The 55010-nt window shown below is 68.2% G+C and carries 56 protein-coding genes, 1 tRNA gene and 1 pseudogene (2 of these 58 cut by a window edge); 34 read left to right on the top strand and 24 right to left on the bottom strand.

What is annotated here, in order from left to right; translation table 11 throughout:
- Both ACIPC1_RS32010 and ACIPC1_RS32005 read right to left on the bottom strand, forming a co-directional pair.
- A protein-coding gene (locus tag ACIPC1_RS32010; RefSeq protein WP_402523292.1) for a PTS transporter subunit EIIC crosses the window boundary here: on the bottom strand, nucleotides 1-1109 show its 5' portion. Its footprint begins 142 nt before the window's first position; only the first 1109 of its 1251 coding nucleotides appear in the window; it begins with the start codon at nucleotides 1107-1109; its stop codon lies beyond the left edge, outside the window.
- Nucleotides 1110-1382: 273 nt separating this feature from the next.
- The gene (locus ACIPC1_RS32005; protein WP_402523289.1) at nucleotides 1383-2669 is read right to left on the bottom strand and encodes a PTS transporter subunit EIIC; all 1287 of its coding nucleotides are present in this window, start codon (nucleotides 2667-2669) and stop codon (nucleotides 1383-1385) included.
- 175 nt (nucleotides 2670-2844) lie between these two features.
- Here ACIPC1_RS32005 and ACIPC1_RS32000 point away from each other — a divergent pair, with 175 nt between their 5' ends.
- The 4 genes from ACIPC1_RS32000 to rdgB all read left to right on the top strand — a co-directional run bounded on the left by ACIPC1_RS32000 (nucleotide 2845) and on the right by rdgB (nucleotide 5253).
- Nucleotides 2845-3078: a glucose PTS transporter subunit EIIB gene (locus ACIPC1_RS32000; RefSeq protein WP_112449866.1), complete on the top strand. Its 234-nt coding sequence runs from the start codon at nucleotides 2845-2847 to the stop codon at nucleotides 3076-3078.
- A 141-nt stretch (nucleotides 3079-3219) separates the two neighbouring features.
- Nucleotides 3220-3954 (top strand): ribonuclease PH, encoded by a 735-nt coding sequence (gene rph / locus ACIPC1_RS31995; RefSeq protein WP_402523286.1) that lies wholly within the window; start codon nucleotides 3220-3222, stop codon nucleotides 3952-3954.
- Between the two features lie 176 nt (nucleotides 3955-4130).
- The gene (locus ACIPC1_RS31990; RefSeq protein ID WP_402523284.1) at nucleotides 4131-4523 is read left to right on the top strand and encodes a hypothetical protein; all 393 of its coding nucleotides are present in this window, start codon (nucleotides 4131-4133) and stop codon (nucleotides 4521-4523) included.
- A gap of 127 nt (nucleotides 4524-4650) precedes the next feature.
- Complete coding sequence (gene rdgB, locus ACIPC1_RS31985; RefSeq protein ID WP_402523281.1) at nucleotides 4651-5253, top strand: RdgB/HAM1 family non-canonical purine NTP pyrophosphatase; 603 nt, start codon at nucleotides 4651-4653, stop codon at nucleotides 5251-5253.
- A 52-nt stretch (nucleotides 5254-5305) separates the two neighbouring features.
- Here rdgB and ACIPC1_RS31980 read toward each other — a convergent pair.
- The 4 genes from ACIPC1_RS31980 to bcp form a co-directional block, all read right to left on the bottom strand.
- A tRNA-Leu gene (locus ACIPC1_RS31980) sits at nucleotides 5306-5389 on the bottom strand.
- Between the two features lie 53 nt (nucleotides 5390-5442).
- Entirely contained in the window at nucleotides 5443-6099 is a 657-nt protein-coding gene (locus ACIPC1_RS31975) for an HNH endonuclease (RefSeq protein ID WP_402523279.1), read from the bottom strand.
- A complete protein-coding gene (locus ACIPC1_RS31970; protein WP_402523276.1) occupies nucleotides 6096-6746 on the bottom strand; it encodes an HNH endonuclease signature motif containing protein in 651 nt (216 codons plus the stop codon). Before ACIPC1_RS31970 ends, ACIPC1_RS31975 begins: the two co-directional genes overlap by 4 nt.
- Nucleotides 6747-6883: 137 nt before the next feature.
- On the bottom strand, nucleotides 6884-7351 hold the full coding sequence (gene bcp, locus ACIPC1_RS31965) for a thioredoxin-dependent thiol peroxidase (RefSeq protein WP_402523274.1): 468 nt from the start codon (nucleotides 7349-7351) through the stop codon (nucleotides 6884-6886).
- A 130-nt stretch (nucleotides 7352-7481) separates the two neighbouring features.
- Between bcp and ACIPC1_RS31960 the strand changes: the two genes are divergently transcribed.
- From ACIPC1_RS31960 to ACIPC1_RS31950, 3 genes are all read left to right on the top strand, one after another.
- Nucleotides 7482-7835, top strand: coding sequence for a DUF3618 domain-containing protein (locus tag ACIPC1_RS31960; RefSeq protein WP_402523272.1), 354 nt, complete (start codon nucleotides 7482-7484; stop codon nucleotides 7833-7835).
- 100 nt (nucleotides 7836-7935) lie between these two features.
- Nucleotides 7936-8238, top strand: coding sequence for a co-chaperone GroES (locus tag ACIPC1_RS31955; protein WP_326790934.1), 303 nt, complete (start codon nucleotides 7936-7938; stop codon nucleotides 8236-8238).
- A gap of 262 nt (nucleotides 8239-8500) precedes the next feature.
- Nucleotides 8501-9406 carry a helix-turn-helix domain-containing protein gene (locus ACIPC1_RS31950; protein WP_402523270.1) on the top strand — a complete coding sequence of 302 codons (906 nt, stop codon included), beginning with the start codon at nucleotides 8501-8503 and terminating at the stop codon, nucleotides 9404-9406.
- A 125-nt stretch (nucleotides 9407-9531) separates the two neighbouring features.
- Here the strand turns inward: ACIPC1_RS31950 and ACIPC1_RS31945 are convergent, their stop codons facing one another.
- The gene (locus ACIPC1_RS31945; protein ID WP_402523268.1) at nucleotides 9532-10392 is read right to left on the bottom strand and encodes an SAM-dependent methyltransferase; all 861 of its coding nucleotides are present in this window, start codon (nucleotides 10390-10392) and stop codon (nucleotides 9532-9534) included.
- Between the two features lie 136 nt (nucleotides 10393-10528).
- Nucleotides 10529-13063, bottom strand: a complete 2535-nt coding sequence (locus ACIPC1_RS31940) for a transglycosylase domain-containing protein (protein WP_402523266.1) — start codon at nucleotides 13061-13063, stop codon at nucleotides 10529-10531.
- Nucleotides 13064-13266: 203 nt separating this feature from the next.
- On the opposite strand from ACIPC1_RS31940, the gene ACIPC1_RS31935 reads away from it, so the two are divergent.
- From ACIPC1_RS31935 to ACIPC1_RS31920, 4 genes are read left to right on the top strand one after another with little or no spacing between them, the layout of a single operon-like run.
- Complete coding sequence (locus ACIPC1_RS31935) at nucleotides 13267-14067, top strand: ABC transporter permease (protein ID WP_402523264.1); 801 nt, start codon at nucleotides 13267-13269, stop codon at nucleotides 14065-14067.
- Nucleotides 14060-14935 (top strand): ABC transporter permease, encoded by an 876-nt coding sequence (locus ACIPC1_RS31930; RefSeq protein WP_402523261.1) that lies wholly within the window; start codon nucleotides 14060-14062, stop codon nucleotides 14933-14935. Before ACIPC1_RS31935 ends, ACIPC1_RS31930 begins: the two co-directional genes overlap by 8 nt.
- 9 nt (nucleotides 14936-14944) lie before the next feature.
- A complete protein-coding gene (locus ACIPC1_RS31925) occupies nucleotides 14945-15928 on the top strand; it encodes an ATP-binding cassette domain-containing protein (protein WP_402523259.1) in 984 nt (327 codons plus the stop codon).
- Between the two features lie 10 nt (nucleotides 15929-15938).
- Nucleotides 15939-16883 (top strand): DUF1707 domain-containing protein, encoded by a 945-nt coding sequence (locus tag ACIPC1_RS31920; RefSeq protein WP_402523257.1) that lies wholly within the window; start codon nucleotides 15939-15941, stop codon nucleotides 16881-16883.
- Nucleotides 16884-17066: 183 nt separating this feature from the next.
- On the opposite strand, the gene ACIPC1_RS31915 is transcribed toward ACIPC1_RS31920, so the two are convergent.
- Nucleotides 17067-18392 carry an SGNH/GDSL hydrolase family protein gene (locus ACIPC1_RS31915; protein WP_402523255.1) on the bottom strand — a complete coding sequence of 442 codons (1326 nt, stop codon included), beginning with the start codon at nucleotides 18390-18392 and terminating at the stop codon, nucleotides 17067-17069.
- Between the two features lie 174 nt (nucleotides 18393-18566).
- Between ACIPC1_RS31915 and ACIPC1_RS31910 the strand changes: the two genes are divergently transcribed.
- The 4 genes from ACIPC1_RS31910 (at nucleotide 18567) to ACIPC1_RS31895 (ending at nucleotide 22601) form a co-directional block, all read left to right on the top strand.
- Nucleotides 18567-19970 (top strand): DUF445 domain-containing protein, encoded by a 1404-nt coding sequence (locus ACIPC1_RS31910; protein WP_402523253.1) that lies wholly within the window; start codon nucleotides 18567-18569, stop codon nucleotides 19968-19970.
- 172 nt (nucleotides 19971-20142) lie between these two features.
- The gene (locus ACIPC1_RS31905) at nucleotides 20143-21642 is read left to right on the top strand and encodes an MFS transporter (protein WP_402523251.1); all 1500 of its coding nucleotides are present in this window, start codon (nucleotides 20143-20145) and stop codon (nucleotides 21640-21642) included.
- A gap of 109 nt (nucleotides 21643-21751) precedes the next feature.
- The gene (locus ACIPC1_RS31900; RefSeq protein WP_402523249.1) at nucleotides 21752-22231 is read left to right on the top strand and encodes a hypothetical protein; all 480 of its coding nucleotides are present in this window, start codon (nucleotides 21752-21754) and stop codon (nucleotides 22229-22231) included.
- A gap of 13 nt (nucleotides 22232-22244) precedes the next feature.
- Entirely contained in the window at nucleotides 22245-22601 is a 357-nt protein-coding gene (locus ACIPC1_RS31895; protein ID WP_402523247.1) for a VOC family protein, read from the top strand.
- A gap of 64 nt (nucleotides 22602-22665) precedes the next feature.
- Here the strand turns inward: ACIPC1_RS31895 and ACIPC1_RS31890 are convergent, their stop codons facing one another.
- Nucleotides 22666-23142 (bottom strand): hypothetical protein, encoded by a 477-nt coding sequence (locus tag ACIPC1_RS31890; protein WP_402523244.1) that lies wholly within the window; start codon nucleotides 23140-23142, stop codon nucleotides 22666-22668.
- A 184-nt stretch (nucleotides 23143-23326) separates the two neighbouring features.
- Between ACIPC1_RS31890 and ACIPC1_RS31885 the strand changes: the two genes are divergently transcribed.
- Nucleotides 23327-24313, top strand: coding sequence for a GlxA family transcriptional regulator (locus ACIPC1_RS31885; RefSeq protein WP_402523242.1), 987 nt, complete (start codon nucleotides 23327-23329; stop codon nucleotides 24311-24313).
- A gap of 79 nt (nucleotides 24314-24392) precedes the next feature.
- Here the strand turns inward: ACIPC1_RS31885 and ACIPC1_RS31880 are convergent, their stop codons facing one another.
- Together ACIPC1_RS31880 and ACIPC1_RS31875 are read right to left on the bottom strand one after the other, a co-directional pair.
- Entirely contained in the window at nucleotides 24393-24698 is a 306-nt protein-coding gene (locus ACIPC1_RS31880; RefSeq protein WP_402523546.1) for a hypothetical protein, read from the bottom strand.
- 89 nt (nucleotides 24699-24787) lie between these two features.
- Nucleotides 24788-25552, bottom strand: coding sequence for an SDR family oxidoreductase (locus ACIPC1_RS31875; protein ID WP_402523240.1), 765 nt, complete (start codon nucleotides 25550-25552; stop codon nucleotides 24788-24790).
- Nucleotides 25553-25692: 140 nt separating this feature from the next.
- Between ACIPC1_RS31875 and ACIPC1_RS31870 the strand changes: the two genes are divergently transcribed.
- Nucleotides 25693-26286 (top strand): helix-turn-helix domain-containing protein, encoded by a 594-nt coding sequence (locus ACIPC1_RS31870; protein ID WP_402523237.1) that lies wholly within the window; start codon nucleotides 25693-25695, stop codon nucleotides 26284-26286.
- A 171-nt stretch (nucleotides 26287-26457) separates the two neighbouring features.
- Here ACIPC1_RS31870 and ACIPC1_RS31865 read toward each other — a convergent pair whose 3' ends face one another.
- Entirely contained in the window at nucleotides 26458-27396 is a 939-nt protein-coding gene (locus ACIPC1_RS31865; protein WP_402523235.1) for a sigma-70 family RNA polymerase sigma factor, read from the bottom strand.
- A gap of 10 nt (nucleotides 27397-27406) precedes the next feature.
- Nucleotides 27407-28630 carry an NAD(P)/FAD-dependent oxidoreductase gene (locus ACIPC1_RS31860; RefSeq protein WP_402523233.1) on the bottom strand — a complete coding sequence of 408 codons (1224 nt, stop codon included), beginning with the start codon at nucleotides 28628-28630 and terminating at the stop codon, nucleotides 27407-27409.
- A gap of 471 nt (nucleotides 28631-29101) precedes the next feature.
- On the opposite strand from ACIPC1_RS31860, the gene ACIPC1_RS31855 reads away from it, so the two are divergent.
- The 5 genes from ACIPC1_RS31855 to ACIPC1_RS31835 all read left to right on the top strand — a co-directional run bounded on the left by ACIPC1_RS31855 (nucleotide 29102) and on the right by ACIPC1_RS31835 (nucleotide 31482).
- A complete protein-coding gene (locus ACIPC1_RS31855) occupies nucleotides 29102-29641 on the top strand; it encodes an HAD domain-containing protein (protein WP_402523231.1) in 540 nt (179 codons plus the stop codon).
- 120 nt (nucleotides 29642-29761) lie between these two features.
- Nucleotides 29762-30208, top strand: a complete 447-nt coding sequence (locus tag ACIPC1_RS31850; protein ID WP_402523228.1) for an SRPBCC domain-containing protein — start codon at nucleotides 29762-29764, stop codon at nucleotides 30206-30208.
- Nucleotides 30205-30573 carry an ArsR/SmtB family transcription factor gene (locus tag ACIPC1_RS31845; protein ID WP_402523225.1) on the top strand — a complete coding sequence of 123 codons (369 nt, stop codon included), beginning with the start codon at nucleotides 30205-30207 and terminating at the stop codon, nucleotides 30571-30573. Before ACIPC1_RS31850 ends, ACIPC1_RS31845 begins: the two co-directional genes overlap by 4 nt.
- A 13-nt stretch (nucleotides 30574-30586) precedes the next feature.
- Entirely contained in the window at nucleotides 30587-31069 is a 483-nt protein-coding gene (locus ACIPC1_RS31840; protein WP_402523222.1) for a hypothetical protein, read from the top strand.
- A 188-nt stretch (nucleotides 31070-31257) separates the two neighbouring features.
- Nucleotides 31258-31482: a hypothetical protein gene (locus ACIPC1_RS31835; protein ID WP_402523220.1), complete on the top strand. Its 225-nt coding sequence runs from the start codon at nucleotides 31258-31260 to the stop codon at nucleotides 31480-31482.
- Nucleotides 31483-31623: 141 nt separating this feature from the next.
- On the opposite strand, the gene ACIPC1_RS31830 is transcribed toward ACIPC1_RS31835, so the two are convergent.
- Nucleotides 31624-33495: a protein kinase gene (locus ACIPC1_RS31830; RefSeq protein WP_402523218.1), complete on the bottom strand. Its 1872-nt coding sequence runs from the start codon at nucleotides 33493-33495 to the stop codon at nucleotides 31624-31626.
- Nucleotides 33496-34000: 505 nt separating this feature from the next.
- Here ACIPC1_RS31830 and ACIPC1_RS31825 point away from each other — a divergent pair.
- The gene (locus tag ACIPC1_RS31825) at nucleotides 34001-34558 is read left to right on the top strand and encodes a DUF1062 domain-containing protein (protein ID WP_402523216.1); all 558 of its coding nucleotides are present in this window, start codon (nucleotides 34001-34003) and stop codon (nucleotides 34556-34558) included.
- Between the two features lie 345 nt (nucleotides 34559-34903).
- Here ACIPC1_RS31825 and ACIPC1_RS31820 read toward each other — a convergent pair.
- Nucleotides 34904-35599, bottom strand: a pseudogene (locus ACIPC1_RS31820) (HAD family hydrolase).
- Between the two features lie 172 nt (nucleotides 35600-35771).
- Between ACIPC1_RS31820 and ACIPC1_RS31815 the strand changes: the two are divergent.
- The 3 genes from ACIPC1_RS31815 (at nucleotide 35772) to ACIPC1_RS31805 (ending at nucleotide 38205) form a co-directional block, all read left to right on the top strand.
- Nucleotides 35772-35903: a hypothetical protein gene (locus ACIPC1_RS31815; protein WP_402523213.1), complete on the top strand. Its 132-nt coding sequence runs from the start codon at nucleotides 35772-35774 to the stop codon at nucleotides 35901-35903.
- 92 nt (nucleotides 35904-35995) lie between these two features.
- Complete coding sequence (locus ACIPC1_RS31810) at nucleotides 35996-37000, top strand: DNA cytosine methyltransferase (protein WP_402523210.1); 1005 nt, start codon at nucleotides 35996-35998, stop codon at nucleotides 36998-37000.
- A gap of 23 nt (nucleotides 37001-37023) precedes the next feature.
- A complete protein-coding gene (locus tag ACIPC1_RS31805; protein ID WP_402523208.1) occupies nucleotides 37024-38205 on the top strand; it encodes a DNA cytosine methyltransferase in 1182 nt (393 codons plus the stop codon).
- On the opposite strand, the gene ACIPC1_RS31800 is transcribed toward ACIPC1_RS31805, so the two are convergent.
- The 5 genes from ACIPC1_RS31800 to ACIPC1_RS31780 form a co-directional block, all read right to left on the bottom strand.
- Entirely contained in the window at nucleotides 38195-39097 is a 903-nt protein-coding gene (locus ACIPC1_RS31800) for a DUF6339 family protein (RefSeq protein WP_402523206.1), read from the bottom strand. The two genes, ACIPC1_RS31805 and ACIPC1_RS31800, sit on opposite strands and share 11 nt — an antisense overlap.
- Nucleotides 39094-40068 (bottom strand): hypothetical protein, encoded by a 975-nt coding sequence (locus ACIPC1_RS31795; RefSeq protein ID WP_402523203.1) that lies wholly within the window; start codon nucleotides 40066-40068, stop codon nucleotides 39094-39096. The genes ACIPC1_RS31800 and ACIPC1_RS31795 overlap by 4 nt, the downstream gene beginning before the upstream one ends.
- A complete protein-coding gene (locus ACIPC1_RS31790) occupies nucleotides 40068-42104 on the bottom strand; it encodes a helix-turn-helix domain-containing protein (protein ID WP_402523544.1) in 2037 nt (678 codons plus the stop codon). The genes ACIPC1_RS31795 and ACIPC1_RS31790 overlap by 1 nt, the downstream gene beginning before the upstream one ends.
- 952 nt (nucleotides 42105-43056) lie before the next feature.
- On the bottom strand, nucleotides 43057-43476 hold the full coding sequence (locus ACIPC1_RS31785; protein WP_402523542.1) for a very short patch repair endonuclease: 420 nt from the start codon (nucleotides 43474-43476) through the stop codon (nucleotides 43057-43059).
- 271 nt (nucleotides 43477-43747) lie between these two features.
- Entirely contained in the window at nucleotides 43748-44764 is a 1017-nt protein-coding gene (locus ACIPC1_RS31780) for an SEC-C domain-containing protein (protein WP_402523200.1), read from the bottom strand.
- A gap of 424 nt (nucleotides 44765-45188) precedes the next feature.
- On the opposite strand from ACIPC1_RS31780, the gene ACIPC1_RS31775 reads away from it, so the two are divergent.
- The 4 genes from ACIPC1_RS31775 (at nucleotide 45189) to ACIPC1_RS31760 (ending at nucleotide 48327) form a co-directional block, all read left to right on the top strand.
- Nucleotides 45189-45965, top strand: a complete 777-nt coding sequence (locus ACIPC1_RS31775) for a class E sortase (RefSeq protein ID WP_402523540.1) — start codon at nucleotides 45189-45191, stop codon at nucleotides 45963-45965.
- Nucleotides 45966-46108: 143 nt separating this feature from the next.
- Nucleotides 46109-46432 carry a DUF6412 domain-containing protein gene (locus ACIPC1_RS31770; protein WP_402523198.1) on the top strand — a complete coding sequence of 108 codons (324 nt, stop codon included), beginning with the start codon at nucleotides 46109-46111 and terminating at the stop codon, nucleotides 46430-46432.
- 161 nt (nucleotides 46433-46593) lie between these two features.
- Entirely contained in the window at nucleotides 46594-47343 is a 750-nt protein-coding gene (locus ACIPC1_RS31765; protein WP_402523538.1) for a YidC/Oxa1 family membrane protein insertase, read from the top strand.
- A 126-nt stretch (nucleotides 47344-47469) separates the two neighbouring features.
- Nucleotides 47470-48327, top strand: coding sequence for a fumarylacetoacetate hydrolase family protein (locus tag ACIPC1_RS31760; RefSeq protein ID WP_384375770.1), 858 nt, complete (start codon nucleotides 47470-47472; stop codon nucleotides 48325-48327).
- Nucleotides 48328-48489: 162 nt separating this feature from the next.
- Here ACIPC1_RS31760 and ACIPC1_RS31755 read toward each other — a convergent pair whose 3' ends face one another.
- Complete coding sequence (locus ACIPC1_RS31755) at nucleotides 48490-48951, bottom strand: heme-degrading domain-containing protein (RefSeq protein ID WP_402523196.1); 462 nt, start codon at nucleotides 48949-48951, stop codon at nucleotides 48490-48492.
- Nucleotides 48948-50081 carry a Gfo/Idh/MocA family oxidoreductase gene (locus ACIPC1_RS31750; RefSeq protein WP_402523194.1) on the bottom strand — a complete coding sequence of 378 codons (1134 nt, stop codon included), beginning with the start codon at nucleotides 50079-50081 and terminating at the stop codon, nucleotides 48948-48950. Before ACIPC1_RS31750 ends, ACIPC1_RS31755 begins: the two co-directional genes overlap by 4 nt.
- A gap of 47 nt (nucleotides 50082-50128) precedes the next feature.
- On the opposite strand from ACIPC1_RS31750, the gene ACIPC1_RS31745 reads away from it, so the two are divergent.
- Nucleotides 50129-51295: an ROK family protein gene (locus ACIPC1_RS31745; protein WP_402523192.1), complete on the top strand. Its 1167-nt coding sequence runs from the start codon at nucleotides 50129-50131 to the stop codon at nucleotides 51293-51295.
- 93 nt (nucleotides 51296-51388) lie between these two features.
- On the opposite strand, the gene ACIPC1_RS31740 is transcribed toward ACIPC1_RS31745, so the two are convergent.
- Complete coding sequence (locus ACIPC1_RS31740) at nucleotides 51389-51541, bottom strand: hypothetical protein (protein WP_402523189.1); 153 nt, start codon at nucleotides 51539-51541, stop codon at nucleotides 51389-51391.
- Nucleotides 51542-51947: 406 nt separating this feature from the next.
- Between ACIPC1_RS31740 and ACIPC1_RS31735 the strand changes: the two genes are divergently transcribed.
- The 3 genes from ACIPC1_RS31735 to ACIPC1_RS31725 all read left to right on the top strand — a co-directional run.
- A complete protein-coding gene (locus ACIPC1_RS31735; RefSeq protein WP_402523186.1) occupies nucleotides 51948-53117 on the top strand; it encodes a DUF6183 family protein in 1170 nt (389 codons plus the stop codon).
- Nucleotides 53118-53369: 252 nt separating this feature from the next.
- Nucleotides 53370-54161 carry a hypothetical protein gene (locus ACIPC1_RS31730; protein ID WP_402523184.1) on the top strand — a complete coding sequence of 264 codons (792 nt, stop codon included), beginning with the start codon at nucleotides 53370-53372 and terminating at the stop codon, nucleotides 54159-54161.
- Between the two features lie 92 nt (nucleotides 54162-54253).
- Nucleotides 54254-55010, top strand: partial view of a GntR family transcriptional regulator gene (locus ACIPC1_RS31725; protein ID WP_384375785.1) — the 5' portion only. Its footprint extends 2 nt past the window's final position; 757 of the gene's 759 nt are visible here — the first part of the coding sequence; the start codon lies at nucleotides 54254-54256; its stop codon straddles the right edge of the window (only 1 of its three bases is visible, at nucleotide 55010).

Here is a 55010-nt window from a genome sequence, read left to right as displayed (position 1 = left end):
GTGGCCAGGTTCCAGTTCAGGGCGTAGTCGATGAAGCCGGCGGAGAAGGTGAAGCCGTCGTGGACGCCGAGCCCCCAGGTGACCGCCATCGAGAGGGCGGTGAGCACCGCGTGGATCCCGTACAGCACGGGCGCGATGAACATGAAGGAGAACTCGATCGGCTCGGTGATGCCGGTGACGAACGAGGTCAGGGCGAGCGAGATCATCATGCCGAGGACGGCCTTGCGGCGCTCCGGGCGCGCGGTGTGCGCGATCGCCAGCGCGGCGGCCGGCAGGCCGAACATCATGATCGGGAAGAAGCCGGACATGAACTGGCCGGCGGTCGGGTCACCCGCGAAGAAGCGGTTGAGGTCGCCGTGGACGACTGCACCGGTGGCGGGGTTCGTGTAGTCGCCGAGCTGGAACCAGGAGACCGTGTTCACGAACTGGTGCATGCCAACCGGGATCAGCGCGCGGTTGATCAGACCGAACAGGCCCGCACCCAGCGAGCCCAGGCCGGTCATCCACTCGCCGAAGTTGGAGATGACCTCACCGATCGGCTCCCAGACCAGACCGAAGAGGACACCCATCGCGGTGCCGACGAAGGCCATGATGATCGGGACGAGTCGGCGGCCGTTGAAGAAGCCGAGCCAGTCGACCAGCTTGGTGCGGTGGAACTTCTGCCACAGCACGGCCGACAGCAGACCCATGATGATGCCGCCGAGGACACCGGGGTTGTTGTACGTCGCGGCTACGTCCGCGCCCGCCTGGACCTTGGCCTCGGTGACGGGGAAGGCCTTGAGCACATTGCTGTAGACAAGGAAGCCGACGAGGGCGGCGAGGGCCGTGGAGCCGTCCGACTTCTTGGCGAAGCCGATCGCGACGCCTATACAGAAGAGCAGCGGCAGGTTGTCGAAGATCGCGCCACCGGCGGTGGCGAAGACCGCCGTCAGCTTGTCGGGGAAGCTGAACTTGTCGTGGATGTCCGGCTGCCCGAACCGCAGCAGGATGCCCGCCGCCGGCAGCACGGCGATCGGAAGCTGGAGACTGCGGCCGACTTTCTGCAGGCCCTGGAACAGACCGGATCCCCGCTTCTTCGCGGGTGCCGCCGTTGTGGTGGCGGTGCTCATAGTTCCTCCATGTACCGGAGCTGCCCGGGGGGACGAGAAGGGGGGAAACGGGGGTGAAACGGGTGGTAGGCAGCTTCACGTGGTCTACACCACTTGGTGGTGTAGACCTGTTTTAGCACGGTGAAGGTGGGATAAGGAACCCGCCAATTTTGTGGCCTGGGCCATACCGGAAGAAGCGGTCGCAAGTATTCGTATTCATGACGAAGGGCCCCCGGACCAGGAGGTCCGAGGGCCCTTGAGCAGGGAAGGTCTACGCGCGGGTGTGGTAAAGGATCATGCCTTGGTGGTGTCCTCGCGATCCTCGTCCGGCTCCCGCCCCGGCGTCTTCAGGTCGAACTTGGTGATCGCGAAACGGAAGACCACGTAGTACACGACGGCGAAGCACAACCCGATCGGGATGATCGCCCAAGGCCTGGTCGCCAGATTCCAGTTGATGACGTAGTCGATCAGACCCGCGGAGAAACTGAAGCCGTCGTGCACCCCCAGGCCCCACGTCACCGCCATCGAGACACCGGTGAGCAGCGCGTGCACCGCGTACAGCAACGGCGCGATGAACACGAAGGAGTACTCGATCGGCTCGGTGATGCCCGTGACGAACGAGGTCAGCGCGATCGACAACATCAGACCGCCAACCTCCTTGCGGCGATGGGGCTTTGCGCAGTGCGTCATGGCCAGACAGGCGGCCGGCAGCGCGAACATCATGATGGGGAAGAAGCCCGAGGTGAACTGCCCCGCGTTCGGGTCGCCTGCCAGGAACATGTTGATGTCACCGTGCACCACCGTCCCGTCCGGCTTGGTGTACGTGCCGAACTGGAACCAGATGGGCACGTTCAGGAACTGGTGCAGACCGATCACCAGCAGCGCGCGGTTGGCGATACCGAACACACCCGCGCCCCAGGCGCCGAGCCCGACCAACCAGTCGCTGAAGTTCTGCAGCCCGTCACCGATCGGCGGCCACACCCACAGACACAACGCGGCAAACGCGATCGCGACGAACGACATGATGATCGGCACCAGCCGGCGCCCGTTGAAGAAGCCGAGCCAGTCCACCAGCTTCGTACGGTGGAAACGCTGCCAGAAGTACGCGGACAGCAACCCGATGACGATGCCGCCGAAGACTCCGGGATTCTGATAGGAGAAGACGGCCACCGTGCCGTCCGACGCCTGACAGCCGGCCGCCACCTTCTGTGCCCCGCTCGCACAGTCCACCGGGAACTGACGCAGCACGTTGTAATAGACGAGGAACCCCGCGACCGCAGCCAGCGCCGTCGACCCGTCCGACTTCTTCGCCATCCCGATGGCCACGCCCACACAGAACAACAACGGCAGCCCCAGCGAGCCGTCCAGCAGCGCGCCACCGGCACCCGCCATCACCTTCGAGACGTTCGTCCAGCCAAGACCGTCGTCACCGAACACGTCCGGCTGACCCAGCCGGTTGAGAATGCCCGCGGCCGGCAGTACGGCGATGGGAAGCTGAAGACTCCGGCCCATCTTCTGCAGGCTCTGGAACAGGTTGCTCCAGGGCGTGCGCGCGGGTGCGGCGGCACTGCTGGCACTCATGGGCGTCCTCCGGGCGGAACCGGGCTTGGCGCCCGTTCGTCGACTGGTGTAGACCAGTCCATGAACGGTCGCGCTGTCGTGAACGCCATGATTCGGTACCCATGGCATGACCGCTCGCGAAGATGGGCCAACTGTGGGTTACTGCGACAAAGCGGTTCGGATCAGGGAGTAGGACATGGCCACCAAGGCTGAGAAGATCGTCGCCGGGCTCGGCGGCATCGAGAACATCGAAGAGGTCGAAGGCTGCATCACACGCCTCCGCACCGAGGTCATCGACCCGAGCAAGGTCGACGAAGCCGCCCTGAAGGCCGCCGGCGCCCACGGCGTCGTCAAGATGGGCACCGCCATCCAGGTCGTCATCGGCACCGACGCCGACCCGATCGCGGCGGACATCGAAGACATGATGTGAACCACCACGCCTGCTGAGCCCGCGCGGCTCAAGCCGGTACGGCACAAGCCGGTACGGCACAAACCCGCGCGACTCACCCCTGAGGGGCTGCTTCCGTAACCGGCGGCAGCCCCTCACCCGTATACGGCTAGGCTCATCGCCATGTCTCGCATCGACGGCCGCACCCCCGAACAGCTGCGCCCCATCACCATCCAGCGTGGCTGGAGCAAGCACGCCGAGGGCTCCGTCCTCGTCTCCTTCGGCGACACCAAAGTCTTCTGCACCGCCTCCGTCACCGAAGGCGTCCCGCGCTGGCGCAAGGGCAGCGGAGAGGGCTGGGTCACCGCCGAGTACTCGATGCTCCCGCGCGCCACCAACACTCGCGGCGACCGCGAGTCCGTCCGCGGCAGGATCGGCGGACGCACCCACGAGATCTCCCGCCTCATCGGGCGCTCCCTGCGCGCCGTCATCGACTACAAGGCACTCGGCGAGAACACCATCGTCCTCGACTGCGACGTCCTCCAGGCCGACGGCGGCACCCGCACCGCCGCGATCACCGGCGCCTACGTCGCCCTCGCCGACGCCGTCACCTGGGCCCAGGGCAAGAAGCTCGTCAAGGCCGGCCGCCAGCCCCTCACCGGCACCGTGTCAGCGGTCTCCGTCGGCATCGTCGGCGGAATCCCGCTCCTTGACCTCTGCTACGAAGAGGACGTGCGGGCCGACACCGACATGAACGTCGTCTGCACCGGCGACGGCCGCTTCGTCGAGGTCCAGGGCACCGCCGAGGCCGAGCCCTTCGACCGCAAGGAACTGAACGCCCTGCTCGACCTCGCCGTCGCCGGCTGCGACGAGCTGGCCGCCGTACAGCGCGCGGCACTTGAGGCAACCACCAGTTAACCCTTCGCGTTCTAAGGGGTACGGGCGTACGGTCCAGCCGTGCGCCCCAGCCCGGCCCCGGCACGGGGCCCGGCCGACCGCACCAAGGGGTCGATCACGCCAAGGCGTCGATCACGCCAAAGGGTCGATCACACCAAGGGGTTGACTACATCTTGCCCACGGGGAGGGACCGTTCCATGGCCGCGCGCCACCGCCGACGCACCGCCGCATTCGCCATCATCGCCGCACTCGTCGCCATACCGGCGGCAGTCGGCTGCGACGCCGTCAACAAGGCCCTGGACTGCGTCCAGACCGCCGACGCCATCGCCGACAGCGTCACCGACCTCCAGCAGGCCGTCGAGAACGCGGCGGAGGACCCGACGCAGACCGACGAGTCCCTCAACTCGATCGAGCAGAACCTCGACGAAATCGGCGACAAGACCGACAACGCCGACGTCAACAAAGCGGTCGACGACCTCAACACGGCTGTCGCCAACGTCCGTACCGCCGTCAAGAACGGCGACGAGACACCCGACATCAGCCCGGTCACGGACGCGGCCGGTGAACTGACCAAGGTCTGCACGCCGTAACCGTCACGCGGGGGCTTGGGGAAACTGTCACAGGGGCTCGGGGGACCTGCCACGCAGGGGCTCGGGGGAAACTGTCACGCAGGGGCTTGGGGATCCTGCCACACAGGGCCTTGGGGATACTGAGGGCATGACCCGCCTGATCCTCGCCACCCGCAACGCCGGAAAAATCACCGAGCTGAAGGCGATCCTCGCCGACGCAGGTCTCACCCACGACCTCGTCGGCGCGGACGCCTACCCCGACATCCCCGACGTCAAGGAAACCGGCGTCACCTTCGCCGAGAACGCCCTCCTCAAGGCCCACGCCCTCGCCCGGGCCACCGGCCTCCCCGCCGTCGCCGACGACTCCGGCCTCTGCGTCGACGTCCTGGGTGGCGCCCCCGGCATCTTCTCCGCCCGCTGGGCGGGGCGGCACGGCGACGACGCCGCGAACCTGGCCCTGCTCCTGGCCCAGCTCGGCGACATCGCCGACGAGCATCGGGGGGCCCACTTCGCGTGCGCGGCGGCGCTTGCTCTGCCGGACGGGACGGAGCGGGTTGTCGAGGGGCAGCTGAGGGGCTCGCTGCGGCACGCTCCCGCCGGTACGAACGGCTTCGGGTACGACCCGATCCTCCAGCCGGAGGGGGAGACGCGGACGTGCGCGGAGATGGACCCCGCGGAGAAGAACGCGATCAGCCACCGGGGGAAGGCGTTCCGGGGGCTGGTGCCGGTGGTTCGGGAGTTGTTGGGCTGAGGGCGGATACGAGAACGGCCTGCGAATCCTGCGATTCGCAGGCCGTTTGCTGTGCGGCGGAAGGGATTCGAACCCTCAAGCCGTTTCACGGGCCACAGATCCTAAGTCTGCTGTGTCACCTCTGCACCACCGCCGCTAGACGCTTGTCATCGTACCGGTCACGCGGTTGCGGGTGCGCGGGGGTTTGTGTCACGCCGTTTCTCGGCTTCGACTGCCTCCCCTGCACCAGGTACTGGTGATCGCGTGGCAGTTGGGGCACAGCAGTCGGAGGTTCTCGCGTCGGTCGTCACTCCAGTCGCCGTTGATGTGGTCGATCTCCAGGGTCATGGGCTTGCCGAGCCATTCCGGGCCAATGCCGCACCTGGCGCACTCTTCGACTACGCCGACCTCGTTGAGCGCTCGACGGAGGCGCATTGTCGTCGTCCGGTGCTTGCCGTTGTGCTGCACCAGAACATCCTCGGGGCGCTTGGCGTTCGAGGCCCGCCTTCCTTGCCGGTGTGCCTGCCCCAGGAAGTGTGCCGTCGTGAGGTGATCGTCGGCGATCCACTTGCGCAGCTTTTTCCGCTGCGCAGCGGTGTCAGTGCGGCCTAGGCGTCGCAGCAACTCTGCCAGGGAAGCAGACTCGGCGACGGCCCCCCGTAACTCGTCGGCAGCGGGCCGTGCGTGCCTGCCGCAGGGGCCGAAGTGCGAGATGTCGATGCCGAAGTGGGCGAACCGTTTGGTGAGGTACTTGCGGAGGTAGCCGTACGGTCGGGTGCCGAAGAACGCAATGACCTCGTCGAGGTCGGAACACCGAGTTGCTGCCTCCACCAGGCGCTCGCGGGTGTACTGCACGCTGCTCGTCATGAGGCGCGCCCCTTGCCACGCCCACGATAACTGTCCGTCGTCGAGTGGCAGTTGGGGCAAAGCAGCCTCAGGTTCTCGATGCGGTTGTTCCGCCAGTTGCCGTCGACGTGATCGACCTCCAAGGGGAGCGGCTCCCCGAGCCACACCCCTTCGATCCCGCAGAGGGCGCAGCGCTCCGCCACGCCCAGTTCTCCAATCGCCCTCTTCAGACGGCTGCTTGGGACCCGCCTGGCGTGTGCCGACGTGTCTACGGTGAGGATCTCTTCGGCAGTTCGGCGGCGCTGGTTGTACCGCTGCCGCTCCGTGCGGACCACTGGCGTGAAGTGCGAAGTGTCGATGCAGTAGGCCTTGATGCGGCGGGAGATGTTCGTATGGTGTCCGCCGACGACCTCGAGCCCGAGCCGCCGTAGAACCTCGTTGACGCTTGCCGACGCTGCGACCACCGGCTCAAGGATGTCCCTCGTCCACTTGGCACCCTCCCGCTCGAAGTGCGAGACGTTCACCCCCAGCTTCTTCATCCGATCGGAGATGTACCGCCGCTTCCAGCTCTTCGGATCCACCCGCAACTTCCCCAACGCTTCCGACAACGTCCGCGACCAGCTCGCCGCCTCCTCCAGGCGCTCCCTGGTGTACGGGCTGACCGGCATGGTTCCCCTCCGTTCCGGCCACACGTTCGCGACCTCGTACGGAGTAACGAACCGTTTATCGGACAGTCACGCCCGGAACGTGAAACGGCCCGTACCGGATCGGGCCGGTACGGGCAGTTCCCCAAGCAAGAGGACCGTCAGATCCCCAGATCCTTGATGATCTTCGCGACGTGGCCCGTGGCCTTCACGTTGTAGAAGGCGTGTTCGATCTTGCCTTCCTCGTCGACGACGACCGTGGAGCGGATGACGCCGACGTACGTCTTGCCGTAGTTCTTCTTCTCGCCGTAGGCGCCGTAGGCCTCGATGACGGTGGTGTCGGGGTCGCCGACGAGCGTCACCTTCAGGTTCTCCTTCTCGCGGAACTTGGCGAGCTTTTCGGGCTTGTCGGGGGAGACGCCGATGACGTCGTAGCCGGCGGTCGCCAGGACGTCGAGGTTGTCGGTGAAGTCGCAGGCCTGCTTCGTGCAGCCGGGCGTCAGGGCGGCCGGGTAGAAGTAGACGATGACCTTGCGGCCCTTGTGGTCGGCGAGGGAGACCTCGTTGCCGTCGGCGTCGGGCAGGGTGAAGGCGGGGGCGGTGTCGCCGGGCTGGAGTCGCTCGCTCATCGGTACCTCACGTGGCCGGGGTGGGTGGATATGGGTCAGGGACTACAGAACGAGCGTAATGGGGGTGCCGAGGGGTGCGTCGCCGCCGGAGCTGACAGACTGTCGGGAGCAAAGGGCCAGATACACGATCATGGGAGGCAGCGCGGTGCCGGACACGTCGGACACGTCGGATACCAGGACTCCGGCGCAGATCGAGGCGGACATCAAGCGCCGCCGCGAAACCCTCGCCGAGACGCTCGATGAGATCGGCGTGCGCGTGCACCCGAAGACCATCGTCGGGGACGCGAAGGCCAAGGTCACCTCCCATATCGATCACACGCTGGGGCGCGCGTACGTCGGCGTCAACCGGGTCGTCAGCGATGTGAAGGGGCAGTTCGTCAGCGAGGAGGGCGCGCCGCGGCTCGAACGCATCGTGCCGGTGGCCCTTGTCGTGGTCGGGATCGTCGGGCTGCTGGCCGTCGGCTCCCGTCGGCGCAAGCGCTGACCCGGCGGCGTACGGACCGGTCGAGGGCAGGTAGGTTCGGGGAGTGAGCGCCAACCGGGACAAGCAGAGCACCCACCCTGACGACAAGTTGCCCATCCGCATGCTGCACGACCGTGTGCTGGTGCGGCAGGACGCCGCCGAGGGCGAGCGGCGTTCCGGCGGCGGCATCCTGATCCCCGCGACGGCGGCCGTCGGCCGGCGCCTGGCGTGGGCGGATGTGGTCGCGGTCGGGCAGAACGTACGGACGGTGGAACCGGGTGACCGTGTCCTGTACGACCCTGAGGACCGTGCCGAGGTCGAGGTGCGCGGGACGGCGTACGTGCTGATGCGCGAGCGGGATCTGCACGCCGTGGCCGCGGACCGTTTCGAGGGCTCCGAGGACTCGACCGGCTTGTACTTGTAGTTGTGGGTGCCGTTGCCGTTGCCGTTGTGGTTGTGGTTGTCGTGCGTGGTGGTTGTGGCTGTAGTGCGTGGGGCGTCGGGTCGAATCTGGCGGGGGACCCTGGAGTGGACCGTAGGTCAGGCATCTGACCTGCGGTTTCTTTGTTCTGTTTCTCTTGGGGGGAGGCGGGCGATGGGAGTGCCCCTTGGCCTCGGTCACCTAGGATGACAAGCCGCAGCGTTCGAATGAGTGCACAGCTGCGTTCACCGCCAGGAGAATGCCCATGGGCGCCGAAGAGGCCGTGCATACACCGCCCGTCAGCCGCGTCCTGGATGCCCAGTCGGCGGGGCCTATGGTGCCGCGCATGGTGCTGGGCGCACGGTTGCGGCGCTTGCGGGAGGAGAAGAACATCTCCCGTGAGGTCGCGGGCGAGGCCATCCGCGCCTCTCAGTCCAAGATCAGCCGAATGGAGTGGGGCCGCCACGGGTTCAAGATGCGCGACGTGGCCGATCTGCTCACTCTCTACGGAGTCACGGACGAGGCCGACCGCGCCACCTTGGTGGCTCTGGCCAAACAGGCCAACACCGCCGGCTGGTGGCAGCCGTACAGCGACTTGGTGCCCGGCTGGATGCAGGCCTACCTCGGGGCCGAACAGGCAGCGAGTCTCATCCGCTGCTTCGATGCCCAAGTCGTTCCGGGCCTCCTGCAGACTCCCGACTATGCTCGCGTCGCCATCCGGCTCGCCCATCCAGGCGCTTCCGTGGAGGAGATCGACCGGCGCGTCACGTTGCGGATGAAGCGTCAGCAGGTCCTGCACCGGCAGCGAGGGCCTCAGCTGTGGGCCGTGATCGACGAGGCGGCGCTCCGTCGCCCGGTGGGCGGCATCGGCACGATGCGCGACCAGCTCCGGCATCTGATGGAGATCTGCCAACTCCCGCAGGTCACCGTCCAGATCATGCCGTTCCTGGCTGGTGGCTACGCCGCGACGGGCGGTCCGGTGACCATCGTGCGTCTGCCCGGCGGTCAGTTGCCCGACATGGTCTACCTCGAACAGCTCGCGAGCGCCCTCTATCCCGACAAGCCGGCCGAGATCGAGTACTACTGGGATGTCATGAACCGCCTGGTCGTCGAGGCCGAGTCGCCGGAGGCGACTCGAACGATCCTCCACCGCATCCTCCAGGAAACCTGATCGGGGCCGATCAGGAGTGCGATGCCCGATGGAGTCCGTGTCCGTCGTCGCGCCCGGCAACTGGCGGGCACCGAGCGAACGCCGCGTCAGCGGCGGACGCCAAGTGACCCTGTGGCCAGCGGGATTCAGCGCTTGAGGGCGACGCCGCCGTACTGATGTACCTCCGCCGGGAGGCCCAGGGCTTCGGTGTCGGGGCGCCATCGCGAGCACGATGCCACGCCCGGTTCGAGCAGTTCCAGACCATCGAAGTAGCGCGCGATCTGCTCAGGGCTGCGGAGGATGTACGGGATCGAGCCGCCCTCGTTGTACTGCTGGATGGCGTTGACGTAGGCGGCACTGGTGCTGGTGCTGTCGTACTGCACGAGGTAGCTGCCGGAGGGCAGAGCGTCCACCAACTGCCGCACGATTGTGCGTGCCTCGTCGTGGTCTTCGATGTGGCCCAGGATGCCCATCAGCATGAGGGCGACGGGCTGGTCGAAGTCCAGCGTCTTCGCGGCTTCCCGCACGATCGTGCTCGGATCGCGCAGATCGGCGTCGATGTAGTGGGTGACGCCTTCGGGGGAGCTGACGAGCAGCGCACGGGCGTGTGCCAGGACCAGAGGGTCGTTGTCGACGTAGACGATCCGGCATTCAGGGGCCACCCGCTGGGCGATCTGGTGGGTGTTGTCCACGTTGGGCAGTCCGGTGCCTATGTCCAGGAACTGCCGGATCCCCTCCTCGCCGGCCAGGTGACGGACGGCTCGGGCGAGGAAGTACCGGGCGGCGCGGGCTCCGGTCTCGATTGCCGGGAAGATCTCGCGGAACGCGTCACCGGCTACGCGGTCGACCTCGTAGTTGTCCTTCCCTCCCAGCCAGTAGTTCCAGATCCGGGCCGACTGCGGCACGGATGTATCGATTTTGGGGAGCGCCTCCTTTTTGGAGAGCACATCGTTGGCAGAGGTCTTGGAGGTCTTGGAGGTCTTGGAGTTCTCTGGTTCGTCAGTCATGGACACTCCTCCGTGTACGTCGTGTTCCCCGGGGCTCGTATCAAGTAAATCCCAACGACGGTAACGGAGTTGAACGGGTGTCTGCTGCTGGTGGCCGTGGTGGGGCTGAAGGTCTCCTCCGGCCACTGAGGCCTGGTTACGGTTTTCGGGTCGCGGGCCGGTTCAGTGGCCCGGCCCCCGCGATCGCCCCCACGTCCGTCCCACCCGTGTCCGTCCCCCCGTCCGTCGTTCCGCCGTCGGCTGTGGTGCCGCCGTCCGCGGTTCCGCCAGTGGCGGTCGTGCCGCCGTCGGTGGTGCCGGTGGTGGTGGTTCCGCCGTCTGTGGTGGTGCCGTCCGTGGTGGTGCCGCCTGTGGTCGTGGTGGTGCCGCCGTTCGTCTGGCCCTGGGTCTGGCCGTTCGTCTGGCCCGGGGACTGGGTGGGGGACTGTGTGCCGCCGGTCGTCGTGCCGCCGTTGTCCTGGCCGCCGATGGCGGGGGGCTCGGTGGTGGGCTCGTCGGTCGGGGGTTGCGGTTCCTCGGCGCCCGGCTGGAGTTGGAGGTCGAAGTCGGTCGCCTCGGTGCCGTCCAGAGCGGCCTTGGTGAACTGGGCCCAGATCTGCGCCGGAGGCCCGCCGCCGTTGATGCGGGCCTGGCCGAGGGCGCCGTACAGGGACTTGTGCGCGCCGGTGTCGGGGTCCTGGCCCATGACGGAGACGACGGTGGCGAGGTCGGGGGTGTAGCCGGCGAACCAGGCGGCCTGGTCCTCCTCGGCGGTGCCGGTCTTGCCGGCGGCGGGCCGGTCGGCGCCCTGGGCCGCGGTGCCGGTGCCGCCGTCGACGACGCTCTGGAGCATGGACGTGGTCGTGTCGGCGGCCTCGCGGGTCACCACCTGCTGGGTGTCCTGTTTCGGCAGCTGTACGTCCTGCGCGCCGTCATTGGTGATCTTGTCGACCAGGGTGTACGTGCCGTGCTTGCCGTGGTTGGCGAGGGTGGCGTACGCCTCGGTCATGTCGAGGACGCTGGCGGTGGCCGGGCCGAGCGCGATGGAGGGCGTGGCGGTCAGGTCGGGGGTGGTGGCGGGGAGTCCGAGGTCGATCGCCGTCTGCTTGACCTTGGCGGGGCCGACGTCCACCGCCATCTGCGCGTACACCGCGTTCACCGACTTGTCGGTGGCGGTGCGGACGGTGATGTCGCCGTAGGAGACGCCGTCCTCGTTCTCGGGCGCGTAGGTGCCGCCGTTCCAGCCCTCCACCGGGCGCCGGTCGGTGCCGTCGTAGACCGTGTTCGGGGTGATGGTCCGGCCGTCCTGGGTCTCTGAGTCGTTCTGGACGGCCGAGGTGAAGACGAAGGGCTTGAAGGTGGAGCCGACCTGGTAGTCGCGGCGGGTGGCGTTGTTGACGTACTGCTGGGTGTAGTCGATGCCGCCGTACATCGCGACGACCTTGCCGGTGGAGGGGTCGATGGCGACGCCGCCGGCGCGGACGTAGGTGTCGACCTTGCGGTTCTCCTTGTCGAGCTTGTCCGTCACCTGGTCGTTGACGGCCTTGACGAAGGCGTCCTGTCTGGGTTTCTGGATGGTGGTGGTGATGCGGTAGCCGCCGGTGGCGAGGGTGTCCTCGTCGATGACCTTGTTGGTGGTGAGGTAGTCCTTGACCGCCTGGACGAGGTAGCCGCGCTGGCCGGACATGCCCGCCGAGCCCTTGGCCTCCTTCGGCGCGGGGAACTTGACGGCGGCGCGGTCCGTGGCGCTCAGCCAGTCCTTCTTGACCATGCCGTCGAGTACGTAGTTCCAGCGGGCCTCGGCCGCGGACTTGTTCTCGGGGTGCGCGATCACGTCGTACTCGCTCGGTGCGTTCAACAGCGCAGCCAGGTAGGCACCTTGACCCACCGTCAGGTCGATGGCGTCGACGCCGTAGTACGCCTGGGCGGCGGCCTGGATGCCGTACGCGTTGCGGCCGAAGTAGCTGGTGTTGAGGTAGCCCTCGAGGATGTCGTCCTTGCTCTTCTCGCGGTCGAGCTTGATGGAGATGAAGAACTCCTTCACCTTGCGGCTGACCGTCTGCTCCTGGCCCAGGTAGTAGTTCTTCACGTACTGCTGGGTGATCGTCGAGCCTGACTGCTTGCCCTTGCCGGTGGCCGTGTTCCAGGCGGCGCGGATCATCGCCTTGGGGTCGACGGCCGACTCGGAGTAGAAGTCCCGGTCCTCGGCGGCGAGTACCGCGTGCTGGGCGTCCCTGGAGATCTGCGCGAGTGTCACGTTCTCGCGGTTGACCTCGCCGTCGCGGGCGAGCTGGCTGCCGTCGGCGTAGAGGTAGACGTTGCTCTGCTTGGTCGCGGCGGCGTTCGCGGGCGGGATCTTGACGAGGTAGTAGCCGAGTGCGAAGAGGCCGATCAGGAGCAGGATCGCGGTGAGGAAGGTGCCGAGCGCCATGCGCCAGGTGGGGATGATCCGCCGCCAGCCGGTGCGCTTGCGCTTCTGCTTCTTCTGCTTCCCGCCGGGCGCCGGCTGCGGCGCGGGCCCAAATCCCAGTCCCTGACCAGGTCCTTGACCCGGTCCCGGTCCCGGTCCCGGTCCCGGTCCCGGTCCCTGACCCTGACCAGGTTCCTGTCCTCGTCCCGGGCCCGGGTGCGGTTCCCTCGGCGCCCAGCCCTGGCTGTTCTGTTGCGGCTGCGGCTGCGGCTCGTCGCTCATCTGTTCGCCGGACTCCCGTTTCGCGTCGTACGTTCCCGTACGCCCTCGTACGCCTGTTGCGCCCCCTCTTGAAGACTCTCGCACCATGCGTTCCGTTCCCTCACCTCGGCACGCGTCGGGCCCGGAAAATGCCTGGCGGGGTGGGGCACCCGGCGGCTAGGGTCGTGCGCTTCGGCCTTGACGCGCTGAGGGAGGGCCTCTTTGTGGGCACAGGGCGGTTGTACGTCGCCGTCGCCGTCGGCGGCTTCCGTCGGTACGCCACCTATCGGGTGGCCACTGCGGCGGGCCTGTTCACCAACACCGTCTTCGGGCTGATCCTGGCGTACACCTTCATCGCGCTCTGGGACGAGAAACCGCACCTCGGCGGCTACGACCAGGCGCAGGCGCTCACCTATGTGTGGCTCGGGCAGGGGCTGCTCGCGGCGGTGGCGGTGATGGGCGGCGGTTTCGAGGACGAGCTGATCGAGCGGATCCGTACGGGGGACATCGCGATCGACCTGTACCGGCCCGTCGATCTGCAGGTGTGGTGGCTGGCGCAGGACATGGGCCGGGCGCTGTTCCATCTGCTGGCGCGCGGCGCGGTCCCGCTGGCGTTCGGCGCGTTCTTCTTCGAACTCGCGCTGCCCACCGACCTGTTGACGTGGATCGCGTTCATGGTCGCGGTCGCCCTCGGGGTGCTCGTCAGCTTCTCGATCCGCTATCTGGTGGCGCTGTCGGCGTTCTGGCTCATGGACGGGGCGGGCGTGGCGCAGATGGCCTGGATCCTGGCGATCTTCTGCTCGGGGATGGTGCTGCCGCTGAACGTCTTCCCGGGGGTGCTCGGCGAGGTCGTACGCGCCCTGCCCTGGTCGTCCCTGATCCAGGCGCCCGCGGATGTGCTGCTGGGCACGGCCGATCCGCTGGGTACGTACGCCTTCCAGATCGCCTGGGCGCTCGCGCTGCTCGCGACCGGGCGGCTCGTGCAGTCGGCGGCGACGCGGAGGGTGGTGGTGCAGGGTGGCTAGCCAGGTCGAGGGGCGGGTGGCGGATGCCTCGTGGCCGGCGCCCAGGCAGCGGGCGTACGCCCGGGTGCGTGACGGGTTGCGCGCCTATCGCATGATCGCCGCCATGTGGATCCGCTCCACGATGGCCTACCGCGCCTCCTTCGCGATGACCCTGTTCGGCAACTTCGTGATGACCGGCCTGGACTTCGTGACGATCCTGCTGATGTTCTCGCAGGTCGACTGGCTCGGCGGTTACTCGCTTCCGGAGGTCGCCTTCCTGTACGGCCTCGGGGGTACCGCCTTCGGGCTCGCGGACCTGGGGTTCGGCACGATGGACCGGCTGGGTCGGCGGGTGCGCGACGGTACGTTCGACACGCTCCTCGTGCGGCCGGTGCCCGTCCTGGCCCAGGTCGCCGCCGACCGTTTCGCGGTGCGCCGTATCGGCCGGGTCACCCAGGGGCTGCTGGTCCTCGGGTACGCCCTCGTCGCGCTCGACATCTCCTGGACGCCGCTCAAGGTGCTGCTGATCCCGCTGGCGCTGCTCAGCGGCGGTGCGATCTTCGGGGCCGTGTTCGTGGCGGGCGCGGCTTTCCAGTTCGTGGCGCAGGACGCGTCCGAGGTGCAGAACTCCTTTACGTACGGCGGCAGTACGCTCCTCCAGTACCCGCCGACCGTCTTCGCGAAGGACCTGGTGCGCGGGGTGACGTTCGTGTTCCCGCTGGCCTTCGTCAACTGGCTGCCCGCGCTGTATGTGCTGGGGCGGCCCTATCCGCTCGACCTGCCGACGTGGGTCGCCTTCACCCCACCGCTGGTGGCCGCGGTCTGCTGTGTGCTGGCGGGCCTTGCCTGGCGGGCGGGACTTCGTTCGTACCGGAGCACGGGGAGTTAGGGGATTTTCTTGTACGCCGATGTAGACGTGGACAGTGGCTTCATCGTGCTCGAAGGGGTCGAGAAGGTCTTCGACGTGCGCAAGAAGACCGGGTTCCTGCGCAGTGAGCGGCGGCAGGTGCGGGCGGTCGACTCGATCTCCTTCACCGTGCCGCGTGGGCAGATGGTCGGCTACATCGGTCCGAACGGTGCCGGGAAGTCGACCACCATCAAGATGCTGACCGGCATCCTGACCCCGAGTGGTGGCCGGCTGCGGGTCGCGGGCATCGACCCGTCGCGCGAGCGGACCCGGCTCGCGCAGCGCATCGGCGTCGTCTTCGGGCAGCGTACGACCCTGTGGTGGGACCTTCCGCTGATCGACTCCTACCGGCTGATGCACCGCATGTACCGGATCCCGGACGCCCGTTACCGCGAGAACCTCGACCGGTGTGTCGAACTCCTTGAGCTGGGTGCCCTGTTGGACGTGCCGGTGCGTCAACTCTCCCTGGGGCAGCGGATGCGCGGTGACATCGCGGCGGCTCTGCTGCACGATCCTGAGGTGCTGTACCTCGACGAGCCGACGATCGGGCTCGATGTGATCAGCAAGGCGCGGGTGCGGGAGTTCCTGCGTGACCTGAACGCCGAGCGCGGTACGACGGTCCTGCTCACCACCCATGACCTCACGGACATCGAGCAGTTGTGCAAGCGGGTGATGGTCATCGACCACGGGCGGCTGATGTACGACGGGGCGCTGTCGGGGCTGCACGAGGTGGGGGAGAGCGAGCGGACGCTGGTGGTGGACCTGGAGCGGGAGCTTCCGCCGATCGAGGTCGGCTTGGCTCGGGTGGTGAAGGTGGAGGGGCCGCGGCAGTGGCTCGCGTTCCCGGCGGCTCAGTCGGCGGCTCCGCTCGTGGCGCGGATCGCGGCGGAGTATCCGCTGGTGGACCTTTCGGTGCGGGAGCCGGACATCGAGGCGGTCATCAGCCGCATGTACGCGGAGAAGGCGGTCTCGTAGGCTGCCTTCCATGAGTGAGCCTGTGCCTTCCGAGGGACGCGACGACGGGCGGCTGACGCCGCGGGAGTCCGGACTCCCCGACCCCGGACTCCCCGACCCCGGACTCCCCGACCCCGGGCTCCCCGGACCCGAACTCCGGGCTTCGGATGCCGACCGGGAGAGAGTCACCGAAGTGCTGAGGGACGCCCTCGCGGAGGGCCGCCTCGACATGGAGGAGTTCGAGGAGCGGCTGGAGGCGACGTACAAGGCGCGTACGTACGGGGAGTTGGCGCCGATCACCCGTGATCTGCCGGCCCCGGGCGTGACGCCGCCCGTGGTGAACATGGTCAAGCAGCCCGCCGGGAGCGGGACGGGGGGCTGGGCGGACCGGATCGTCGGCGGCGAGGGTTCGTCCTCGTGGGGTGTCGCGATCATGGCGGGTTTCCAGCGCAAGGGGCGCTGGACGATGCCGAAGCGGTTCAACTCCTTCGCGTTCTGGGGCGGTGGTGAAATCGACCTGCGCGAGGCGTACTTCGCGGACCGCGAGGTGGTCGTCAACTGCGTCGCGATCATGGGCGGTATGAACGTCGTCGTACCGCCCGGTGTCGAGGTCGCCGTGCGCGGCATCGGCATCATGGGCGGCTTCGACCACCGTGAGGAGGGTGTCCCGGGCGAGCCGGGTGCCCCGCGGGTGGTCGTCACGGGCTTCGCCTTCTGGGGCGGTGTGGGCGTGGAGCGGAAGCTGACCCGCGCCGAGCGCCAGCGCCTGAAGGAGGAGCGCCGCCAGGAGAAGCTGGAGCGGCGCGAGGCCCGCAAGGAGCTGCACGGTTCACGCGGCGACCGCGACGGTCTCGGCGACGCGTTCGACGTGCTGGACGAGGCCCGCGACCTGGTCCGCGAACGGCACGAGGAGCGCCGGGAACGGCATCAGGAGCGGCGCGATGAGCGCCATCGGCGGCGGCACGGGGGCCATTGACGTCCGGCTGCGGCTGCGGCTGCGGCTCCGGCTTTGGCTTTGGCTTCGGTGCACCCGGTGTGTGACCTGTCGGGTGTCGGTGCACCCGGTGTGTGACCTGTCGGGTGTCGGAGCACCCGGTGTGTGACCTCTCGGGTGCTCCGCCGCTTGGCGTGATCGGCGCGTGCGAAAGGCGGTCGGCCCCTACGTCGTGGCCGTCACCGATTGCGTCAGTGATCCCAGGTCGAAGACCTCCGCCATCCGCTTGTATCCCTTGTCACTGGGATGCAGATGATCGCCGGAGTCGTAGTCCGGGCGGAGCCTGCGCGGGTCGTACGGATCCTGTAGCGCCTCATCGAAGTCGACCACCGCGTCGAACACCTTTCCCGCCCGGATCTCCGCGTTGATGGCCTGGCGTACGGCCTCACGCGGGTCGGAGTAGCCGCCGGACCGCTGGAACGGCATCAGGGTCGCCCCGATGACGACGAGTTGGTGAGCGTGCGCCTGTCGGACCAGCGTGCGCAGTCCGGCGGTGACCGTCCTGGCATTGGCCTTGTTCGGGTTGCGCAGGAGGTCGTTGATGCCGAGGTCGATGACGACGGCCTTGACGTTCGGGCGGCCGAGGACGTCGCGGCCGAAGCGGGACAGGGCGCTCGGGTTCTCGGCCGGGCTGCCGGGCCGGGAGGTGAGGAGCTGGTTTCCGCCCATGCCCTGGTTGACGACGCTGTAGCGGGGCGCTCCGTCGTCGGCGGCGGCGCGGAGCCGGTCCGAAAGGTAGTCGGGATAGCGGTGGTTGGCGCCCACGGTGGCGGTGCCGCCGTCGGTGAGGGAGTCGCCGAGGGCGACGATGGTGCCCACGGACTCGTCGCTGAGCACGTCGACGGCGGTCAGATAGCGCCAGTACCGCGTCTCCTCGGTGTACGAGACTCCGCTCACCTCGCCCGAGAGGTCGCCTTCGGCGGCGTAGGAGATCTGGCGTGCGTGCGGGTGGAAGGTGACCGGGCCCGACCGCGTCGGCGAGAACGTGGTGACGAGCACGTCCGAGTCGCTCGGGATCCGCACGGTCACCGCGTCGCTCAGCACCTGCTGCCCGGGGGGAATGACCACGGAGATGTTGCCGCCGAAGGTGAGGCGGGTCATGGTGCCCGCCGCGGCGGCGGCGCTGTTCGCGGTCGCCGCGACGGCGATCGTGGCGTGCGTGATGGCGAGACGCTGTCGTCCGTAGAGGTTGGAGAGCGTGATCCGGGCACTCGTTCCGCTCGCGCTCGTGTGGATGATGTTCCGGACCGATCGGCCGGCCATGCCGTTGGTGGCGGTGCCCGGCTCGGCTCCGGCGGGGGAGGCCGACCAGGCGCCGACCCAGATGCCGGTGGAGGCGGGAGCGGCGGTGCCTCGCGGGGACCGGGGGCCGGCGAGGTTGCTCTGTCCGCCGCGCTCGTCGGCGGCGACGCCGACGTATATGGCGGCGGAAACGACCACGACCACGGCGACGATCCCGGCCAGCAGGGCATAACCACGACGCTTGGTCATGCGGTGCGTTTCTCCTCGGGCGAGGGGAGCCCGAGGCTCCGGTGCGATCACCCCATGATGCGTCATGGGCCGGGCGAAACCGCCACACTCGTGCAACTTCAGCCGGAACTCTGCCCCGCGGGCAGCCGCCGGGAACTCCTGTTCCGTTCCGGGAGTCGGTCAGGAAGGGACAATGTGTACGGGGGACGCGAACGGGTGGAGTGGATGGAACGTACGAATCCGGAAGAAGCGGGCGCGGATGCCGATGGGCAGCATGCCCTGCCGGAGGCCGCGATGAACCGGGAGGGGCCGCCCAAGGCCGACGCGCGCCGTGCGATGACCTCTTTCAGCCCTGCCGACGAGGAGAAACAGCGGGGCGTACGCCGGATGAAGGCGACGGCGGTCGGCCTGCTGCTCTTCGTGGCGGTCGTGTACGTCCTCGCCAAGTGGGCGTCGAACGAGGGCGCGGGCCCGTGGGCCGGGTACGTCGCCGCGGCCGCCGAGGCGGGCATGGTCGGCGCGCTCGCCGACTGGTTCGCGGTGACTGCCCTTTTCCGCCACCCACTGGGGCTGCCCATCCCGCACACGGCGATCATCCCCACCAAGAAGGACCAGCTGGGCGTCTCGCTCGGTGAGTTCGTTGGGGAGAACTTCCTTTCGGAGGAGGTCGTACGGGGTCGGCTGCGCGCCGTCGGCATCGGCAGCCGTCTCGGTGCCTGGCTCGCCGAACCGGAGCACGCCGACCGGGTGACGGCGGAGCTGGCCGCCGCACTCCGGGGGGCGCTGACCGTGCTGCGCGACTCCGACGTGCAGGCGGTGGTCGGCGAGGCGATCACGCGGCGCGCGGATGCCGCCGAGATCGCGCCCGGCATAGGAAAAATGCTGGAGAAGATCGTCGCGGACGGTGGCCACAAGCGCGTCGTGGACCTGGTCGTGGCGCGTGCTCATGACTGGCTCGTCCTGCACGACGCGCAGGTCATGGACGCGGTGCAGGGCGGCGCCCCCGGCTGGACCCCGCGGTTCGTCGACAAGAGGGTCGGCGAGCGTGTCTACAAGGAACTGCTCCGCTTCGTCACCGAGATGCGTGACGCCCCCTCGCACCCGGCCCGCGGCGCCCTGGACCGTTTCCTCACCGACTTCGCCTCCGACCTCCAGTCCGACACCGACACCCGGGCCCGCGTCGAGCGACTCAAGGGCGAGGTCCTCGGCCGCGGCGAGGTCCAGGACCTGATCGCGTCCGCCTGGACCGCCGTACGGTCCATGATCGTGTCCGCCGCGGAGGACGAGCGGAGCGAGCTGCGGCTGCGGGTGCGGGCGTCGTTGCTGTCGCTGGGTGCCCGGATGGCGGTGGAGCCCAAACTCCAGGCCAAGGTCGACGGCTGGGTCGAGGGCGCGGCGGTGTACGTCGTGACGACGTACCGGCGCGAGATCACCTCCCTGATCACCGACACTGTCGCGAGCTGGGACGCCGAGCACACGACCCGGAAGATCGAGGCCAACATCGGGCGTGACCTGCAGTTCATCCGGATCAACGGCACGGTGGTGGGGTCGCTGGCGGGGCTGCTGATCTATGCGGTGTCGCGGGCGTTGGGGGCGTGAGCGTCGGCTGCGGGTCGGGGTTCGGCGTCGGGTAGCGCGCCCGGCGACCGGCAGGCCGCGCGCTGTTCGACGGGCGTGAGAAGCACAGATCAGGGCACTCTGGTTGGGTCACCCAAGGATCACTCACTGATCGCCAGTCGATCACTCAGGGTCACTCGACGGAGAGGGAGCCATGACAGCATCAGCGACGCCGGGAGCTGTGCCCGCCTCTACGGGAACGGTCACCACGTCGGTACCGGCGCGTCTGGACCGGCTGCCGTGGTCCCGCTGGCACTGGATGATCGTGATCGGCCTGGGAACCGTATGGATCCTGGACGGCCTCGAGGTCACCACCGTCGGCAACATCGCCGGCCGCCTCTCCGAGGACGGCAGCGGGCTGGCCGTCTCCACCGCGCAGGTCACCGGTATCGCGGCGGCGCTCTACGTGGCGGGTGCCTGTGCGGGCGCGCTGTTCTTCGGCTGGCTGACCGACCGCTACGGCCGCAAGAAGCTCTTCATGATCACCCTGGCGGTCTATCTCATCGCGACCGCTCTGACCGCGCTGTCCTTCTCGCCCTGGTGGTTCTTCGTCTTCCGCTTCCTCACCGGCTTCGGTATCGGTGGCGAGTACGCCGCCATCAACTCGGCGATCGACGAGCTGATCCCGTCCAAGTACCGCGGCCGGGTCGACCTGATCATCAACGGCAGCTACTGGCTGGGCGCGATCGGCGGAGCGCTGCTGTCCGTCCTGATGCTGAACACGTCCATCTTCCCCAAGGACGTCGGCTGGCGGCTGACCTTCGCGCTCGGCGTCGTACTGGGCCTGGTGATCCTGCTGGTCAGACGGCATGTGCCGGAGAGTCCGCGCTGGCAGTTCATCCACGGCCACGGCGAGGAGGCCGAGGCCCTGGTCTCCTCCGTGGAGCGCGAGATCGAGCAGGAGAAGGGCGAACCGCTGCCGCAGCCCGACCGTGAGATCACCATCCAGCAGCGCAAGAGCGTCGGCTTCGGACTGATCGCCAGGACCGTCTTCGGCCGCTACCGGAAACGTGCCACGCTCGGCCTCGCGCTCTTCATCGGGCAGGCGTTCCTCTACAACGCGATCACCTTCGGCTTCGGCGCCATCCTCACCACGTTCTTCGACGTGCCGACCGGCAGCACCGGTTACTACTTCGCCGTCATCGCGGTCGGCAACTTCCTGGGCCCGCTGCTGCTGGGCAAGCTGTTCGACACGGTCGGCCGGCGCATCATGATCTCCTCGACGTATCTCCTCTCCGGCATCCTGCTGTTCGGCACGGCCTGGCTCTTCGACCGGGGCTCGCTGAACGCGGTGACGATGACGGCCTGCTGGTGCGTGGTGCTGTTCTTCGCGTCGGCGGGCGCGTCCAGCGCGTATCTGACGGTCTCCGAGGTGTTCCCGATGGAGACCCGCGCCATGGCCATCGCCTTCTTCTACGCGCTCGGCACGGCGGCCGGCGGTATCAGCGGCCCGCTGGTCTTCGCCGACCTCACGGAGTCCGGCGTCGTCGGCGACACGGTGTTCGCCTTCCAGATCGGAGCGGGCCTGATGTGCGCGGCGGGCCTGGTCGCGGTGTTCTTCGCGGTGAAGGCGGAGGGCCGTTCCCTGGAGGACATCGCCACGCCGCTGTCGGTGGTGGAGAAGGAGTCGCCGTCCTCGGCACCGGCGACGTGAGGCGGGCGCTGCGGGCACTCCTCGAGCGGGAGGCCTTTGAGTAGCCGGGCGGAGGGCCTGAGTACCCGTACTCTGTCGGGCCTCCGCACGCCGCGCAAACCTCGTACGCATGACCGAGAAGCTGTTGAGCCCTCTGCGAACGCGCCCCTGGCCGGAACGCTGGCTGACGCGCGTGCTCGGCGCCGCCCTCTCCGGCGCGGCGTACCTCGTCTGCGTCCCGTGGAATCTGAACAACCGCGCCCGGACGCCCGGTTCCGCCGACGAGACGATCCCGGTGACGGTCGTCGGGGTCGTCGGGGTCATCGGTCTGGCCCTGGTCCTGCTGACACTGGCGGCCTACTTCGGCCACCGGGACTACCTTGGCTGGCCCCTGCTGCTGGTGGCGGGACCCCCTGCCGCCCTGCTGTACATCTCCCTGCGCACGAATCCCGGATCGCCGGACGGCATGGCGTACTCGTGGCCCCTGACGTGGGGGTTCTGCACGTTCCTGATCGGTGTCGCGGTGCTTGTCACGGCGGCGGTGGCCCGCCGGTTCCGGCCGGTTGAGGAAGACTCGACGGACGGACTGCAGTACGCCCACCTCACATGAGGAGCCGCTCCCGATGACCGTCCGCAGGATCGTCCCCGACTTCCAGGTCGACTCCGAGGAGTCGATGAGGACCAACAGTGACTTCTACGGCCTGCTCGGCCTGGAGCAGGTCATGCACCTGGGCTGGGTCATGACGCTCGCCTCCCCTGTCAACCCCACCGCCCAGATCAGCTTCTTCATCGAGGAGCGGACCGCCCCCGTCGTCCCCGACCTGAGCGTGGAGGTCGAGGACGTCGACGCGGTGTACGCGCAGGTGGTCGCCTCGGGCGCGGAGGTCGTACGGGAGTTGCGGGACGAGGAGTGGGGCGTACGGCGCTTCTTCGTACGGGATCCGAACGGGCGGGTGGTGAATGTGCTGGGGCATCGGTAGCGGCATCGGCTTCGTCAGGGGTGAATCCCTGGGCGTGCGCCGGTGGTACGCGACGGCGTACGGGCTACGCCCCCGTCGTGGACCCCGGCCGAATGATCATCAGGATCGTGACGGTGGCCCAGAGCAGGTTGAAGATCCCGGTGAACATGGCGAGCTGTGCGGTCGCCCGCGGGGTCACCACGACCGCACGGCCCCCGGCGTCCCAGATGCCCTCCATGATCGACGCCTGCCTCGGCAGCACCAGCGCGGCGAGGACGACCGCGGCGAGGGCCGTCAACGCCATCGAGACGATCAGCCAGGTGTCGCCGAGTACGCCCATGTTGTTCGCCGTCGCGAACCCGAAGACGGGAACGGCGACGCCGACGGTGGCGTACACCCGGCAGATGCGATGCAGCAGGCGCGTGGTCGCGAGGGTCTGCGCGTCCCCCGGTTCGGCGAGCGCCTTGCGCGCTGTGGGCGGGAACATGCTGGCGGCGACCGTGACGGGCCCGATGGCGACGATCGCGACGATGACGTGGACGGCGAGGAGGAACTTGGTCACGGGGTGACGGTAGGGGGCGGCGGGGATCTTCCAGAAGTGGCGATATTGCCAGTACTCAACGGATTCTCGCCAGGGCGGTTGGGGAGGGTGCCAGAGCCGCCCGAGCCGCCGGAGCTCGTGCTTCCCGGCGCGTGTGAGGCGTACCGCTGCTGACCGGAAACCGTCGCACCCCTACCCTTTTGCCATGCACACCGTTGCCGTACTCGCGCTCGATCAGGTCATCCCGTTCGACCTCTCTGCCCCGATCGACACCTTCGGCTGGGCGCGGCTGCCGGACGGGCGGGAGGCGTACCGGATCCGGGTCTGCTCGGTGACGGAGGAGGTGAGCGCGGGTCCGTTCGCGGTGCGAGCCCCGTACGGCCTGGAGGCGCTGGCCGAGGCGGACACGATCATCCTGCCGGGTGTCGCCGACCCGACCGTGCCGCTTCCGCCGGGCGTCGCGGAGGCGGTGCGCGCGGCGGCCGCGAACGGCACCCGGATCGCCTCGGTCTGCGTGGGCGCGTTCGTCTTCGCCGCCACCGGTCTGCTGGACGGGCTGCGCGCGACGACGCACTGGATCGCGGCCCGGGACCTCGCGCAGATGTACCCCGCCGTGACCGTCGACCCGAACGTCCTCTACGTCGACAACGGCCAGTTCCTCACCTCGGCGGGCGCCGCCGCCTCGATCGACATGTGCCTGCACATGATCCGCAAGGACCACGGCTCGGCCGTCGCCGCGCACGCGGCCCGGATGTCGGTCGTGCCGCTCGAACGGGAGGGCGGCCAGGCCCAGTTCATCATCCACACCCGGCCACCGGTACCGGCCGGTGCCGCCCTGGAGCCCCTCCTCGACTGGCTGGAGGAGAACGCCGAGCGGGAACTTTCCCTGGAGGACATCGCCGCCCACGCCGACATGAGTACCCGTACGCTCAACCGCCGCTTCCGCGAGCAGACGGGCACGACGCCTCTGCAGTGGCTGCACCGGGCGAGGGTGCGGCGCGCACAGTACCTCCTGGAGACGACCGCGTATCCGGTCGAACGCATCGCGTCCCAGGCGGGGTTCGGCTCCCCGACGGCGTTCCGGGAGCGGTTCAAGAGGGTGGTGGGGACGAGTCCGTACGCGTATCGGCGGGCGTTTCAGGGGGTGGACGGGGCGGGGACGGGCTCGGCTGCCGCTGTCTCGGCCTCGTAGGCGAGGTTGTTGGGGCCGTGAGCTGCTCAGGCGGCGCGCCGGTCGGCCACGGCCCAGGGGGGTTGGGGCCGTGCGCTGCTCAGGCGGCCCGTCGGTCGGCTACGGCCCAGGAGGCGAGGGCGACGGCCCCGGCGGCGCCGAACACGGCGGGCCAGGCGCCCACCTTCTTGGCCAGCGGATGAGACGCGGCGAAGGCGGCGACGTACGCGACGGTCAGTGCCCCGGCGGCCCTCCCGCCGGCCTGCTGCCGCCACTGCTGAGCGGCCGTGGCCCCGGCGGCGGCCAGCACGATCCCGCCGAGCGGCCGCTTCTTGGTCCAGCGGACCACGCCGTACCCACCAATGAGTCCACTCGCGGCCACCACCGCGGCCGGTACCCTCGCCACCTTCGCCATCACTGCCTCCACTGCTACGTGTCTCGGACGAACCGAGGCTAGCTCGCCATGTCGCGGTGCCGGGCGATGGGTCCAGAGGGTCAGGCTCGGACGCCGAGGTGGAGGCCGCCGCTGGCGTCGAGGACCTGACCGGTGATCCAGCGGCCGTCGTCGGAGGCGAGGAAGGCGACGACGTCGGCGACGTCCTCGGCCCGGCCGAGGCGGTTGAGGGCGGTCTGGCCGGTGATGAACTCCTCGGTCCCCGGGGCCTCGAAGACGGCCACGTTCACGTCGGTCCTGGTGGCGCCGGGGGCGACGGCGTTGACCGTGATCCCACGGGTGCCGAGTGAGCCGGCCAGGGTCAGGGTCATCGTCTCCAGGGCCCCTTTGCCCATGGCGAAGGAGGTCTGGCCGGGAAGGGCTACCCGGGTCGCGACCGAGGTCAGAGTGATGATCCGGCCGCCGTCGCGCAGTAGCGGGAGCGCCCGCTGGGTGATGAAGTACGGCGCCTTGACGTTCACCGCGAAGAGACGGTCGAACTGCTCCGGGGTGTCCTTCTCCATCGGTCCGGCCGGGAGGGCCGCGGCGTTGTTGACCAGGATGTCCAGCGGTCGCCCGGCCAGCCCGCGCTCCAGGCCGGTGAACAGGGTGTCGACGTCCCCGTCCACCCCCAGTTCGGCATGGACGGCGAACGCGTGCCCGCCGGCCCGCTCGATCCTGGCGACCGTCTCCTGCGCCGCAGCTTCGTCATGGCCGTAGTGCACGGCGACGATCGCGCCGTCCGCTGCGAGGCGCTCCGCGATGGCTCGTCCTATGCCGCGCGAGGCTCCGGTCACCAGGGCGGTCCTGCCTGTCTGCCTGTCCATTCCACTCACCCCTGTGCGTTCGGTGTGTCCTGTGTGTTAGTGACTCTCGATCTGGTAGTGACTATCAGTAAGGTACTGTATCGCACATGAGTGGTGACGGGCCGAATCTGCGAGAACGTCGGCGGACGGAGACCCAGCGCATGATCCAGTCGCACGCGATGCGGCTGTTCATCGAGCACGGTTACGACGAGACCACCGTGAACCAGGTCGCGAAAGCCGCCGACGTCTCACCGATGACCGTCTACCGGCACTTCCCGACCAAGGAAGACCTGGTGCTCTACGACCAGTACGACCCCCTCATCGCGGCCCGGGTCGCTGCCCGGCCGGCCGATGAGTCCTTGGTACGCCGGATCGGCATGACCCTGGTCGAGACGACCCGCAGTGTCGTCGGACCCCGGGACGACGTGCCGGCTACTGGGTCGGCGCCGCCTTCGCCTTCGCCTTCGCCCGAGAGGGAGTTGCTCTACGCGCGCCTCCGGCTGATGATCGACACGCCCGCCCTGCGCGCCCGCCACCTGGACAGCCAGTTCGCCACCCAGAAGGCCATCGGCGACGCCCTGCTGGGCGACGCGCCGGACCCGGACCTGGAGTTCCGGGTTTGGGTCGCCGCCAGCACCTGCCTGGCTGCGATGCACGTAGCCCTGATGCGCTGGGCCCAGGAGGACGGACGCCCGGATCTGCCCGACTTGATCGCCGCCGCTCTTGCTGCTGCCTTCGACGACGACTTCAGCTGACTACGGGCGGGGACGGGACGACGCCCCGTAACCCTGGAGGCCAAAGACCTCCAATGCCGACACGGATTGGTCCCGTCCCCCCACCGGCCACCACGACGGTCCACGCCATCCGCCTCAGCATGTCCGCCTTGTGTGGCCCCAGTTCGGCGCGTTACGCGGCGGAGACGCCGGTCACCACTGGCCGATGGCCTGCGCGTCGGGTTCGTGCTGCCGCCACATCCCGCTGAGGCGGGCGAGCCGTTCCGCGGCGGCGAAGCCGTACAGCGCCGCCACCTTGCCGTCGCAGATCTCGAACGCCGCGGCGCCCACGATCCGGTCCTCGAGCACGGCGAGCACGGCGGGCCAGCCGTTGACCTGCCCGATGTGGAACGCTGGCGAGCCGCCGGCCAGGCGCCGCTTCGCGGGAGTGGGTTTGAAGGCGGTCCGCATTACGGCGGCGACGCGCTCGGGGGTCTCGTAGCGCCAGAGTGTCCTGGAGAGGCCCGCGCCGTCGGAGACCGCGGTCGCGTCGTCGGTGAGAAGCGCCACCAGACGTTCGGTACGACCCGAGGCGGCTGCGGCGAGGAACTCCTCGAGGACCTTGCGTGCGGACGCCGGGTCGACCTCCTCGCCGCCGCGGCGCGCGGCTGCGACCCGGTGCCGGGCCCGGTGGACGTGCTGCTGGCTCGCGGACTCCGAGATGTCGAGGATCCCGGCGATCTCGGAGTGGGGGTAGGAGAACACCTCGCGCAGGACGTAGACGGCCCGTTGGACCGGTGAGAGCCGCTCCATCAGGGTCAGGACGGCAAGCGACACAGATTCGCGCTGCTCGAAGGTGTCGGCCGGGCCGAGCATCGGGTCACCGTCGAGAAGCGGCTCGGGCATCCAGGCGCCGGCCGCGCGTTCGCGGCGCACCGTTGCCGAGCGGAGCCGGTCCAGGCACAGGTTGGTGACGACCTTGGTCAGCCACGCCTCCGGCACCTCGATCCGCTCCCGGTCGGCGGCGTGCCAGCGCAGGTACGCGTCCTGCACGATGTCCTCGGCGTCGGCTGCCGAGCCGAGCAGACGGTACGCGAGCGAGGCCAGCCGTGCCCGGCCGGCCTCGAACCGATCAGCGACGGTGCTGTCCATGCAGACGACCTTATGCGGCAGCATTCTCGGGCGCGGTGGCAACGGCCGTGGTGCCGTCAGCCGTCGTGGTGGCGGTCAGGCGGCGCTTGCGCTTCGGCATGCCGAAGGTCGGGTGCGAGGTGGCCCACAGACTGGTCCTGAGGATGCCGGCCTTGAGCCGCGCGGCCTTCCGTCCGCCCACGAACCAGGACTTCGCCCGTACGTCGCGATCGACCGTCTGAAAGATCGCGTCGTACCGCCCGAGGCTGATGTGGTTGCCGATGTAGGTCTTCTTGACGTTCGGAACCGGGCGTCCGGTCAGCCGTCCCACGATCGCGTCCGTCGCCTGCATGTTGGTATGTCCTGCCGAGGCGCAGGACATCGGCAGCGGCCGGCCGTTCACGCCGATCGCGTACGCGCTGTCGCCCGCGGCGTAGACGTCCGGGTGCGAGACCGAGCGCATGGTGTCGTCGACGACGATCCGGCCGTCCTCGGTGACTTCGAGACCGGCGGCCGCCGCGATGGGGCCGACGGCGAACCCGGCCGTCCACACGGTCGCGTCGGCCGGGAAGGAGGTGCCGTCCGCACCGACCGCGTACGTCGCCCCGACGGCTTCGATGCCGGTGTGCTCGTGGACGGTGATGCCCAGCCGGTCGAACGCCTCGCGCAGGTGGAGCCGGGCCCCCGGGGAGAGCCATGCTCCCAGCTCACCACGGGCGGCGAGCGCCACGGAAAGACCGGGTCGCGACTCGGCGAACTCGGTGGCGGTCTCGATGCCGGTCAGGCCCTCGCCGACGACCAGCACGGTGCCGACTCCGCCGCGACTGTCGAGCTTGTCGAGGTGGTCGCGCAGCCGCAGCGCCGACGGCCGTCCCGCGACGTCGAAGGCGTGCTCGGCCACACCAGGGACACCGTGGTCGGCGACCCGGCTGCCGAGCGTGTACAGCAGCGTGTCGTACTCGAGCTCGTCGTCACCGTCCTCGCCGGTCACGGCGACAGTCTTGCGCTCCGGGTCGACCGCGGTGACGCGCGCCACGCGTAGCCGTGCCCCGGTGCCCGCGAACACGTCGGCGAGCCGCAGGGTCGCGAGTTCCCGGCCCGCCGCGAGCTGGTGCATGCGCATCCGCTCGATGAAGACCGGCTCAGCGTTGACAACGGTGATCTCGGTGTCGGCGGGCGAGAGACGGCGGGCGAGGCTCCCGGCGGCGAAGGCCCCTGCGTATCCGGCGCCGAGGACGAGGATGCGGTGCTTCATGGTGTGGCTCCTGTCTGGATCGCTTGCCCCTTGAGCGGGACAGCGCGGCGATTCCTGACAGGAGCCGGGTGTGAGGTGGGTCACTGGACCAGTGCGGGTGGCTCTCCGCGGGCGCGCCGGAGCCGTCCGGAATCAGGGTGCGGCATCAACCACACGTTGAAGCGGAACATCCGAACCAGATTTTCGACCTGCGGAAACACCCGAAAATCCGGCGCGGACCCAGCCACGATCCAGCCACCGGAAACGGCCCTCCGCGACCACCGTTTCGACGAACCTCCGAGGGCTGATCCCGGTCCGGCAAGGTCGTCACCCCGAGCCGAAGACCTCAGTAGCCGCCGCAACCGCACGCAGGATTCGCAACGCAGGGATTCGCAACGCAGGGATTCGCAGCGCAGGGATTCGCAGCGCAGGGGTACGCGCCTTCCTGGACGGCATGGATCGGTTCCTCGGAGCGCGCGCTACCGTCCAGCCGTGACCGGTTCCGACCAGCGTCCGTTGCTCTTCCTTGATGTCGACGGCCCGCTCATCCCCTTCGGGGCGCCACCGCCGCAGTACCCCCAGGGCCACCCGACCTACGAGACGGGCCCCGCCCCCCACGGGTCCGACTCGAATCCACTCCTCACCAGAATCAACCCCGACCACGGCCCCCGCTTGATGTCGCTACCGTGCGAACTGCTCTGGGCCACGACATGGATGGCCGACGCGAACGAAACCATCGCACCACGACTCGGCCTGCCCGAACTGCCCGTAGTCATCTGGCCGGCCCCATCAGCCACAGACGACCAGGACGAACGGAACGGCCTCCGCTGGAAGACCCGCCGCCTCGTCGACTGGGCAGCCGCCCGCTCCTTCATCTGGGTAGACGACGAGATCACGGACACCGACCGGGCGTGGGTGTCGGCCCACCACCGAGGCCGGGCCCTGCTCCACCGCGTCGACGCGCGCCAGGGTCTCACCGACGCCGACTACAACACTCTCGGGGAGTGGCTGCGCGAAGAATCCGCGGGCTGATCCCTCCCTCAAGGCCCTGGGTGATCACACCGCCGGAGTGCAACTCCCGGGTTGCACCTGGGGGAGTGATGTGCAACTCTGGGGTTGCACTCAATGTCGTCGGAGATGAAGGAGCCCCTCATGAGCGAGGACCGGATCGAACGCGAAACCCTGATCGAGGCACCCCTGGAGCGGGTCTGGTCGCTGGTGGCCCAGCCCGGATTCTGGGTGGCCGACAAAGCGAGCCTGCCCGGCACCGTGGCCAAGGAGGGCGAGTCGATGGTGGCGAAGAACGCCGAGCACGGCGACTTCCCGGTGCGCGTGGAGAAGGTCGAGCCGCCGACGTACCTGGCATACCGCTGGACCAGTGCGTTCCCCGGAGAAGAGCTGCGCGAGAACAACAGCACCCTCGTGGAGTTCACGTTGACCCAGGAAGGCGACCAGACGCGGCTGCGCGTCGTCGAGAGCGGGTTCGCGGCGCTGGCCGGGTCCGAGGAACTGCGCATCCAGAACCTCAAGGACCACAGCGAAGGCTGGCCCCTGGAACTCGACGCGCTCAAGACGCGCGCCGAACAGCCCTCCACGTGACGGAAGAACGTCCCGGCGCCGCCGAGGCCGTCGACAGCGTCCTCGGCGCACTGGCCGACCCGACACGGCGTCAACTGCTCGACCTGCTCGCCGCACAGGGCGAGGCCACCGCGACGACACTCGCCGAACGGCTTCCCGTCTCGCGGCAGGCGGTGGTCAAGCACCTTGTCGTCCTGGACGCCGCTGGGCTGGTTTCCGGCGGCCGGGTCGGACGCGAGGTGCGGTACGCGGTGCGGCCGGAGGCGCTCAACGCGACAGCGCGCTGGATGGCCGGCCTCGCGGCCGACTGGGACCGGCGGCTGGCGAACATCAAGCGCGTCGCCGAGGCGGCGGAGCGGGATTCGAGCTCAACAGGACCTGACTGAACGGCGGCACGGTATGGACACGACAGCACTGCGCAGCGCCTACGACCATTTGCTCGACGCGGCGGCTCTCCCCGACCTCGGCGAAGCCGACGACGGGGGATGGAACGCCGATCAGGTACTGGCCCATCTCCTCAGCGTCGACGCCGCGACCGCGGCGGTGGCCCTCGGCGTCGTCTCGGGCGCGCGCCCCACCTTCGACAACCGGATCACCCTCGACGCCTGGAACCTCGACCGGATCATCGCCGAGCACGCAGGCAGGGTGGACCTGATCGCTCACGTCCGGAGCCAGGCCACCGTCCTGTGCGACATCGCCGACCAACTGGCCGAGGCAGCCACCTCGGTCTTGATCCCCACGCTCCTCCTCTCCAACAACACCCTCGTACTGGACCAGCCGATCCCGCTGGCAGCCCTCATCAACGGCCTCGCCGAGGACCACGTGCCCAAGCATGCCCAACAGCTCCTGGATCTTCGTGTCGTCGGTCTTGGAGACATCTGAAAGGCAGAAACGACGCCGGTCGCTGGGGCCTCCGAAGCCATAAGAGTGGCTTGGGGTGCCCCTTCGACTCGCGTGCCACTCACCAGGGGTCGGCACTCTGGCCCGTCCGCGTAGCGAGGCTGCGGGGCCCGCGCACGGCCGCCGTGTGGCTAACCGCCGACGGCTCCGTAGTACGCGCCCGCGTTCACGTGGCGAGCGGCTATGAAGCAGCAACAGACGAGGAACAGGCCCTGATCGACAAGTTCCTGGCCCGCACTGAGCGCTACCAGACACTCATGGTCGATGCCGTCGACAGGTTGGGCATGAATCGCATCAATGCGGGTGGCGGACACTCCGTCACAGAACTGGCCGACACCGTGCTCGCGGCAGCCGACGCGCAGACCGCGATGGGACGGTCATCCCCCAGTTGGTGACCGCTCGCGCAAGCTCACCTACGGCAGATCCCGGCACCACGCCTCTCACCAGTTCATAGTGAAACGATCAGTAAGAAGCCGTACCTCAAGGGAACTTGATCGCCGCGCGCTGCCGCAGGCCCGGCCCAGCAGCCCGTCGGGTCATCCAATCGTCCAGGTCTGGTTGTCCCTGCCGTTGCATTCCCAGAGGACCGCGCCTGTTCCGCTCTCGCCCCCGAAAATGTCGACGCATTTCTGTGACTGATCAGCCAGGAGTTCCGTACCGGAAAGGTGGAATTGCTGGCTGGCGTCGCCGCTGCAGCCGCTCAGTTGGATCTCGGTCCGGTCATCGGTCGCCCCTCCGGCCACGGTCATGCATTTCCCCGATGACCGGAGGCTCCCGTCCGATCCGACCTGCCATTGCTGCGCCGCGGAGCCGTTGCACGTGGCCTGGATGAGTTGTATCCCCTCGGTCCCGGCGCCGCTGCTCAGGCACTTCCCGGAGGCGGCGACCACGAAGGTATGGCCGGTGGCGGGGGCGTCCGATGATTCGGATCCGCTGTCGGTGGTCGGGTTCTCGTCTCCGGGTTCAGGGGCGGGATCCTCTTGTCCGGCCTTGGGCGTCGACTGCTGCGACGGGGGGTGCGCCGTCGACGACGTGCCGCCGGAACTCGTAGAGCTCGACGGTGAGGAGGAGACGGAAGAGGCTGTCGGCGTGTTCGCGGACTGCGACGGCGTGGTACCGCCGACCGGGAGTGGGCCGGATGACGCTGTGGCGTCGCTGGTGTTCTTCTCCGGCGCAGTGTTGATCAGCAACGAGATCGTGATCAGTGTCGCTGTGGCGACCGTTACGGCAAGCGCGACCAGCTTCTTCGAACGGCCCGTACGGCCCGTTCGGCTCGTACGGCTATTTCGGCCGTCGGAGGGCCGCGGCGCCTGCGGGTCTGTCGTGGCGGGCGGGGGGCGTTCCGCTGCCGGGGCCCCCATGTCGGCGGCGGATGCCTTGCGTGATCTGCGCGCTGAGTTCGGTGACGGCGACGAGGCCGGTGACGGTTCCGAGTTCGGTGACGGTTCCGATTTCGGGTCCGGCTTCGCGGCCGGAGTTGCAGCCGCCGGAGCCGGAGCCGAAATCGGAACCGGAGCCGGAGCGTCGGTGGCGGCCGTCGCGCGGGCGGCGGGCGGAGTGGTGGAGGAGCCCACTCGCCGTATTCGTTCCGGGTCGGCACCCACTGTCCGCAGGAGGCGCTCGGCGTCCTCGGCCGACATACGGTCGGCCGGGTTGCCGACGAGCAGAGCTTCGATCAGCGGGGTGAGCGGCCCGGCACCGAGGACCGCGGGAGCCGGTTCCATGGCGATGGCGTACATCGTCTGCCCCGCCGTGTCCCGGAGGAATGGCGAGCGCCCTTCGACCGCCTGGAAGAGCGTGGCGCCCAGCGCCCACAGGTCGGCTTCCGGGCCCGGCGGCCCGCCGACAAGGCGCTCGGGGGCCATGAAGTCGATCGACCCGACCAACTGGCCGGTGCGGGTGAGAGTCGAGGTCTCGGCGGCCTGGGCGATGCCGAAGTCGGTGAGGACCACCCGGCCGTCGTTGGCGAGCAGTACGTTGGCCGGTTTCACGTCCCGGTGCAGGACCCCGGCCCGGTGCGCCGCCCGTAACGCGGCGAGTACACCGCGGCCGATCCGGGCGGCCTCTTCGGGCGGGACCGGGCCGTGTGCCTTGATCAGGTCGGCGAGCGTGGTCGAGGGCACGTACTCCATGACGATGATGGGCAGGCCCTCGTCCTCCACGACATCGTGGACGACAACGACATTGGGGTGGCTGATCCTGGCGGTGCTGCGGGCCTCGCGGCGGGTGCGCTCGAAGAGGGTGGCGAGTTCGTCGGCGTCCAGATGCGGCTGGGGGTGGAGCTTCTTGACGGCGACCTCGCGGCCGAGGAGATCGTCGTGCGCGCGCCACACGGTGGCCATACCGCCTCGGCCGATCCGGTCGAGGATGCGATAGCGGTCGGCGATCAGCCGTCCTTCGTCGGACACCGTGGGGTTCCTTTCCACTGCTTCAGGACCGTTCGGGCCCGCGGCGCCACGGGGCCCCTCTGGCCGGCCCAACGCCCAACGGCTCCTCGGGTACGGGGTGTTGAGGAGCGCCCTGTCATCAGCCGAAGGGAGCGATCATACTTTGGCCAGGTGACGCCCCCGCGTCGATGTCTCGCATGTCGCTGACGGATGTCATTCATGGATGCCGCTCATCGATGTCACCCATCGAAACGGGCCTACGTCTTCCACGCCACGTCACGGCACCCCACGCCACGGCGCTCCCCCCGCCCCCGTCCCGCCGGACAGAGCCTGCCGGTGAGGCGCTCGAAAACCGGTGGAGCAGCGCCGCCGTACGCCATTACCGTGCTGCCGAACCAAGTCGCCCAATCAAGGACGCGCCGTTGTACACCCTGTGAGACCTCCCGAGAGCTGATCTGTCGCGCGTCGCGCATCCGCGCCGCGCTCCTTTTTGCTGCGGACTTCTCACTGAAACCGGTGTACTTCTGTGCTCGAAAACTGGGTGGTCGCGCCTACCTGCCTACCGCTCGTTATCCGCCGCTGCCACGCGTGCGCGTCCGAGCGCTTCCGGGCAAGCGGCAAATTCCGCGTCAACGCGCACCACAAGCTCATCGACGCCTGGCTCCTCACGCTCTGCACCGCGTGCGGGGAAACGACAAAGCTCACGGTCCTGGAGCGGGTGAACGTGCGCTCCGCACGACTCGACCTGCTGGACCGGCTACATGACAACGACCCTGTCCTGACAGCCGAGTTGCTCCAGGATCCGGTCGTGCAGCGCCGCAATCGCATCGCCCTCGACTGGGACAACGCCTGGCGCCTCGACACCGGCGGATCGGATCACCTGGACTACCTGGACCGCGAGGTGATCGACGTATCGGTCCGCTTCGCGGCGCGGATCCCTGTCCGGCCGGTGCGGCTGATCGCTGAAGGCTGCGGCCTCTCGCGGGCCGAGACCGAGAGACTGATCACGGAAGGCAAACTCGTCTCGGCAGCCCGGCTGAACGGCAAGTTCACCGGCGACTTCACCTTCACGCTCAAGCGCTGAGTTCTCCTTGGGCCTTTGGGCCTGTCCGGCAAGACCCGCCGGCCAGGCCCAGGGGACCGGAAGTTGCCCCGTACGGCCGTCCGCTGACTTGCCTCTCCTTCGGACAGAAGTCGAGTACGGCACTCCCGCCGCCCGCAGGACAGCTGACGGCCGCACCCGCGCCCCACGCACCAGCCGCAAACTGCCAGCCAACCCGGCCTGCACAGCTGGCCGAAAGTGTCCCGAAACCACAAAACCCCAGCACCCGGCAGCCCAGAGAAGCTACGTCCTCGCTTCCCCCGCCGCCGGCCTTGGGAGCTCCTTCACGAGACCTCGACGACCGGCTCTACGGATGGTCGACGACAGTCAGCGCGCTGAGCCGTTGAAGTTGAGGACGAGACCGCACAGTTCGAGGAGACTGCCGACCCGAAACGTCGGCAGCTCCCGAGCCTCGGAATTGTTCCACTGGATTCTGGCCAGGGACCACGGCGGATGAGCGCGGTGTGCATCCCGGCCCCAACAGCGGGGCGGATGTCGTTGTCGCACCGGTCCCCGACGTAGAGGATCTCGTCGCTGTCGAAGGGCACCACAGCAGCCACGCGCTTGATAGAACTCCGGGTCGGGCTTGCTGGCACCCCAGTCGCCCGACGTCCCGATCAGATCGACGTCATCGGAGAACAGCGAGCGGAGAGTGCGACCAGCCCGTACGGTCTGGTTGCCCGCGATGCCGAGCCACAGTCCATCGGCGCGGAGTTGAGTGAGAGCAGGCCGGACGTCCTCGTACAGGTCGCCCTCCCCGAACGTCTCGGGCTGCTCCGCAGCGGCCCGCTTCTCCCGCTCCTCATAGAGGTCGAAGCCTGGCCGGGACTCCTGGAACGTCTCGCGGTAGTCGCGGCCTTGGGCGATCACGACCCCGAACATCGCGTGAAACGTATGCCGGGGCACGCCCAGCCAGTCAGCCCAGGCCCCGTACTCACGGGTCTCGTCCACCAGACACTCACCGACGTCGAACACGACTGCGCGAATCGTGGGAGCAAGGTATCGGGGCACCCAGGTGGGCATCGGCGGGGTAAAGTACGCGGCCTGCCGACGTCGGCGAGCCGAGACTGCAAGTTCGACCTGGACCTCGGCGGACGGCCATGCCGGCGGACCGGGTGTGACGCGGGCCGATGCGATCCTGAGTCTCTACGGCTCGGTGAACCCGCTTCGCACGTCCGCCCCCTCGAGTGTGACTTTGGCCGAAGAGACGGCGATCGGCGTCATTGCCGACCTCCTCCACTGGCTCCGGGCGCACGGCCGCGACGCCGATGAGGCGCTCGACCGAGCCCAAATGCACTTCGAGGCGGAGTTCACGGAGATCGTCTGAGCTCGATCGGAGCCGGTTCAACAGTCGTAATTCCTGCCGTGATGGCGCCTCTTGGCGTACGTTGGACGGCGGATCGTCGATGAAGGAGCCGAATGACCTCCTCAAGTGCCTTGAGCTTCCTTGAGATCTGTGCTGGCGCGGGCGGTCTCGCCCTTGGCTTGGAGTCGGCAGGGTTCTCACCCGTGGCGCTATTGGATACCGATGACAAGGCACTTGCGACGCTGTTCGCCAACCGCCCCGAGTGGAAGCTTGTGGAGGAAGACCTCAATGTCTTCGATCCCGAGGGCTACCCGGAGGTGTACGACGTCGACCTGTTGTCCGCAGGCACGCCGCGTGTGAAGTCGATGGCAACGATCAATCGCAAGGACGACCAGTCGGCGAGGAAGCTGGTCAAGGCGGCCCTCTATCTAGTGGGAGTCGTCAGGCCGCGTGCCGTTCTCCTGGAGAATGTGCCTGGGCTGATCAGCAAGGACGACTTCTCCGAAGTGCGCAAGGAAATCGAGGAAGAGCTGCAACACCTCGGCTTTCGACTTTTCAAGAATGTCCTGAATGCAAGGGACTTCGGTGTTCCTCAGAGTCGAGAGCACGGGTTCATAGTCGCTTTGCGGGAACCGTACGCGGAGGCCTTCACCTGGCCGGCTTCGTTACCTGAACCACCACCTCATGTCGGCGACGTGCTGTATGAGTCCATGGCCAGCCGAGGATGGCCGCACGCTCGCGACTGGGCTCGTCAGGCAGGGATCGTGGCACCGACATTGGTCGGAGGCTCCGACAAGCGTGGTGGTCCGGACCTTGGGCCGGAACGAGCCAAAGCGATCTGGGAGAGGGTCGGGATCAATGGCGGCACTCTCGCAGACCAACCGCCGGGGCCCGAAGACGGATGGGTGCGGGGCGGCGAGAGGAAGGAACTGCCCGCGCTGACACTCGCGCAGACTGCCTTGCTTCAAGGATTCCCTTCCACTTGGCAGATTGCGGGCAGGAAGACTCGGGGGTATCGCCAGGTTGGGCAGGCGGTTCCACCGCCGCTGGCCACCGCGGTCGGTCGGCAGATCTCTGCCGCACTCAACGTCGCTGCGTCCGGTTCGCCGCGACCGTAGCCTGCTGGCTAAGATCTGGGAACATGAACGCCACCCGACGCACCGATCCCATCAACGTCGTTGATCTCTTCGCAGGTTGTGGTGGCTTCACTCAGGGTTTCCACGATTTTCGGTCGGTTGGTGCCGATTCCCCAGTTTTTCGCACGGTGGCGGCAGTGGAGCACGATGTGGCTGCCGCCTCCACCTATGCCTTGAACTTCGCCGATGAAGCCGGTGGTGTCGACCACGTTCACGCAGGGGACATCGAGGACTGGGAGCCTGACTCGAAGGAGGCCCAGGCCGAGGTGATCCTCGGTGGGCCGCCGTGTCAGGGCTTCTCGGGCCTTGGGAAAGAAGATAAAAGCGATCCACGCAATAAGCTTTGGCAGGAATATGCGCGAGTCGTCAATGCCATCAAACCCAAGATGTTCATCGTCGAGAATGTCGACCGGTTCCTGAGGTCTCCGGAGTTTGCCCTGCTTCACGCGGCAACTGAAAAGCCTGACGGAATGCTTCGCGACTATGTGGTAGTCAGGCATTCAGTGCTCAACTCTGCGGACTATGGAGTTCCTCAGGCGAGGCGTCGCGCAATTGTGGTTGCGGTGCGCCGAGACATTGCAAGCCTGGCAGGGTTGAACTACCCGGATCCAAGCCATGCCAAGCATGCCAAGAACGCCGGTGAGTTCATCCCGGGTGCTGGCCCCGATCCTTGGGTAGCTGTCGGGCCCGCTGTTTTCGAGCACACGCCTGCGGAGACTTATACGACAGAACTACCGGAGCGGACATGCGCCCCACTCGGTGTCACTCTCCCCGGTGTCTTCTTGACTACGGATCTACATTTTGGGCGTAACCCAACAGATATGTCCCAGAGGCGCTACAGGGCGATTCCCGAAGGTGGAAATCGTCACAACCTGCCGCCGGAGCTCTCCACCGAAAAATGGCTGGCCCACAAGACTGGTTCGCATGACGTGATGGGTCGCATGTACTGGGAGCGCCCGTCCGTCACTATCAGAACAGAGTTCTACAAGCCGGAGAAGGGGCGATACCTCCACCCCCGGGAGCACCGCCCCATTACCCATTACGAGGCTGCCCTCATTCAGGGGTTCCCGCCCGGCTTCAAGTGGAGCGGAAGTAAGATTCAGATTGGCCGGCAGATCGGCAACGCCGTGCCTGTAGGCCTCTCCAGGGCACTGGCCGGAATGGTGCATACGGCGCTCAGGGGCTGACACTCTCCGGTTCGGTAGTATCTTCCGTTTCGTTGCCGCGGATGGGTGCCGTCTCGAACAGTTTCTCAAACCAGTTGGTGAGCTGTTGCACCGACCGGAAGGGCACGCTTCCATCCACAGGGCCCTGCGGCAGGGTATTCGGATTCCATACGGGGTCGGATTCGACGGATTCGATCCACTGTTGAAGTGCTTCGTAGTCCCTGGGCTCGTCGGGGGCGATCGCTTCGTAGACCAGTGTGCTGCCGGCAGCTCCGGCAGCCTTGACGAGACCGTTCACGTCTCGTCCGGTCCGCACGATGCCTTTGTCGAGAAGCTCCACCAACGCCTGGGCGGAAGGACGGTGGTGGTTCATGTCCAGACGCAGTGCCGTGTTCAGTACGTCCTGGTTACCGCATGCGGCGCTCACAGGGCGATAGTCCTCACCATCACGGAAGAGTTCCGCAGCCCACCAAAGGCGTGAGAAGCACTGAATATCCCAGCGCCCACTGAAACGGGCTGCCTGGCGCACAACCATGCGGCCATTTTTCTCTTGACCCCAACGCCATCGGACGAAATCCGGCGCGACTCGGAGTGCAATAAAATTCCACAGCCCTGAATCAGTCGCCTCGGAACGAGTCAAGCGCAACGTGTAGTGCAATCTTGGTGCGAGCCAAGCATCGGAAGCTGTCGGACGTTCACTCGCGAAGCGTTCCATGGCCTCTTCGACGAGAGTGCGTACTTCCTCTGTGTTCCATCGGGGCGAATCGTCGGCGGGGGCAGTCGAATTACTGACCAGCGTTGCTTGCGGCAACGGAGCACCATTCACCACGTTGGGGGTCAGCACTTTGTTGGCCACAGCGTCGGACAGCCTTCCCAGCCTCTCCGGTATGGTGAGCTTGATTTCCGCCGTCACGCGGTCTCCTTCTTGTTCGCCATGCGCCGTAGATCACGCAAGGCAGTCGATACCTTTCTGGGCTTGCGGGCCTGTACTCCGGAGCCGTGCATCAAACGGCGCTGCAGGTCACTCCCGTTCTCTCCCTCAGTACGAGCCTCGACCAATCCGATCAGAGCTTCCTCGGGTGAGAGGTCGGGGTACAGATCAGGGATCATCCTCCGCAGGACGTCCTCGTGCCAGCCACCGGGCCATTGTGCCTCGCCCTCGATCACGTCGCATGCATAGACGGCGGCATTGAACATCGCGCTCCACGCCTCGGAGGCAATCTGGGACGCCATGATCTCTCGAACCAGTTTCTGCTCGACGGTTGAGGCACCCTCCATCACGCCACGGAGCCCATCGATTGAGGAGTTGAGGAGAAGGACCGGTTCACCGGCTTCGGTGTCGACCAGCCAGGGGTCGTCGCGGTACTCCTTCAGGTAGTCGCGTTCGGTGAAGTCGACCCAACGCATCTTCATCGAGCGCTCGGGGGTGGGCACCTTCGCTTCAAAGTCCACGTCCCACGGGACCTCGGAGACGCCGATGAGTCGGCCTTCTACGTCATCGACAGTGGCCACGACGCTCGCGGACAGCTGACTGCGACCGACATGTTCTTCGCGTCGCAGCCCAACGTCGCCGACCCAGGTTCCCGCGCCTTCGTGACGCAGTGGGAAGGCGTGATAGACGTTCGTCCGACGGTTGGTCAACACGGCGACGCATTGAGTGTTGGCCCACGGTCCCGACTCAAGTTCCGTGCCGTCCGTATGCACGGACACCTTGAGGCGTACCTCGGACCAACGTCGGTTGGTCTCTTCGAGATCCTGAAGAGCCACGACTTGAGCCCGGTCGTTGATTCGCCCGAGTGTGACGGGTCTGTTGTCGACGGAGAGTTTCTCGACTCGAAGCCTGACGTCGCTGCTGAGTACCTGGTAGGGGAAGACGGTCTTCACTAGAACTCCTCCTTGGCCCGGCGAACATCAACCATCACCTGAGACATGGCCGCAGACACCGGGTGACTGGACGCATCGGTGACACCGCGGAACTGCCCCTGTGTCGCTCCGTCGGCAAAGACCAGGTCGCCGTGCGGGGTCAGCTCACAGCCGGCGAGCGGCACGATCTTGCTCCACTCGACGCTGACGGAACCTGCGGAGCGGACGACGAACCTGGGCACAGCCGTGATGACCCACGGCTCCTCACGTTTGGGCAACTTCACAGTGACGGTCACATCCCAGGCTCCGGTGTTGTCGATCGCCCCCTCGATTGCCCGCACTGTGGGGAAGCCCTGGCTCTGTGCCACCTTTGGGGGATCGAGCCTGAGCAACTCCCTCAGCACCTGGGGACCTTCGTCTCCAGCGGCTTCGTCCGCCTGCCCCCGCAGAACTTCGCGGACTTTCTGATCCGCCGATTTCTTGAAGTCGATGATCTTCTGGCGTGCACCGCGTTCGTACGTTGCGGTGAGATCCTCGGTACCGATCCAGTCATTGTGGTCGGGAGGCTCCGCCGTACGTAGAAGTTGCTCGGCAGCCTCGGCCTCGGGTGTCCCACTGCGGGTTGAGGATCCGGCTAGAAGAACCGCTTGGAACGTTCGATGTCCCAGCGGAAGATCTCCAACCCGTTTGTACTTCACGACCATTCTGGTGGCACGCATGTAGGCAAGGCAGTCGGGTTGTTCGTCCTCCTCACCGGCAGCGGTCAGGAGGAGTACTGCTTGATGAACTCCAGGATTGTCGGAACGCAAGTCGTCCTTGCGGCGACGCAACTCCAAAGGAACCGTGGTTTGCAAGACTTGATCGCGCTCTGTGAGCTCTTGGACCGTCTCCCCGTCGAGGAACGCTTGCACAGCCCGGGAGCGTGCAGGCTCGTGCGTATGCGGGTCGATGAATTCTTCGGGCCTCACCGGTACGCCGTTGCGGAAAGCCGTCACCGAGGCACGCAGTTTCGCCCCCTCCAGGGTTCCTCCGACCATGGAGGCCCAGAAGTTGTGTGCAAGACTCTTCACCAGTCGGCCGTGCATGTCCTCCAGGTCCTCGGTCTCTCCGGAGCCGTCGTAGGCGCCGACGACGAGGAAGGTCGTACCGGGGGCGCCCTCGCTGCGCTCCAAGTAGAGGGACTCCGCCGCCGGTTTGTCGCCCCACCAGGACTGTGCGGTGTTCTGACGCTCGGGGTCGACTCTGCCGAACCATCCGGGACCGGCGTACTCGACGCCGTCGAGGCTGTGCCACGGCAGTTCCAACCGACCTGCCATGCGGCGCTCCGTACGGCCTTGCTCGGGTGTGGAGAGCGTGCTGTTCACGAGCACCAGGCCGAATCGACTGGATGCCCACAACGCGGCTTTCCCCAGGCCGTACGAACCGCCCTGCGCACCGGCCTTTCCGCTGTCCAGGGTTCGCCGGACAACGCGCGCGAATCGTCCGTCGTCGAACTCCGGGCCCGTGAGACCGGTCGCGTTGTAGTCGTCCACCCGCAGCAGAATGAGCCGCTGGGTGTCCGCCAGTTCACTCAGTCCGTCCCTGAGCACACGACCGACCTTCTGCCGCATGTCTGCCGCAGCGGCGATATGTCTTTCGATGGCCTCCCAGCCGAGGGCGGCTAGAAAGTCCTTGAGATGCCGTCCGGTCAACTCGTGCAGTACGTATTTGGCGACTACCGGTTCTAGACCGGGCAGTTGCTCGTCCAGACTGTTCTGTGTCGCCTCTCGCGCCAGTACGTCCAAGCTCGCGGAGAAGGCGAAGGTGGCCGTGTTGCCGCCCTCACGTCCGCCGTCTGCCGGGGCTGCCCGGAAGACCCACTTCACGTCGTCGGGCGAGACCATCGGGGTCCGGCGGTTGACGGCGTCCTCGATCTCGACGCCCAGGGCCGCAGCCACGGCGGCGATCTTCTCGTACCGGGGCTCGGAACGGCCGTTGACCCACCCGTTCACTGCCGCGCCGGTGACGCCGGTCAACTCCGCAAGCTTCTTTTGGCTCATCCCGCGTTGAACCAGCATCTCGGCGAGCCAGACACTGAAGTCTTTCATCGTCCTCCTTGCTCCCCCAAGGTCGAAGTTAAGTGATCTTGAGGAAGTTAACTTTCCTTAAGTGGATACGGGCATAAGGTGCATAAGCGGTGCCTGGTGTGGCGGTTTCAGTCGCTGTGGCCGTGATGCTAGCACCGCGAAGGGTTGCCGCATCGATCAAATATGCGACGTGCGCGCGTTCGGGGCGTGGTACCGTTCCCAACTGTGCTCCTCTAGGGCTCGGTTACCCCTTCAGTAGTCCGGTGGCTCGTTCGGTCACGGTCCCATCTTCCTCATCCGTGCGACATGGGCGGAGTCGCGTGGCCGCCGTTCATGGCAACCCGCTTCCAGCCATCACTACAGTCGAACCGTCCCCAAAGTTCCTGCGCGTGACGCTTGCCTGCTGCGATGGAACCCTCTGTTCGTAATTGCCCGAACAATCCGTGAACCTTGGAGGTTCCATGTACCCGAATCGGCGCGAAGTGTTTGTGGAGTTTTCGGCGGACAGGCCCTACTCGGTACAGCTCGTCGTCAATGGGTCGGCCACCGTGGCCACGGTCACATCTGGGACGGATGAGATCAATGTCGGCTTCAGGGACATCGAGGAGGGCGGCGAGGGGTCCGACGAGAGTGCCGGTATGCCCGATCTGCGGTAGTTCGTCACTCCAGCTATTTGCGTGAGAGTCCTACCCTCCCGGCGGGCGGCTGGGCGGCAGGGGTGGCCTGCGGTGTTTCGTAAACGGAATCCCAGCCTTATCAGTGGATTGCATTGCATATGCAAACATTGATATTGCTGAGGTGGTTACTTGGGCTTCCGGCGGCGTTGACCGCGTTTTACCGCCCTGGATGAGGGGGCGTTCAGTGCGGCAACTCGGCGCCAGGTGCGGACAGTTGAGTGGGCGTCAGCTCCGGCATTGCGTTTGGCCGTGGTGTGTCAAACTATTCAGGAGTTTATGCCCGGGCTGTGCAAGTGTGAAGAAAGGCTGGCTTCGCTAGCCGAAGTCTTGGCATCGGCGATGGACCGGACGACTTCTTCTGGTAGCTCGTGTTCCCAGAAGCGTAAAACGGTCCATCCCTCGGCCGCCAGATGCTCAGTGGTCTGGCGGTCTCGTGCCATGTTCTTGTCCAGCTTGTCGCGCCACCATGTGGCGTTCGCTTTCGGTTGTGTCGCGTGCTGCGGGCAACCGTGCCAGAAGCAGCCGTCCATGAAGATCGCGATCTTGGCCTTACTGAAGACGATGTCGATCGTGCGTCGAGGCATCCCAGGAACAGGGACATTCACGCGATAACGGAGACCGGAGGCGTGAAGGAGGCGTCGGACCGCCACCTCGGGAGCTGTGTCGCGAGAGGGCTGTCGGCTCATGCGGGCCGAGACAGCGGGGGAGGATGGGATGGCATCGGACACCCGAGTATTGTGCCGGCGCCCCGATGTGCTCACGCCCGTGGTGCCGTCTGAGATCAACGGGCCGTCGCCGATGGGTTCTTGGGCTCGACACAGTTTCAGGTCATTCCTGACACCGAAAGCCGTCGGTTCGAGGCGACGACCCTGCGGACTTTCGGACCGGCGCCCGAGGGCACACCCCCGGGCGATCGGCATCGGTCGTCGGTTCTCATCCTTGCGCAGGCCTACCGGATTATTGACCGGCCCCATGACACTCGCCGTAAGCGTCCCCCGACCCGCACCAACACCCATCCCCCCGCTGCGGCGGCCAAGCCACAGCCAGCCCCCGCGCCGCCAGCGTCGTCGCATACTGCGGCAGCAGCGTCGCGTCCGCCGGGGACGACGCCTCCGACGCCGCGAAGGCCTCGTACGACGGCACGGTCCCCGTCACGATCCCGAGGTTCGGGGTGCCGGAGGCCGCCAGCTCCCGCAACGACGCCTCTATCGTCGCGAGGTGTTCCTCGTGGGAGGGGTACTCCGACTCGAGGGACGAGTACGCGGCCAGAAGTTCGGTGAGTTCCTCTGCCGGCCAGTGGAGGACCGCTACCGGGAACGGGCGGGAGAGGGCTGCCCGGTACGTGCCCAGTTCGGCGCGGAGGCGGGAGATTTCTGCCTGGAGTTCTTCCGGGTTGTCCGAGCCCAGGGACCACACGCGCTTGGGGTCGTGGAGTTCGTCCAGGGATACGGGGGACGAGTGCAGGGTGTCGGCCAGCAGGTCCCAGTCGTCGTGGGGGGCGCCCAGCATGCGGCGGACGCGGTGGCGGCCGAAGAGGACGGGGTGGGTGGCGTACGGGGGTTCGGCCACGTCGGTCAGCAGGAGGGCGGCTGCCTGCGTGAACGTTTCCTGGGCCGATTCCAGCTCGTCGTGGGATTCGAGGGACTCCGCGACGATCACCCAGGGGGCCGGGTCGCGGGGAGACGCGGCGCGGACTCCGTCGATGATCGCGCGGGCCTCCGCCTCGTGGCCGTACTCCCAGAGGTTGGAGGCCTTCAGGGCGCGTACCAGGTGGGGGTTGTCAAGGGAGGCCGCGGATACCAGCAGGCGGTCGTAGAGCGCGGTGGCGGCGGGGCGGTCGCCGGCCAGTTCGAGGTGGGCCGCGGCCTGCACGAGCAGGTGTTCGGCGTTCTCGGGGTAGAGGCCGGCGGTACGTTCCAGGCGGGCTGCTTCGCCGGTGTGGTCGGCGTTCTCGGCAGGCGTGTCGGGGCGCATGGTGGACACCGTACTGCCGTCCGCCCGCGAACGAGAGGGATCCGCAGGCCAGAGGCAACAGAGGGGCAGGGGATCACACACCCGCACATTGCCCTCATGGGTTGCGCTCGGGCTCACATCGCACACTCACGCCACCACCCCGTCGATCTGCCGCGGTCGCACAGCCCCCGCCGCGCGAATGGCACGCTCACCGGCTCCGCTCAGCTACGTGTCCGAGCGTGCCGTGTACGGGTCACCGCCGCCCGACGTGACGGCGTTGCCGCGCCGGACGCAGGGAACAACGGCTACGCAGGGACAGCAGATATGCACGTACAGCTATGCAGGGCTGCGAACGCTTACGGGGCTGGTGACTTGAAGCCGCACCCTTTATCGTGCGTGCCGCCCCGGCGACCACCCCGGCGAAGGAGGCGTACGCATGCGGGTCATGCGGGTCATGCGGGTTCCGGTCGTGCGGCGCAGTAACCGGCGACGTCGCGCCATCGGTCGGCGCGTCCTGTGGAGCTGCGGCGAACTCCTCGTCACCGTCGGGGTCGTGCTGCTGCTCCTCGTCGTCCATCAGCTGTGGTGGACCAACCGGGAGGCCCAGCACAATGCCGAGCGCGAGGTGCAGGCCCTGGAAAGGGAGTGGGGGACCGCGGCGCCATCGGAGACGGGAGAGAACGTGCCGCGCGTGGCCGCCACACCCCCGCAGGGCGCCGACGCTCCGGAATCGTCGGCCGCCGTCAACAGCCAGCGCACCGCACTCAGTTGGTCCCAGGCCTACGCCGTCCTCGTCATCCCCCGCCTGGGCCTCCGCGTCCCCGTCGCCGAGGGAGTCAGCAAGCCGGACGTGCTCAACAAGGGGTACGTCGGCCACTACGAGGACACCCAACAGCCCGGCCAGGCAGGGAACTTCGCGCTCGCCGGGCATCGCAACACCCACGGCGAACCGTTCCGGTACATCAACCGACTCAAGCCCGGGGACGAGATCAGCGTCGAGACGAGGGCCGCCCTCTACACGTACGTCGTCGACAAGACCCTTCCGCAGACCTCGGCGGGGGACGGCGGGGTCATCGGCGCCGTGCCGCGCAGCGGCGTCCGCCCCGCGTACGGGTACAGCGAGCCCGGGTACTACATCACGCTCACCACCTGCACCCCCGAGTACACCTCCACGTACCGGTTGGTGGTCTGGGGAAAGCTCACCGCCATGCGGCCGAGATGAGCCGCCGCGATGAAAGGAATCCCCCTGCGTCGGCCCAAGCACCTGCTTGAGCCGGTGCAGGCGAATCCCGTATAACTCATATGACCCGTACAGCGGGGATGACCATCAACGACTGGGAACGACCACGAAAGGAGGAGCAGCCCATGATCCGGGCCTGGGGCAAAGGCGCCATGCGTCCCGCCGCCCTGCTGCTCCTGCTGCTCGTCGAGGTCGCCCTGCTCGACACCGGCAGCCTCGCCGCCGCGATCGCCGTCGCGTTCACCGCGACCGCCGCGGCCGGCTCCGCGCTCGCCGTCTGCGCGCTCATCGGCTCGCGCTGCGCGCCCGTCGTACCGCGTACGAACGTACGGACGGCCATCCGTGACCGCGAGCACCGTACGGCGTTCCTGCCCCAACGTGATCCCGACGCGGCGGGGCGTTCGCGCCCCCGGGCGCCGGGGCGTGCCCTCCTGACGGCCGCCGCGTAGGGGATCTCCCAAGCCACATCCGTGCACCGGTACATCCGTGCACCGCCCCCGCACCGCCACATCCGTGCACCCCACGCGTGGTCGTCATGCCGCCATCCCGTACGTACCCCCGTACTCCCGGCACGACGAGACCCCCGGAGGGCTCACCCATGTCCACGTTCCTGTCCGCTTTCGGCGGGCTGGTCGAGCAGCTCGCCGAGCTGCTCCAGCCGCTGTTCCACGCCTCTGCGGCGGCCGCCGCGATCGTCCTGATCACCGCGCTCGTACGACTTCTCGTGCATCCCCTGTCCCGGGCGGCGGCCCGCGGGCAGCGGGCGCGGACCAGGCTTCAGCCGCGGGTCGCGGAGCTGCGCAAGAAGCACGCGAAGGATCCCCAGAAGCTGCAGCAGGCGGTGCTGGAGCTGCACGCGGCGGAGAAGGTGTCGCCGATGTCCGGGCTGCTGCCCAGCCTGTGCCAGCTGCCGGCCTTCTTCCTGCTCTACCACCTGTTCTCCAGCTCGACGATCGGCGGCGAGGCCAACAGCCTGCTGGCGCACAAGCTCTTCGCCGCGCCCCTCGGCGACCGCTGGGCGGACGCGCTGGGCGACGGCGGGGTCCTCGGGGCGCCGGGGCTCGTCTACGTCGCCATGTTCGCGCTCGTCGCGGCCGTCGCGACCTTCAACTACCGGCGTACGAAGCGGATGGCGGCGGCCAACGCCTCGATGGTCGTCACCTCGGTGGGCGACGGTACCCAGCCGGTGCCGGGGCTCGCGACGATCACCAAGGTCATGCCGTTCATGTCCTTCGTCACGCTCGTCTCCGTGGCGGTGATGCCGTTGGCGGCCGCGCTGTACTTGGTGACCAGTACGACGTGGAGCGCGGTGGAGCGGGCGCTGCTCTACCCCGTGAACACCCCCCTGACCACCCGCTGAACACATGAGGGCGGTCCAGTCCGTGATCAGGGACTTGCGGACTGGACGCCGAGCTTGGACGATCGACCAGTCATCCGATGGCTGCACCTGTCGGACGACTGCCCGAGAGCTAGGGAGATAGGGATCATGAAGCTGCTGCGAGTGGGTACGGCGGGGTCGGAGCGGCCCGCGCTGCTGGACGCCGAGGGAACCCTGCGTGACCTGTCCGGTGTCGTCCCGGACATCGACGGGGCGCTGCTCGCCGACGCCGCCGCGCTCGGCCGGATCCGGTCCGCCGCCGAGGCCGGAGAGCTGCCCGCGCTGGACGAGGACGGCCTCCGTGTCGGCCCGCCGCTCGCCGGTATCGGCAAGGTCGTGTGCATCGGGCTGAACTACCACGACCACGCCCGCGAGACCGGCGCCGAGCTGCCTGTCGAGCCGATCGTCTTCTTCAAGGCGGGGGACACGGTGATCGGCCCGAACGACACCGTGCTCGTGCCGCGCAAGTCCGTGAAGACCGACTGGGAGGTCGAGCTCGCGGTCGTCATCGGCCGTACCGCCCGCTATCTCGAGTCCCACGAGGAGGCGCTCGCGCACGTCGCCGGGTATGCGGTGGCGCACGACGTCTCCGAGCGCGAGTTCCAGCTTGAGCGCAGCGGGACCTGGGACAAGGGCAAGAACTGCGAGACGTTCAACCCGCTGGGACCGTGGCTGGTGACCGCCGACGAGGTGCCCGACCCGCAGAACCTGGCGCTGAAGCTCTGGGTCAACGGCGAGCTCAAGCAGAACGGGACGACGGCCGAGCAGATCTTCTCGGTCGCGGAAGTGGTGCGGTACGTAAGCCAGTTCATGACGCTGTACCCGGGTGATGTCATCAACACCGGCACGCCGGCGGGCGTTGCCCTCGGCGCGCCCGAGCCCAAGCCCTACCTGCGGGCCGGGGATGTGGTGGAGCTGGAGATCGAGGGGCTCGGCCGGCAGCGGCAGGAACTGAAGGACGCCTGAGCTGTACGAGGTACGAGGTACGAGGTTGGGCCCGTACGGGATTGGGGTGACCCCAACTCCCGTACGGGCCCAACTCCCGTACGGCGCCCAACCCCTGTACGGACCCTTAGTCCCCGCATGGACCCTTAGTCCCCGCACGGACCCTCAGTCCCCGCACGGACCTCAGCCCTTGAAGCGCTCCAGCGCCGCCACCACCATCGCGTGGTCCTCCACCTGCGGCAGCCCCGACACCACCACCGTGCCGACAACTCCCGCGCCCTCGACGGCGATCGGGAACGCGCCGCCGTGGGCCGCGTAGGTGTCGGGATCGAGGCGCGAGGACTCCTCGAAGGTCGTGCCCTTCGCGCGGAAGCGGGAGCCGACGAGGTAGGAGGAGCAGCCGTAGCGCTCGACGACGCGGCGCTTGCGGTCGATCCAGGCGTCGTTGTCCGGGGTCGAACCGGGTAGCGCCGCGTGGAAGAGCTGCTGGCCGCCGCGGCGGATGTCGATGGCGACGGGGGCGGCCTGCTCGCGAGCCAGCTCCACAAGCAGCGTGCCCAGTGCCCAGGCGTCGTCGTACGTGAAGTGCGGGAGCGTCAACCGGCGCTCCTGCTCCTCCAGTTCAGGAATGCCGGGGGCGCTCACAGGGACACCACCACCGCGTCGTGAGCCGAGCGGCGGGCCGCCTCCAGGACGTCGAGGGTGGCCGCGGCCTCGTGCGCGGTGACCGGGTTCGGGCCGCCGTCGCGCAGGGCGGCGGCGACCGCCGCGTAGTACGCGGGGTACGCGCCCGGCAGCGTCGGCTCGGGTCGGCCGCCGCCCGTGAGCGGGGACTCGCCGGCGCCGACCCGACCCCACAGGGACTCGGGCTCGATGCCCCACTCCTCGTCGGTGTCCGTGGGGCGCCTGCCGTCGCGCAGGGCCGCCTCCTGCGGGTCGAGGCCGTACTTCACATAACCGGCCTGCGAGCCCAGCACCCGCAAGCGCGGGCCGAGTTGGGCGGTGGTCGCGGTGACGTAGAGGTGGGAGCGGACGCCGCTCTCGTGGGTGATCGCGATGAACGTGTCGTCGTCCGTCTCGGCGCCCGCGCGGCGGATGTCCGACTCCGCGTACACCGAGGTCGCGGGGCCGAAGAGGACCAGCGCCTGGTCGACGACATGGCTGCCGAGGTCGTAGAGGAGACCTCCGATCTCTGCCGGGTCGCCGGACTCGCGCCAGCCGCCCTTGGGCTGCGGGCGCCAGCGCTCGAAACGGGACTCGAAGCGCCATACGTCGCCCAACTCGCCCTCGGCGATGAGCTTCTGGAGCGTCAGGAAGTCGTTGTCCCAGCGGCGGTTCTGGAACACGGAGAGGAGCAGGCCGCGTTCGTCGGCCAGGGCGGCCAGCTCGCGGGCCTCCGCCGCCGTACCGGCGAGGGGCTTGTCGACGACGACCGGGAGGCCCGCCTTGAGGGCGGCGGTCGCGATCGGGACGTGGGTCTTGTTCGGGGACGCGATGACGACCAGGTCCAGCTCGTCGGCGCGGGCCCACAGCTCGTCGGGGGTCGCGGCGAAACGGAGCCCGTCACCGAACTCGGCGCGGGCCTGCTTCTGCCGCTCCGGGTTCGAGGTGACGACCGTGTCGAGGACCAGGCCCTCGGTCGCCGCGATCAGGGGGGCGTGGAAGACGGAGCCCGCCAGACCGTAGCCGACGAGGGCGACGCGGAGGGGGCCGTCCGGGGTGCCGGGGGCGGCCGAGGCGGCGGGCGTGCCGGGATCAGAACCTGTGCCAGTCATACGTCCACTTTCGCAACGCTGTTGCCAAAGTGCAAGCGCGGGGGACAATGGCGTACGTGAACAGGAACGATGCGGGACCGGGGGCGGGGTTGCCTGACGTACGGGGTGGCCGGGGTGGCCGGGGTACGGATGCGGTGACGGGCGTGAATCTGCTCGCCCTGCGCAGCCACAACGCCGCGCTCGTGCTCGATCTGCTGCGCACGGCCGGGCCCGCCGGCATCAGCCGCCTCGAACTCGCCGAGCGGACCGGGCTGACCCCGCAGGCCGTCAGCAAGATCACGGCCCGGCTGCGGACGGACGGGTTCGTGGCGGAGGCGGGCCGCCGCGCCTCCACGGGCGGCAAGCCGCGTACGGTGCTCCGGCTCGTCCCGGAGGCCGGCCACGCCGCCGGGCTGCACCTCGACCGGGACGAGCTGAGGGCGGTGCTCTGTGATCTCACCGGAGCGGTGGTGGGCGAGCGGCGGGCTCCGCTGGATCTGGGGGGCGGGGCGGACGCGGTGGTCGAGGCGGCGGCCGCGGAGGTGGAGGCGTTGCTCGCGGGGGTGGGGGCTGTGCTGGGAGTGGGGGTCGCGCTGCCCGGTCCTCTCGATCACGCGCGGGGCGTGCTGCACCGGGTCACCGGGTTTCCGGAGTGGGACGGGTTTCCGCTGCGGGACGTGTTGGCGGGGCGGCTCGGGGTGCCGGTGGTGGTGGACAAGGACACGAACGCTGCGGCGTTGGGTCTGGCGGTGGGAGGTGGCAGCGGCTCCGGGTCCTTCGCCTATCTGCATCTCGGTACGGGGCTGGGGGCCGGGCTCGTGATCGGTGGCGCCGTGCATCGGGGGGCTCGTACGGGCGCCGGGGAGTTCGGGCACCAGGTCATCCAGCTGGACGGGCCCCTGTGCAGCTGCGGTGACCGGGGGTGCGTGGAGGTGCTGTGTCTGGGGGCCGTGCGTCGGGGGGCGGTGGGGGAGGCGGCGCGGGTGCTGGGGGTGGGGGCGGCGAATCTGGTGGGGCTGTTGGACATCGATGTGGTGTTGCTGGGCGGCCGTACGGTGGCGGCGCATCAGGGGGAGTTCGTACGAGGTGTCGGGGCGGTGCTGGACGAGCGGGCTCGGCGGGAGGGCGTGGAGGCGGGGGTTCCCGTACGGCTTGCCCCCGGCGGGGCGCGGGGGGTTGCCGAGGGGGCTGCGCAGTTGTTGTTGGCGCCGTTGTTCGGGCGGGGGGTGGGGTGACGGGGGTGGGTTTTCGCTCCCAGCCCCAGCCATTCACGTACCTCGGGGCTGTGCCCCAACGGGGTGGTGAGGGCACAGCTTCCCCGGGACGGTTCAGATCGGATACGCCGTGTGAATGTTGCCGTCGCGGATGACTACCTCGACGACATTGGTCGACTGCCCGTTGCTGTTCACGCCGACGGGGCTGCCGTAGTCGAAGCGGTGAATGTGGGTGCCCTGTCCGGCCCGCGCCCGTGGGTTGGGCACGGCCGGCGTTCCGTCGATGCCTTCCCGGAGCCGTTGGCCCAGCGCAATGGGCCGACTTGGCGTGCTGGGCGTCGGGGGTGGCGGCGCGGACTTTGGCCTCATCGGGCTTCTCGGTGCTCTTGCTGCCGGTCGGGTCGTCCTTGTATTTGTCGGCTTCCTTGCCGGCCCTCGTCACCCACGAATCGGCCGACGAGAGACGGGAATTGGCCGAGTTCAGGTCGGTCTGCGCCGCACGTTGGACAGGGACCGCACCCGGTCCGGGTCACCGGGAGTGGGGTCCCTGTCCAGATCCAGAACATGCCAGTCCCTCGGCCGATTCACCACGTTCATCCCCCGTAGCACTGCTTCACTCAATGCGCGTATGCCGCAGCAAAGTTACTGGATCCTCCGCTCGTACACTTCGGGCGTGAACGACAACCATGTGACGCCCGGCAACGATGCTTCCCGTCGGCGTCTCTGGGAGCGGCTCGGCCCGGCGGAGTTGAAGCAGCTTGCCGAGTCCCGCCCGGAGGAACTGTACGAAGCGGCGGAGCAGCTGTGCCGCCCGGCGGCCGGTGAAGGGCCCGGCGGATCCGTTGCGGCGCGGACTGTCGGACGGATTGCCGAGGCTCTTGCCGACACGCGCTCCCCGGACTGCGCGAGGTTCGCCGTGGACATCGTGGGCCGACTGCTGCCGCCCGGGTCCGCGTACCGGGAGGAAGGCGACCGGCTGCGGCGCTCGGTGGCCGCCAAGCTGGTCAAGGTCCAGCAACTGCGGGACTTGGAGGCTCTGTTCGAGGAGCTTCCCGATGGAGTTCAGGACCCGGCGGTGGAGGTGCGGGCCTGCGTTCTCGGGGAGCTCGCCCTGATCGGCGCGGGGCGCGGCCGGCCCTTCCTGGACGCATACGCGGAGAGACTGCGCGAGCTGGGACACCCGCTGGCTCGACTGCCCAGGACGCGGCTGGACATCGAGCACCGCTTCGGGGTCCGTGTGCGGGGTCTTGGGTCCGTCAAGACCCCGGATCAGCTCCGGTCGCGTTTTCCGGAGATTCCCGCTACCGAAAGCGGTGCGGCAGCCGGACGTACGGCCAGTGAGACCGTCGACGGCCGCCGCGCGCGGGCCGCCGCTGAACCCTTCACCGTCAGCGGATGGGCGCGCGAACCCGAGGCACGGTTCTTCACGCTGCCGAGCCCGCTGGCCCCGGACGACTTCACCGTCTCACTCATCAACGAACTGCCTCTGGACTGCCTGGCGGGGGAAGGTGCGCGCCGGGGCGGCGTCACTTGCCGGACGACGCCCGATGACGTGCTCAACGAACTGTTCTCGGCGGCGTACAACGGTGGAGTGAACGGCCAGGAGCAGGGCGGCGCGTACGCCAGGCTGTATGCCTGGGGCAGTCTGTACGCGTTGATGGGCCTGCCGGCCGACATCCCGTTCCTGGACGCGGTGCGACTCGCCGCCGACCACCGGTGGCTGCGATTCATGGTCTTCACGGACTGGTTCCACCACGACACGACGGACGCGGCTTTCGCCGTCCTCGATCCCACGCGTACCCGGGTAGCGGTGCTGGCGGCGACCGACACCGACGCGGACTGATCAGTGCATGCAGCTGCGGACCTCCGAGAGATCGCAGGCGCTGCGGCCGGGCCGGAGGAGCTCAGACACAGTACGGGGTGGAACGTTTCCGCTGATCGAGGGGACCTCTGCGGCCGATCGGGCCCACGGCGGGCGTGGCGACCCGGTGTGGCCTGTCGCGCGTGGCAGGGTCACGGGCCGCTGCCCGGTACCGCTTACGCTCCCGATCGGCAAAGGCTCTTCATGCGAATGCGAACGCGAACGCCAGCGCGATTGAGACTGCGCACGTCCCTGCCCCTCTCCGTTACTGCTGCGGCCGCCGCCCTCCCGCTCACGCTCGCCACCCCCGGCACGGCCCTGGCGAACCCTCGCCCCACCTGCGCCGCCCCCGAGTCCCGCGCCTTCCCGGTGCAGACCAAGATCCACGGTGGGCCGTCGACGTACGACGTCGGGGGCGACTACCGGATCTGGTACATCGACCTCACCAACACCACCGCGCACACCTGCGGCAACATCCACCCGATCGTCGTCCTCGTGGACGAGAAGCGGGCGTTGCGGCCCGAGCAGGCGCGGCTGGAGTTCTACGAGGGCCCGGGAAGGGGCGAGGAGCCGCATCCGGTCGAGTTCGAGAAGAGTGACGAGGACGAGAACGTGGGGGCCTTCGATGACGGGTTCCCGGGATTCACGGTCGGCCCCGGCCGGACGCTCACCGTGAAGGTCCGCCTCTCCGTCACCTCCGACGCGGCCGCCCCGAACGATGTCGTCGCGAACGCGGCCGTCGTACAGCGGCACGACAACGACGGGGACTGGGTGGGGGAGTCGAACGACTACCGCTTCCGCATCGACGACGAGGGAGGTACCAGCGACGGCGGCACCGACACAGGGACCGGAACCGGCGACGGCGACGGCGGAGTCGTACAGGACGAAGGTGTATCGGCTGCGGAGGAGCTGGCCAGTACCGGTCCGCGTGCCTCGCACTGGTTCGGTGCGGCCGCCGGCCTCGGGTTGTTCGTCACGGGGGCCGTCCTCCTCGCCGTGTCCCGGCGGGCGCGGTCGCGCCGGTGATGGCGGGGGTCCGCGGCGTGCCCCGGTAGGCCCGGTCGAGCCGGTGACACCTGGAGCCCGCCGCGAGGACGCCGTCTGCGACGATCCTCCCCGTGGACTACCCGAACGACCAGGCCCCCGGCGCCCCCGTCCGCTCCGGCATCCCGGAGCACGGCCGCATCCCGAAGTACTACGCGGTGAAGGCCCATATCGCCCTGCTTGTCGAGGAGTTGGGCGAGGGCGGGGCGCTGCCGCCCGAGCGTGATCTCGCGGAGAAGTACGAGGTCGCGCGGGAGACCGTACGGCAGGCGCTGCGGGAGCTGCTGCTGGAGGGGAAGGTGCGGCGGCAGGGGCGCGGCACGGTCGTCGCGGGGCCGAAGCTGGAGCAGCCGCTCTCGCTCGCCAGCTACACCGAGGGCGTACGGCGGCAGGGACGCACCCCCGGTCGTACGCTGATCAGCCTCGACCGCTTCCCCTGCCCCGAAACCCTCGCCGCCGAGGCCGGGCTGACGCGCGGCGAACCCGTCTGGCACATGGAGCGCGTCCTGCTCGCCGACGCCGAGCGGGTGGGTCTTGAGAGCACCTACGTCGCCGTGGCGCGCGTACCCCACCTCGACCGCGACTTCACTCCCGACTCCTCCTTCTACGCCTACCTCCACGACCGGCTCGGCATCGCGTTCGGCGAGGCCGACGAGCGGATCGAGACGGTGCTGGCCACTCCGCGCGAGGCGCTGCTCATCGGTACGCCGCCCGCGTTGCCGATGCTGCTGCTCCACCGGGTCTCGCGGGACACGGCGGGGGAGCCGCTGGAACGGGTGCGGACCCTGTACCGAGGGGATCGGTTCTCGTTCACCGCCCACTTGCGCGGCT

Origin of the sequence: Streptomyces sp. NPDC087263 (assembly GCF_044744645.1) — a bacterium.
Lineage (GTDB): Bacteria > Actinomycetota > Actinomycetes > Streptomycetales > Streptomycetaceae > Streptomyces.
The sequence above is the reverse complement of the archived record's forward strand: the minus strand, read 5'-3'. Positions and strand labels throughout refer to the sequence as shown.

Excerpts from the sequence above, each read along its gene's own strand:
- ACIPC1_RS32005 (WP_402523289.1), bottom strand. The coding sequence starts at position 2,669 with ATGAGTGCCAGCAGTGCCGCCGCACCCGCGCGCACGCCCTGGAGCAAC.
- ACIPC1_RS32000 (WP_112449866.1), top strand. The coding sequence starts at position 2,845 with ATGGCCACCAAGGCTGAGAAGATCGTCGCCGGGCTCGGCGGCATCGAG.
- rph (WP_402523286.1), top strand. The coding sequence starts at position 3,220 with ATGTCTCGCATCGACGGCCGCACCCCCGAACAGCTGCGCCCCATCACC.
- ACIPC1_RS31990 (WP_402523284.1), top strand. The coding sequence starts at position 4,131 with ATGGCCGCGCGCCACCGCCGACGCACCGCCGCATTCGCCATCATCGCC.
- rdgB (WP_402523281.1), top strand. The coding sequence starts at position 4,651 with ATGACCCGCCTGATCCTCGCCACCCGCAACGCCGGAAAAATCACCGAG.
- ACIPC1_RS31975 (WP_402523279.1), bottom strand. The coding sequence starts at position 6,099 with ATGACGAGCAGCGTGCAGTACACCCGCGAGCGCCTGGTGGAGGCAGCA.
- ACIPC1_RS31970 (WP_402523276.1), bottom strand. The coding sequence starts at position 6,746 with ATGCCGGTCAGCCCGTACACCAGGGAGCGCCTGGAGGAGGCGGCGAGC.
- bcp (WP_402523274.1), bottom strand. The coding sequence starts at position 7,351 with ATGAGCGAGCGACTCCAGCCCGGCGACACCGCCCCCGCCTTCACCCTG.
- ACIPC1_RS31960 (WP_402523272.1), top strand. The coding sequence starts at position 7,482 with ATGGGAGGCAGCGCGGTGCCGGACACGTCGGACACGTCGGATACCAGG.
- ACIPC1_RS31955 (WP_326790934.1), top strand. The coding sequence starts at position 7,936 with ATGCTGCACGACCGTGTGCTGGTGCGGCAGGACGCCGCCGAGGGCGAG.
- ACIPC1_RS31950 (WP_402523270.1), top strand. The coding sequence starts at position 8,501 with ATGGGCGCCGAAGAGGCCGTGCATACACCGCCCGTCAGCCGCGTCCTG.
- ACIPC1_RS31945 (WP_402523268.1), bottom strand. The coding sequence starts at position 10,392 with ATGACTGACGAACCAGAGAACTCCAAGACCTCCAAGACCTCCAAGACC.
- ACIPC1_RS31940 (WP_402523266.1), bottom strand. The coding sequence starts at position 13,063 with ATGAGCGACGAGCCGCAGCCGCAGCCGCAACAGAACAGCCAGGGCTGG.
- ACIPC1_RS31920 (WP_402523257.1), top strand. The coding sequence starts at position 15,939 with ATGAGTGAGCCTGTGCCTTCCGAGGGACGCGACGACGGGCGGCTGACG.
- ACIPC1_RS31915 (WP_402523255.1), bottom strand. The coding sequence starts at position 18,392 with ATGACCAAGCGTCGTGGTTATGCCCTGCTGGCCGGGATCGTCGCCGTG.
- ACIPC1_RS31905 (WP_402523251.1), top strand. The coding sequence starts at position 20,143 with ATGACAGCATCAGCGACGCCGGGAGCTGTGCCCGCCTCTACGGGAACG.
- ACIPC1_RS31900 (WP_402523249.1), top strand. The coding sequence starts at position 21,752 with ATGACCGAGAAGCTGTTGAGCCCTCTGCGAACGCGCCCCTGGCCGGAA.
- ACIPC1_RS31895 (WP_402523247.1), top strand. The coding sequence starts at position 22,245 with ATGACCGTCCGCAGGATCGTCCCCGACTTCCAGGTCGACTCCGAGGAG.
- ACIPC1_RS31885 (WP_402523242.1), top strand. The coding sequence starts at position 23,327 with ATGCACACCGTTGCCGTACTCGCGCTCGATCAGGTCATCCCGTTCGAC.
- ACIPC1_RS31875 (WP_402523240.1), bottom strand. The coding sequence starts at position 25,552 with ATGGACAGGCAGACAGGCAGGACCGCCCTGGTGACCGGAGCCTCGCGC.
- ACIPC1_RS31870 (WP_402523237.1), top strand. The coding sequence starts at position 25,693 with ATGATCCAGTCGCACGCGATGCGGCTGTTCATCGAGCACGGTTACGAC.
- ACIPC1_RS31865 (WP_402523235.1), bottom strand. The coding sequence starts at position 27,396 with ATGGACAGCACCGTCGCTGATCGGTTCGAGGCCGGCCGGGCACGGCTG.
- ACIPC1_RS31860 (WP_402523233.1), bottom strand. The coding sequence starts at position 28,630 with ATGAAGCACCGCATCCTCGTCCTCGGCGCCGGATACGCAGGGGCCTTC.
- ACIPC1_RS31850 (WP_402523228.1), top strand. The coding sequence starts at position 29,762 with ATGAGCGAGGACCGGATCGAACGCGAAACCCTGATCGAGGCACCCCTG.
- ACIPC1_RS31840 (WP_402523222.1), top strand. The coding sequence starts at position 30,587 with ATGGACACGACAGCACTGCGCAGCGCCTACGACCATTTGCTCGACGCG.
- ACIPC1_RS31810 (WP_402523210.1), top strand. The coding sequence starts at position 35,996 with ATGACCTCCTCAAGTGCCTTGAGCTTCCTTGAGATCTGTGCTGGCGCG.
- ACIPC1_RS31805 (WP_402523208.1), top strand. The coding sequence starts at position 37,024 with ATGAACGCCACCCGACGCACCGATCCCATCAACGTCGTTGATCTCTTC.
- ACIPC1_RS31790 (WP_402523544.1), bottom strand. The coding sequence starts at position 42,104 with ATGCTGGTTCAACGCGGGATGAGCCAAAAGAAGCTTGCGGAGTTGACC.
- ACIPC1_RS31785 (WP_402523542.1), bottom strand. The coding sequence starts at position 43,476 with ATGAGCCGACAGCCCTCTCGCGACACAGCTCCCGAGGTGGCGGTCCGA.
- ACIPC1_RS31780 (WP_402523200.1), bottom strand. The coding sequence starts at position 44,764 with ATGCGCCCCGACACGCCTGCCGAGAACGCCGACCACACCGGCGAAGCA.
- ACIPC1_RS31775 (WP_402523540.1), top strand. The coding sequence starts at position 45,189 with ATGCGGGTCATGCGGGTTCCGGTCGTGCGGCGCAGTAACCGGCGACGT.
- ACIPC1_RS31770 (WP_402523198.1), top strand. The coding sequence starts at position 46,109 with ATGATCCGGGCCTGGGGCAAAGGCGCCATGCGTCCCGCCGCCCTGCTG.
- ACIPC1_RS31760 (WP_384375770.1), top strand. The coding sequence starts at position 47,470 with ATGAAGCTGCTGCGAGTGGGTACGGCGGGGTCGGAGCGGCCCGCGCTG.
- ACIPC1_RS31750 (WP_402523194.1), bottom strand. The coding sequence starts at position 50,081 with ATGACTGGCACAGGTTCTGATCCCGGCACGCCCGCCGCCTCGGCCGCC.
- ACIPC1_RS31745 (WP_402523192.1), top strand. The coding sequence starts at position 50,129 with ATGGCGTACGTGAACAGGAACGATGCGGGACCGGGGGCGGGGTTGCCT.